Raw genomic sequence first — 57,294 nt, 5'->3', positions numbered from 1 at the left:
CGACACGCCCAGTCGCGCGGCCATCGCCGCCTGATTGAGGCCAGCCGATGCGCGCAGGCTGCGCAACTGTTCTCCGGCGAAAACGCGGGCAGGGCGGGGCAATAATCGAACCTTTCGCGGGGCGAGAACCGAGCGGTACTTCGCAACCCGATGCTTCGCAACTTCGCAAATTCACATTTGCATTTGTCCGCGTTGGCGGGAAGAAGTGCCGCCTCGTAAAGACGGAGCCTGCCGATGTCCTCGACCCTCGCCGAACTGGAACGCAAGCGTGAAGCTGCACGGCTGGGTGGGGGAACGAAGCGGATCGCGGCACAGCATGCCAAGGGCAAGCTGACCGCACGCGAACGGCTCGACGTGCTGCTCGATCACGGCTCGTTCGAGGAACTCGATATGTATGTCGAGCATAATTGCGTCGATTTCGGCATGCAGGACCAGATCGTCCCGGGCGACGGCGTCGTCACCGGTTCGGGCACGATCAACGGCCGTCTCGTCTTCGTCTTCAGCCAGGATTTCACCGTGTTCGGCGGCTCGCTGTCCGAACGGCACGCGCAGAAGATCTGCAAGATCATGGACATGGCGCTGAAGGTCGGCGCGCCCGTGATCGGCCTCAACGATTCCGGCGGTGCGCGCATCCAGGAAGGCGTCGCATCGCTCGGCGGTTACGCGGAAGTGTTCCAGCGCAACGTGCTGGCCAGCGGCGTCGTGCCGCAGATTTCCCTCATCATGGGACCATGCGCCGGGGGTGCCGTCTATTCCCCCGCCATGACCGACTTCATCTTCATGGTGAAGGATAGCTCATACATGTTCGTCACCGGACCCGATGTAGTGAAGACCGTTACCAACGAGATCGTCACGCAGGAGGATTTGGGTGGAGCGGTGACGCATACCACGAAGTCGGGGGTCGCTGATGTGGCCTTCGAAAACGATATCGAGGCGCTGCTCGCGGCCCGCGACTTCGTGGACTTCCTTCCCTTGTCGAACCGCGAAGCGGTGCCGGAACGTCCCTCGTCCGATCCGTGGGACCGGATCGAGGACAGCCTGGACACGTTGGTCCCGGCCAGCGCGAACCAGCCGTACGACATGCACGAACTGATCCGCAAAACGGTCGACGAAGGCGATTTCTTCGAGGTGCAGCCGACGCATGCGGCGAATATCATCGTCGGGTTCGGCCGGATCGAGGGGCGGACGGTCGGCTTCGTCGCCAATCAGCCGATGGTGCTCGCCGGGTGCCTCGACATCAATTCGTCCAAGAAGGCCGCGCGCTTCGTCCGCTTCTGCGATGCGTTCGACATCCCGATCGTCACCTTCGTGGACGTGCCGGGCTTCCTGCCGGGTACGTCGCAGGAACTGAACGGCATCATCAAGCACGGCGCGAAATTGCTGTTCGCTTATGCCGAGGCGACCGTGCCGAAGATCACCGTCATCACGCGCAAGGCGTATGGCGGCGCATATGACGTGATGGCCTCCAAGCATCTGCGCGGCGACCTCAATTATGCCTGGCCCACTGCCGAAATCGCGGTGATGGGCGCGAAGGGCGCGGTCGAGATCATCTTCCGGGGGCGTACGCCGGACGAGATCGCCGAACAGACCGCGCAATATGAGGCACGCTTCGCCAATCCGTTCGTCGCCGCGTCGAAGGGGTTTATCGACGAGGTGATTCAGCCGCACTCGACCCGCCGCCGCATCGCGCTCGGCTTGCGCAAGCTGCGCGGCAAGGCGTTGGAAAACCCGTGGAAGAAGCATGACAACATCCCGCTGTGATGCGGGTATGACTTTGCTCGCCAAGTCCGACGGAATCGCGCTATCCCTCGCTGGTCCAATCGTTTCGAGATGAGGAATCCGTGATGCTTCTCCTGCTCCTGCTTCAAGCCGCCGCGCCTGCACCGGCCCCTGCGCCCGCTGCCCCCGCGTCCGCTGCCCCGGCTCCTGCCGCGTGGGAAGTCCGCGACAAAACGAACCCCAACGGCACCATGTCGGTGTCCACGTCGGTCATCGCACGCGACGGCTCGTCGCGCCTGACGGTCAAGTGCGACAAAGGCGCGGAGGCGGTCGTCTCGGTCCAGTTCGTGTCGCGCCAGCAATTGCAGGAGCCTGCCGCCGACGGGGCCTATGCGCCGAAATCGGTCGGTCTGCGGTTCGATAACGGCCCGGCCATCGCCTATGACTGGCAGTTTCAGGGCCGCGTCGCCTACAATGCCGATGCACCTGCCGTCACCGCGTTGACGATGTTCCTGTCCAAGGCGAAAGCGGTGCAGGTCGAAACGACGACCGCGTCCAACTTTGCGTTCATGGCCACGTTCGACGCGCCGAAGACGGATGCCCCGATCCGTCAGGTCCTGTCCGCCTGCGGTTACACGCTGGGCCAGGTGCCGCCACCCGTGGCAGCTGCCAAGAAATGAAGCTCGGGCGGCTCAATCATGTCGGCGTCGCGACGCCTTCGATCGAGAAGTCGATCGAGACTTATCGTACCTTGCTCGGCGCGGACGTGATCGGGACGCCGTTCGATCTGCCCGCGCAGGGGGTGAAGGTCTGCTTCATCGACGCGCCGAACACGCAGATCGAACTGATCGAGCCGTATGACGAAAGCTCGCCGATCGCCGGCTTCCTTAGAAAGGACCCGGCGGGCGGCCAGCATCACGTCTGCTTCGAAGTCCCCGATATCGACCAGGCGGTGGCGGAAATGACCGCGAACGGCGCCACCATCCTGGGCGCGCCCCGGATCGGCGCGCACGGCACGCCGATCGTCTTCGTCCACCCGCGCGACTTCGGCGGCATGCTCGTAGAACTTATGGAAACCCCGAAAGAGGATCATTGATATGGCCTACGAAATGATCCTGAGCGAGCGGCGCGGTGCCGTGCTGGTGCTGACGCTCAACCGCCCCGAACGGCTGAACGCCGCGCCGCCGCAGCTGTTCGACGAACTGCGCGATGCGATCGCCGATCTGGATGGCGCGCGCGCCGTACTGGTGACCGGCGCAAGGCGTGCCTTCTGCTCGGGGGCCGATGTCGCGGGCGGCAGTTTCGCCGCCGAGGATCCGGCGCAGGCCACGTACGAGGCGCTGACCCGCAACTACAACACGACGATGGCGGCGTTCGCCGACCTGCCCGTGCCGGTGGTCAGCGCGGTCCGCGGTCCGGCGGCGGGGATCGGCTGCAGCCTCGCGCTGGCCGCCGATTTCTGCGTGGCGAGCGACACGGGCTATTTCCTGCAGGCGTTCGTCAATATCGGCCTCGTGCCCGATGGCGGGGCCAGTTGGATGTTGCCGCGGTTGATCGGCAAGGCACGTGCGACGGAGATGATGATGTTGGGTGAGAAGGTCCCGGCGGCCAAGGCGCTCGATTGGGGCATGATCCACAAGGTCGTAGCCGACGATGCTCTGGATTCGGAAGCGTTTGCGCTGGCGGAACGGCTCGCGGCCGGACCGACCGTTTCGTACGGCTTGCTGAAGCGCGGCCTCGCCCATGCGCTGGAAACCGACTATGCCGGCGCGATGCTGCGCGAGGCGGAAAACCAGCGCGCGGCACGCCGAACGTCGGATTCGATGGAGGGCGGCCTGTCCTTCATCCAGAAGCGCAAGCCGACCTTCACCGGGGCCTGACATGGCAGACAAGCCGACGATCGACCAATGGTCCGCAGCCGCCGCGAAGGAGGTGAAGGGCAAGGATCTCGACTGGCACACGCCGGAAGGGATCGTGGTCAAGCCGCTCTACACCGCGGACGATGTCGCCGATATCGATCCCGGCCTGCCCGGTTTCGCGCCGTTCACGCGCGGCGTGCGCGCATCCATGTATGCCGGGCGCCCGTGGACGATCCGGCAATATGCCGGCTTCTCGACTGCCGAGGCCTCCAACGCCTTCTACAAGCGCAACCTCGCGGCGGGTCAGAAGGGCCTGTCGGTCGCCTTCGATCTCGCCACGCACCGCGGATATGACAGCGATCATCCGCGCGTGACGGGCGATGTCGGCAAGGCGGGCGTCGCGATCGACACGATCGACGACATGAAGATCCTGTTCGACGGCATTCCGCTCGACCAGATGTCGGTCAGCATGACGATGAACGGCGCGGTGATCCCGATCCTCGCCTTCTTCATCGTCGCGGGCGAGGAACAGGGCGTGCCGCGTGCGCAGCTCGACGGGACGATCCAGAACGACATCCTCAAGGAGTTCATGGTCCGCAACACGTATATCTACCCACCCGAACCGAGCATGCGGATCATCTCGGACATCTTCGGATATACCTCGCGCGAGATGCCGAAGTTCAACAGCATCTCGATCAGCGGCTATCACATGCAGGAAGCCGGCGCGACGCAGCTGCACGAACTCGCCTTCACGATTGCCGACGGCCGGGAATATGTGAAATACGGCGTGGCCAGCGGTCTCGACATCGACAAGTTCGCCGGGCGCCTGTCCTTCTTCTTCGCGATCGGCATGAACTTCTTCATGGAGATCGCGAAGCTGCGCGCCGCGCGCGTCCTGTGGCACCGCGTGATGACGAACCTCGGCGCGAAAGACGAGCGGAGCAAGATGCTGCGCACGCATTGCCAGACCAGCGGCGTCTCGCTGACCGAGCAGGATCCGTACAACAACGTCATGCGCACGACGATCGAGGCGATGGCGGCGATGCTGGGCGGCACGCAGTCGCTCCACACCAACGCGCTGGACGAAGCGATCGCGCTGCCGACCGATTTCTCCGCCCGCATCGCGCGCAACACGCAGATCGTCATCCAGGAAGAAACGGGGATGACGAAGGTCGTCGATCCGCTGGGCGGCAGCTATTATATCGAAAGCCTGACGCAGCAGCTGGTCGATGGCGCGTGGGAGATCATCGAGCGGGTCGAACGCGAGGGCGGCATGGCCAAGGCGGTCGCAGCGGGCTGGCCCAAGGCGATGATCGAGGAAGCCAGCGCCGGTCGTGCGGCGCGTGTCGACAAGGGCGAGGACGTCATCGTCGGCGTCAACAAATACCGCCTCGCACAGGAAGATGCGATCGACATCCTCGACGTCGATAACGTCGCCGTGCGCGAGGCGCAGATCGCGCGCATCAAGACGAGCAAGGCAGGCCGCGACGAGGCGAAATGCCAGGCCGCGCTGGATGCCCTGCGCGAGGGCGCGCGCGGCACCGCCAACGTGCTGGAACTGGCGGTGGAATGCGCCCGCCAGCGCGCGACGCTGGGTGAGATATCGCAGGCGATGGAGGACGTGTTCGGCCGCTACGACACCGTCCCGACGCCGGTGTCCGGCATCTATGGCGGCGCACATGAATTCGATGCGAACTGGCTGGGCCTGAAGCAGGGCGTCGTCTCGATCGAGCGGCGGATGGGGCGCAAACCCCGGATGCTCGTCGCGAAGATGGGTCAGGACGGGCATGATCGCGGCGCGAACCTCGTCTCCTCGGCGTTCGGCGACCTCGGGTTTGACGTCGTGCCCGGCCCGCTGTTCCAGACGCCGAAGGAAGCCGCCGACCTCGCGATCCAAAGCGACGTCGACGTGGTCGGCGCGTCCAGCCTCGCGGCCGGGCACAAGACGTTGATCCCCGAACTGATCGGGCATCTGAAGGATGCCGGGCGCGGCGACATCAAGGTGATTGCGGGCGGCGTGATCCCGGCGCAGGACTATCAGTTCCTGCGCGATGCCGGGGTGCAGGGCATCTTCGGCCCCGGCACGAACCTGGTGAGCGCGGCGGGCGAAGTGCTAAAGCTGCTCGGCCACAACATGCCCCCCGATCGAGGAAGCCGCAGAATGATGTTCCGATCCGGTGCGGCGCTGCTTGTTGCCGCCCTGCTTTCCCCGCCAGCGATCGCACAGACGCAGGCGCAGATGAACGCCACGGCGGGTTCGGCCTTCAAGCGTGCCGACGCCGCCATGACTCGCCAATGGACCGCCACCTATGCTGCGATGAAGCGGCGCGACGCCGCCGACCGGTCGCGCGGCGGCGGGTTCGGCTATGCCGCCGCGACGCTCGCCAGCCAGCGTGCTTGGCTCAAGTTCCGCGACGCGCAATGCGTGATCGAGGGCGGCGAATTCGCCGGCGGATCGATGCAGAACATGGCCGCCGCCCAGTGCCGGACACGCCTGACGGACGAGCGAACGGTGCAATTGCGCAAGCTGGAGTGGACGCGTTGAGTGATATGCTGACTGCCGCGAAAAGCCCCTCCCCTGAAGTGGAGGGGCTTGTCAGGACCGACTGGACCCGCGCGCAGATCGCCGCTTTGTTCGACCTGCCGTTCGACGACCTGATGTACGAGGCGCAGACCGTGCACCGCCGCCATCACGCCGCGGGGCAGGTGCAATTGTGTACCCTGCTGTCGATCAAGACCGGCGGCTGCCCGGAGGATTGCGGATATTGCTCGCAGTCCAAGTCCGCCGATAGCGGGGTCAAGGCGACCAAGCTGATGGACCCGCGCGCCGTGCTGCAGATGGCGGCGCAGGCGAAGGATAACGGATCGCAGCGGTTCTGCATGGGCGCCGCATGGCGCAACCCCAAGGATCGCGACATGCCCGCGATCGTCGAGATGGTGAAGGGCGTGCGCCAGATGGGCATGGAAACCTGCATGACGCTCGGCATGCTAACGCCGTCACAGGCCGCGATGCTCGCCGATGCGGGGCTCGATTACTACAACCACAATATCGATACCTCGCCCGAACGCTACGATCAGGTCATCACCACGCGCACCTTCGCCGAGCGGCTCGACACGCTGGAGCATGTGCGCGAGGCGGGTATCAATGTCTGTTGCGGCGGCATCGTCGGCATGGGCGAGACGCGCGAGGACAGGGTCGGCTTCGTCCACGCACTCGCCACCCTGCCGCGCCATCCGGAAAGCGTGCCGGTCAACGCGCTGGTGCCGGTCCGCGGAACGGTGCTGGGCGACATGCTCGCCGATACGCCGCTCGCCAAGATCGACGATATCGAATTCGTCCGCACCGTCGCCGTCGCCCGCATCACGATGCCGCTCAGTATGGTCCGCCTGTCGGCCGGGCGCGAGAGCATGTCGGAGGCGACGCAAGCGCTGTGCTTCATGGCCGGCGCGAACTCGATCTTCACCGGCGACAAGCTGCTGACCGCCGGAAATGCCGGCGACAGCGCGGACGCCGCGCTGATGGCGAAGCTCGGCCTGCGCGCGATGACGGGTGCGGAACCGATGCGGGTCGCGGCGGAGTGATCGCATTATTGATCGCACTGGCAGCGGTTTCGGATTGTCACGCCGCTGCACGTCGTTCCGGATTGGATTATCGCCAGTGCTTGGGGCGCGTGGACCAGCTCGCAGATTCTGAGATGGCGCAACAATGGCCTATCACCTTAGCCGCTTTACGCGGCGAAGACCGCGAAAACAGGCGCGAAAATGCAAACAAGCCCGATCTCGCACAGGGCCTACTGGAGTCCCAACGCGCGTGGCTTCGTTATCGCGCTGCAGAATGCAGCATGGTCGCAAGTCAAGCAGCGGGCGGGACAGCTTACGGCGAACTGGGTTCTGAATGCTCGATCACGCTGACGCGCCAGCGGACCGAACTTCTCCGGCGACGGGTTTCCGGCGTCGTGCGCTATTTGAGGTAAAGATGTTCAAGAAAATTCTGGTCGCCAACCGTGGCGAGATCGCATGCCGCGTCATGCGCACTGCCAAGAAGATGGGGATCGCCACCGTCGCGGTCTATTCGGACGCGGATGCGCGCAGCCCGCATGTGCTGATGGCGGACGAGGCGGTGCGGCTCGGCCCACCGCCAGCGGGCGAAAGCTATCTGCTCGCCGACCTGATCCTGCTCGCCGCACGTGAGACCGGAGCGGACTGCATCCATCCGGGCTATGGCTTCCTGTCGGAGCGTGAGAGTTTCGCGAAGGCCTGTGCCGAAGCCGGGATCGCCTTCGTCGGCCCGCCGCCCAAAGCCATCGCCGCGATGGGCGACAAGATCGAATCCAAGAAACTCGCCAAGGCGGCAGGCGTCAACGTCGTCCCCGGTTTCCTCGGCGAGATCGCGGATACCGAGGAAGCGGTGCGGATCGCGACCGATATCGGCTATCCGGTGATGATGAAGGCCAGCGCGGGCGGCGGCGGCAAGGGTATGCGCCTCGCCTATAGCGAGCAGGACGTGCGCGAGGGGTTCGAGGCGACCAAGCGCGAGGGGCTGGCGTCGTTCGGCGACGACCGCGTCTTCATCGAGAAGTTCATCGAAAGCCCGCGCCACATCGAGATCCAGGTGATGGGCGATCAGCACGGCAACATCGTCTATCTCGGCGAACGCGAATGCTCGATCCAGCGCCGCCACCAGAAGGTGGTCGAGGAAGCGCCCTCGCCCTTCGTCACGCCCGACATGCGCCGCAAGATGGGCGAGCAGGCGGTCGCGCTGGCGCGCGCTGTGGGCTATTATTCCGCCGGTACGGTCGAACTGATCGTGTCGGGCGCGGACACGAGCGGGGAGGGGTTCTACTTCCTCGAAATGAACACCCGCCTGCAGGTCGAACATCCCGTGACGGAGGCGATCACCGGCCTCGATCTGGTCGAATTGATGATCCGCGTCGCTTATGGCGAGCATCTGGGCTTCACGCAGGACGACGTGACGCTGAGCGGCTGGGCGATCGAGAACCGCGTCTATGCCGAAGATCCGTATCGCGGATTCCTGCCGAGCATCGGGCGTCTGGTACGCTACGATCCGCCCGCCAGCGTCGAGACGCCCTACAAATCCCCCTCCCGTCTTCGGGAGGGGTTAGGGGAGGGCATTGCCGCGAGCGATCTCTCCGGAACTTCCCTCCCCCAGCCCCTCCCGCAAGCGGGAGGGGAGCTAAAGCCCTATGTCCGCGTCGATGACGGCGTGCGCGAGGGCGGCGAGGTCAGCATGTTCTACGACCCGATGATCGCCAAGCTGATCACCTGGGCACCGACGCGCGAGGAAGCGATCGACGAACAGATCGCCGCGCTCGACGCGTTCGAGATCGACGGCCCGGGCAACAATATCGATTTCGTATCGGCGCTGATGCAGCACCCGCGCTTCCGCTCGGGCAACATCACGACGGGTTTCATCGCGGAGGAATATCCGGACGGTTTCCACGGTGCGCCCGCCGACGCATCGCTGATCCGCAATTTCGCCGCGATTGCCGCCTTTGCCGCGACGGCGGAGGCGGATCGCGCGCGCCGGATCGACGGGCAACTCGGCAAGCGCCTGCGCCCGCCATCCGACTGGGCAGTGAAGATCGGCGATGCCGAACATGCCGTATCGATCTCGACCGACGGCGTGACTGTGGACGGGGAGGAGATCGACATCGCGCTGGAATATACGCCCGGCGACCGCGTCGTCGCGGCGCAGATCGGCGACGAGGAACTGATCGTCCGCATCGCGAGAACGCGCGGCGGCTTCAAGCTGACGGCGCGCGGCGCATCGCATCAGGCGCGCGTACTCCCCGCGCACGTCGCGCCTTATGCACAGCATCTAATCGAGAAGATCCCGCCCGATCTGTCGAAGTTCCTGCTGTGCCCGATGCCCGGCCTGCTGATGCGGCTGGACGTGGGTGTCGGCGACAAGGTCGAGGCGGGGCAGGCGCTCGCCGTGGTGGAGGCGATGAAGATGGAGAATATCCTGCGCGCGGAGAAAGCGGGCGTCGTGAAGTCGGTCAACGCGAAGACCGGCGACAGTCTCGCGGTTGACGCGGTGATCCTGGAGATGGAGTGAGGGGGTAGCGTCCGATCTGAAAGCGGGGTGACATACGCCGGCCAGCACGGGTTCGCCGTGAGCTCGTCCGGTGTACGGCTGTCACCCCGGTCGCGTGACCCTGTGTCTTTCCAGCCCCGCGCGGAAGTCTTCGGGCAGGGCGGTCGCGCCGCCGCCGCCGCTCATCACCAGTACCGCGTCGCACGTCGCGATGCAGTCGCCGTCCTGGAATGCCGCGGCAAGGATCTGCCAGCTGCGCGTTCCGATATCGCTGATGCCGGTCGAGATTTCGACGTCGCCGGGGAAGTGCCCTTCTGCCAGATAGTTGAGCGTGATGTTCGCGACCAGCCAGCGGTGGCCGTGCCACCCGCTCAGTGCCATCGCGCGGTTGAAGCGGACGCGTGCGCTTTCGAACAGGCCCGCCATCGCGACGTTGTTGATATGGCCCAGCACGTCCAGATCCTGGAAACGCGTCTGGATCACGTCATGGTGCGGATAGGATGCGGGGTCGAGCCGCCAGGCTTCGGGTCGTGGCATTGTCTCTCCTTAGGGCCCGCGTCTGCGCGCGGCGATCGACAGCGTGCCAATCGCCGCACCGCGCGTCAACGCGGAGCCATGCGGATCGCACCGTCCAGACGCACGTCCTCACCGTTGAAATAGCTGTTTTCCAGCATGGTCAGCGCGAGATTGGCATATTCGGCGGCGTTGCCCAAGCGCTTGGGGAAGGGGACGCTGGCGGCCAGATTGTCCTTCACCGCCTGCGGCGCACCCTGCATCAGCGGGGTGTTGAAGATGCCCGGCAGGATCGTGTTGATACGAATGCCTTCGCTCATCAGGTCGCGGGCGATCGGCAGGGTCATGCCCACGACGCCGCCCTTGGACGCGCTGTACGCGGCCTGGCCCATCTGGCCATCTTCGGCGGCGACGGATGCGGTCATCACGATCGCACCGCGTTCGCCATCCTCGCCCGGCTCCAGCGTCAGCATGCCCGCGGCGGATTTCGCTACGCAGCGGAACGTGCCAACCAAATTGATCTGGATGAGCCAGTTAAAGGCTTCCAGGCTGAAATGCTTGATGCTGCCGTCTTCCTTCGACCGGCTGGCGGTCTTCATCGCGTTGCCGGTGCCAGCGCAGCAGACCAGGACCGATTCCTGACCATGTGCCGCGCGTGCCTTGGCAAAGCCCGCATCGACGGATTCATCCGACGTGACGTTCACTTCGCAGAACACGCCGCCGATATCCGCGGCGACCGCCTCGCCCTTATCCGCCTGAAGATCGAAGATCGCGACCTTAACGCCTCTGGCCGCGAGCGCGCGAGCCGTCGCTTCGCCCAGCCCGGAAGACCCGCCCGTAACGACTGCGGAAATGGTGTTGTCGATGTTCATTATCGTATCCCCTTAGTGCGTCACCCCGGATCCGTTCCGGGGTGACGGCCTTCCCCGCAATTAAAGCCGCTCGACGATCGTCACGTTGGCGATCCCGCCGCCTTCGCACATCGTCTGCAGGCCGTAGCGCCCGCCGGTCTTGTGCAGCGCATGTACCAACGTCGCCATCAGCTTCGTGCCCGACGCGCCCAGCGGATGCCCCAACGCGATCGCGCCGCCATTGACGTTCAGCTTCGCCGGATCGCCGCCGACATGCTTCAGCCATGCGAGCGGCACCGGCGCGAACGCCTCGTTCACTTCGTACAGGTCGATATCCTCGATCTTCATGCCGGCACGCTTCAGCGCCTTGTCGGTCGCGAACAGCGGTTCCTCCAGCATCACGACGGGGTCGCCGCCGGTCACCGTCAGGTTGTGGATGCGGGCCAAAGGCGTCAGCCCATGTTCCTTCAGCGCGCGTTCGCTGACGACCATCACCGCGCTCGCCCCGTCGCAGATCTGGCTGGCATTCGCGGCCGAGATCACGCCGCCTTCCTGCAACAGCTTGACCGCGTGGATGCCCTCGAACGTCGCGTCGAAGCGGATGCCCTCGTCCGTCACGTGGCAGATCTCACCCTCGGGCGTTTCGACCATAAGGCCGACGATCTCATCCTTGAAGGCGCCGCGCTCGGTCGCCGCCGCCGCACGGCGGTGCGATTCAAGCGCATATTCGTCCAGCTGTTCGCGCGTGAAGCCGTATTTGTCGGCGATCATCTGCGCGCCCATGAACTGGCTGAACTGCACGCCCGGATATCGCGCCTCCTGGCGCGGCGACTTGGACGTGCCCAAGCCCGCCTTGGCGAACAGCATCCCGGTCGCGCCCATGGGCACGCGCGTCATGCTTTCGACGCCACTGGCGATCACGACATCCTGCGTGCCGGACATGATCGCCTGCGCCGCGAACTGGATCGCCTGTTGCGACGATCCGCACTGCCGGTCGATCGATACGGCCGGAACGCTTTCCGGTAGCTTGGACGCAAGCACGGAGCCGCGGCCAATCTGGAAACCCTGTTCGCCGCCTTGGCTGACGCAGCCCATGATGACGTCCTCGACCGCCGCCGGATCGATCCCCGTGCGATCGATCACCGCGTCGAGAACTGCGCCGCCCATGTCGGCGGGATGCCATCCGGCGAGCTTGCCACCGCGCTTGCCACCGGCCGTGCGGACCGCTTCGACGATATAGGCTTCAGGCATCTCGACTCTCCTATCAGTTGTTCTTTGCAACCTCTCTTGCCCAAAGCGCCGCACTCGGCAAGTGTCGGTTATGCAACCATGGGAGCGGGTCAGTGAATGTCAGCGAAGCCGTAGCGGCAAGGCGATCGGTGCGGGGATATCTGGATCGCCCGGTCGATCGTGCGGTGCTTGAAATGATCGTTCGCAAGGCCGGGCGCGCCGCGACCGGGGGCAATCTGCAGCCCTGGCACATCGACGTGATCGTCGGGCAGCCACTCGTCGATCTGAAGGCGAAGATGATGGCGAAGCTGGCGTCCGGCCAGAAGGAAGAACCGGCCTATGCGATCTATCCCGACAAGCTGACCGGCCCCTATCGCGACCGCCGCTTCGCGATCGGAGAGGCGATGTACCGCGAGATCGGCATTCCACGTGAAGACAAAGCGGGGCGGATGTCGTGGTTCGCGCGCAACTTCCAGTTCTTCGGTGCGCCTGCGGCCTTGTTCTGCACGGTCGACCGCCAGATGGGGCCACCGCAATGGGCCGATCTGGGCATGTACCTGCAAAACGTGATGCTGTTGGCGGTCGAGGCGGGGCTCGCCACCTGCGCGCAGGAATGCTGGGCGATGTATCCCGATACCATAACGTCGTTCCTGGGCACGCCCCGCGAGCGGATGCTCTTCTGCGGCATGGCGATCGGGTATGAAGATACGGAAGAGCCCGCCAACCGCGTGCGCAGCGAGCGGGCTCCCGATGAGGAATGGCTTACGATCCGAGCCTGATCCCCGGAGGATTGAAGGGGGTTCTCCACCAGCAGCGATCCGCCCGTGGATGGCCCCCTCCGTCAGCCTGAGGCTGCCACCTCCCCGTGCCGGGGAGGATCGGTATCAGCCAGCGGCTGGCGAACGACGGTCACCGCCGCCACCGCCGCCGGCACCCTGGCGACGCGGGCCGTTGCCGCCGGGGCGACCCTGGCCACCCGGACGACCCTGACCGCCGGGACGACCTGCACCCGCGGGACGGGCACCGCGATTGTCGCCGCCACGGCCTTCGGAATGACCCGCCGGACGCGCGGCACCGTCGGCACGCTGGCCGGTCGGACGCGCCGAATGCGTCGCCTTGGGCGGCGCACGGTGACGGCCCGAATCGTCGCGGCGGCGATCATCGTCGCTGCCGGCCGGACGGTTGGCCTTGATCTTCGCGGCTTCGGCGGTGAAGCCTTCCGGCAGCGGCATCATCGTCGGCTTGACGCGCGTCAGCTTCTCGATGTCGCGCAGGTAGCTCTTCTCGTCATCCGCCACGAAGCTGATCGCCACGCCCGATGCGCCCGCACGCGCGGTGCGGCCGATGCGGTGGACATACTGTTCCGGAACGTTCGGCAGTTCGAAGTTGAACACGTGGCTGACGCCCGAGACGTCGATGCCGCGTGCGGCAATGTCGGTCGCGATCAAGACCTTGACCTTGCCCGACTTGAACTCGCCCAGCGCACGTTCGCGCTGCGGCTGGCTCTTGTTGCCGTGGATCGCGTTGGCGGCGATGCCGGCATGACCCAGCAACTTCACGACGCGGTCGGCACCGTGCTTGGTGCGCGTGAAGACCAGGCAACGCTCGATTTCCGGGTTGCGCAGGTGGATCGTCAGCAGCGCCTGCTTCTCGCCCTGGTTCACATGCGTCGCGAACTGCTCGACGCGCTCCGCCGTGGTGGATACCGGCGCGACCTTCACGGTTGCCGGATCCTTCAGGAACTGGTCGGCCAGTTCGCGGATCGCGTTCGGCATCGTCGCGGAGAAGAACAAGGTCTGGCGCTGCTTCGGCAACATGCGGACGATCTTGCGCAGCGCGTGGATGAAGCCGAGGTCGAGCATCTGGTCGGCTTCGTCGAGGACGAGGATTTCCAGCATCGCGAGGCTGACGAAGCGCTGTTCGATCAAGTCGAGCAAGCGACCCGGCGTGGCGACCAGGATGTCGACGCCGCGGCTCATGTCCTGACGGTTCTTGTTGATGCTCGTACCGCCGAACACGGTGGCGACGCTCATCTTGCTGAACTTGCCGTAATCACGTGCGCTGTCGGCGATCTGGCTGGCCAGTTCGCGCGTCGGCGCAAGGACAAGCATGCGGCAATGCGTCGGATGGATCTGCTTCGGCGCCTCCACCATGCGCTGGATTGACGGCAGCACGAAGGCCGCGGTCTTGCCGGTGCCGGTCTGCGCGATGCCGAGCAGGTCGCGGCCCTGCAACAGCGTCGGGATCGACTGCTGCTGGATCGGGGTGGGGGTGGTATAGCCCTTCGCTTCGAGCGCGCGGACCAAAGGTTCGGCCAAGCCGAGTTGTGCGAAATTCATGGTATATAATAGCCTGATGGCCATCGAACGCCCGCCCTTGCAGGCGCACGAATGGCGGGGGGAGAATGACACCCCGCGTGAAATGGGAAGCCCGTTAGCAAACGACCGAGGCGGAGCCGGATCCTTGGATCCAATCACGCTGCATGACGCCTCGATAGCGGCCATATGAATGCTGCGCTGCAAAATGTCAAGTTTTGTCTGGATCGGTATAGAATTGCCGGTGGGGGATACCCACATGGCTGGCATGACAGCTTTTTCCCTGCTCGACCTCGTCCCCGTCATCGAGGGCGGTTCCGTTTCCCAGGCGCTTGCGAATGCAGCCGATCTTGCGCGGCATGCCGAAAGCGTGGGCTTCAACCGCTACTGGACCGCGGAGCATCACGGCATGGCGGGCATCGCCAGCGCGGCGACATCCGTCGTGCTGGGGCATGTCGCGGCGGCAACGAGCACGATCCGGATCGGGGCGGGCGGCATCATGCTGCCGAATCATGCGCCGCTCGCGATTGCCGAACAATTCGGTACGCTGGATGCGCTGTTTCCGGGGCGGATCGATCTGGGGCTGGGGCGCGCGCCGGGATCGGACCAGCGCGTCGCGCACGCCATGCGCCGCAACCTGCAAAGCGATGCCAACGCGTTCCCGCAGGATGTGCTGGAACTTCAAAGCCTGTTCGCCGACGACGGCCAGACCGGCATCACCGCGACGCCCGGTGCGGGGGCGAAGGTTGACCTCTGGATCCTCGGATCCAGCACGTTCGGTGCGCAACTCGCCGCCGCGCTGGGCCTGCCCTATGCCTTTGCGTCGCACTTCGCGCCGGATGCGCTGGCCTCGGCGATCGCGATCTACCGCCGCGATTTCCGCCCATCGGCCGTGCTGGAGCGCCCGTATCTGATGGCCGGTTTCAACGTGTTCGCCGCCGATACGGATGAGGAAGCGGAGTTGCTCGCCAGTTCGCAGCAACAGGCGTTCGTCGCGCTGCGCACCGGCAATCCGGGCAAGCTGAAGCCGCCAGTCGCGGGCTATCGCGATACGCTGGGTGTGCAGGGACAGTCGATCCTCGACCACGTGCTGCAATGTTCTGCGGTAGGTGGTCCGGCCAAGGTCGCACGCGGTATCGCCGAGTTCGTCACGCGTACCGGTGTGGATGAACTGATGATCGCGACTTCGATCTACGATCACGAGGCCCGCAAGCGCAGCCTCACGATTACGGCGGATGCGATGGCGGAACTGAAGGTCGCGGCGTAGTTCCTCCCCGGCACGGGGAGGGGGACCATTCGCGTTCTTCACGCGAATGGTGGAGGGGCCTTTCCGCGAGCGATTAGCTTGAGGGACGCCCCCCCGTCATGCTGCGCATGCTACCTCCCCGTGCCGGGGAGGATCAGTTTGCCGCAGGTAGTCTCAGCCTGACGAGCAGCCCGCCCAGATCCTCGCTCTCTTCCAGCGACACCGTACCCTCGTAGATCTCGGCGACGTCGCGGACGATCGCCATGCCTAGCCCGGTGCCCGGTTTGCCCGTGTCCAGCCGCACGCCGCGATCGAAGATGCGGACGCGCTGTTCCTCCGGAATGCCCATGCCGTCATCCTCGATCAGGAATTCGACGAAGCCGGAATGCTGCCCGACCGTCACGAAGACGCTGCCGCCCCCATATTTGGCTGCATTCTCGATCAGGTTGCCGAGCATTTCGTCCAGATCCTGCCGCTCGACATGGACCTGCAAATCTTTCGGTCCGTCGGTGTCGATCCGGACGTGACGGTAAAGACGCGCCACCGCGCGCTCGACCGATTCCAGGCTCGGCCAGACATCCGCGCGGCTATGCGCCGATCCGCGACGGCCGACGGCGCGGGCGCGGGCGAGGTGGTGATCGACTTGCCGGCGCATCGTCCGCGCTTCGCGCACCACCGTTTCGCCAAGGTCGTCGGCCTCCGCGGTCGCGGCGTTCATGATGACGGTCAGCGGGGTCTTCAACGCATGCGCCAGATTGCCCGCATGCCGTCGTGCTTCCTCCGCCTGACGTTCGTTGTGCGCGATCAGGCCGTTAAGCTCCTCCACCATTGGGGCGACCTCGATCGGCATCGGGCGTTCGATCTGGCGGGACTTGCCCGACCGCATCCGCGCAATCTCCTCGCGAACCTTGCGCAGCGGCCACAGTCCGTAAAACGTCTGGAGCGCGGCCATAACGAGCAATCCCAGCCCGAGCAAAGCGAAGCTGCGGACCAGTGTTTTCCGCAAGGCGTTGATCTGCGCGTCCAGTCCCTCGCGACTTTGCGCGACCTGGAACCGCCAGCGCACGGGTGATCCGGGCAGCTTCACGTCGCGTTCGAGCAAGCGCAATTTCTCCGTCGGGAACTGGGCGGTGTCGTAGACATGCACTTCGCGATCGGAATGCGGCGAGCCGTATGCGAGACGCCTGTCCCACAGTGACCGCGACGGGAACGCTTCGCGACCCTTGGCGCTGACCTGCCAGTAGAGGCCGGAATAGGGTTCGAGAAAGCGTTGGTCCGCCGGCTCGCGATTGAACACGACCTCGCCGTCCGGTCCGATCTCGGCGGACACGATCAGCGCGGTCAGGACGTATTCGAGCTGGTCGTCGAAATTACGCGTGATCGCGGAAGACAGCACACGGTCCAGGGCGAAGCCACCGCCCGACAGCAGCACCAGGATCCACACCGCCGCGATGAGGATCATGCGGCGGCTGAGCGACCCCGTCGTGCGGACGTAGCCGCGCGATGGAAGGTCGGGTTCGGGGGAAGGGGACACGGATGCCTCCTCCTCCTGCGCGTTATCCGCCTTGAGCCTATCTAAGGGCTGCACGTCCTTGTCCACGATCAAGCCGCGTGACGGTTCTTCGATGGGCTTGGCACGGACGCGGTCGAGGATCGCGCGGCGTTACGCATCCGGATCTTCGAGCGAATAGCCCAGGCCGCGGATCGTGGTGATCACGTCCTGGCCCAGCTTCTTGCGGATTCGGGTAACGAACACTTCGATCGTATTCGAATCGCGGTCGAAATCCTGATCGTAGATATGTTCGATCAACTCGGTACGGCTGACCACCTTGCCCTTGTGATGCAGCAGGTAGCTGAGCAGCTTGTATTCCTGTGCGGTCAGCTTCACCGGCTCGCCAGCCTTGGTGACCTTGCCCGATCGCGTGTCGAGCCGGACATCGCCCGCCGTCAGTTCGGACGAGGCGTTGCCGCTCGCGCGACGGATCAGCGCGCGCAGCCGGGCGATCAATTCCTCGGACTGGAACGGTTTGGCGACATAGTCGTCCGCGCCGGCATCGAGTCCCGCGACCTTGTCCGACCAGCTGTCCCGCGCGGTCAGCACCAGCACCGGCGCGGTGCGGCCTTCCTTGCGCCAGCGGTCCAGCACCGTCAGGCCGTCGATTTCCGGCAGCCCGAGGTCCAGCACGATCGCGTCGTAGCTTTCGGTCGAGCCCATGAAATGACCTTCCTCGCCATCGGTCGCGAGGTCGATCGCATAGCCCGCGCCTTCCAGCGTGGTCTTCAGCTGCTGGCCGAGATTGGGTTCGTCTTCGACGATCAGGACGCGCATGTTCTTCCCCTAAGACTTTGGTTCTGTATCTGGCTCAATTGCCCGTGCGGCCGATGATCCGGCCGGATGCGCCATCGACCTCGACCCAGATCACCGTGCCATCGCGCAGGAATTTCAGCGTGTAAATGCCGGTATAGGATTCCAGCTCGACGCCCAGATACTGCGCGCCGCGCATCTGTGGCACGATCCGCCGCTCGATCTCGCGCAGCGGCAGGATCTTGCCCTTGCGCCGCGCCTCGAACGCCTCGACCTGATCGCCGCGGCGTTGCGGCGGCGGCGCGGGTTCGGCCGTCGCCGGAGCGGAGGCGACCGGAACGAATGCGGGAGCGACAAGGAAGGTCAGGAAAAGAACGGCGGGCATCTTCATCGGGATGTCGCATAGGGGCGCGGGCTTGAACAGCCTGTGAATGCGCACGTCAGCCTGCATGCAACTTGCCGCATGGCCTTTCGCTCCCTAACGAGCCTGTCGCATGGCTGCACCAATCCTCGCTTACGAAAATCTCGGTCTCGTCCAGGGCTCCGGCTGGCTGTTTCGCGGCCTCGACGTCCATGTCGGTCCGCGCGACCGGCTGGCGCTGATCGGGCGCAACGGCGCGGGCAAGACGACGTTGCTGAAACTGATCGCCGGGAAGATCGATGCCGACGAGGGGCGTCGCACGATCCAGCCGGGCACGCGCGTCATCCTGCTGGAACAGGAGCCGGATCTGCGCACGTTCGCGACGCTTGGCGATTATGTTCTCGGCGGCGACGATGCGCCGCTGCAATATGAAGCGGAGGCGATCGCCGACCAGCTCGGCATCGACCTGTCGCGCGAGGCGGCATCGGCATCGGGCGGCGAGCGGCGTCGTGCGGCAATCGTACGGGCGCTGGCGCAGGATCCGGACGTGCTGCTGCTCGACGAGCCGACCAACCATCTGGATATCGCGGCGATCGACTGGCTGGAGGAATGGCTGGGCCGGTTCCGCGGCGCGTTCATCGTCATCAGCCACGATCGCACCTTCCTGACGCGGCTGACCAAGCAGACCCTGTGGCTCGACCGCGGAACCGTGCGGCGCGCGGAGATCGGGTTCGGCGGGTTCGAAGCGTGGACGGAGCAGGTCTATGCCGAGGAACAGCGCAATGCCGAGAAGCTGGATGCGAAGCTGAAGCTGGAAGAGCATTGGCTGCTGCGTGGCGTGACCGGGCGGCGCAAGCGCAATCAGGGGCGCCTGACCAAACTGTTCGAGATGCGCGAGACGCGCGCGGCGATGATGGGGCCGCCGGGTACCGCGAACCTGACGATCGGCAGCGACGATGCGCGCAGCAAGATCGTCATCGACGTCAAGCATGTCTCGAAATCGTTCGGCGATCGCCCGATCATCACCGATCTGAACCTGCGCGTGTCGCGGCGCGACCGGATCGGCATCGTCGGCCAGAACGGCGCGGGCAAGACGACGCTGCTGAAACTGCTGACCGGCGAACTGGCGCCGGATTCGGGCACGGTGAAGCTCGCTCAGAATGTCGAGCGGATCGTGATCGATCAGCAGCGCAGCAAGATGGCACCCGACAAGACGGTGCGCGAAGTGCTGGCGGATGGCGGCGACTGGATCGAGGTGCAGGGCGTCAAGAAGCACATCATCGGCTATCTGAAGGAATTCCTGTTCGAACCAGGGCTGGTCGATGCGCAGGTCGGAACTTTGTCGGGTGGCGAGCGGTCGCGCCTGCTGCTTGCGCGCGAATTCGCCCGTCCGTCGAACCTGCTGGTGCTGGACGAACCGACCAACGATCTCGATCTGGAAACGCTCGACCTGCTGCAGGAAGTGATCAGCGATTATGACGGTACCGTCCTGATCGTCAGCCACGATCGCGACTTCCTGGATCGCACGGTCACGATCACGCTCGGTTTGGACGGTTCGGGTACGGTCGACGTGGTCGCGGGCGGTTACGAGGATTGGGAAGCCAAGCGCAAGGCGGCGGCGCCGAAGCGCGGCGGCGGCAATCGTAAGGTGCAGGCCACCGCGCCGCCGCCGCCTCCACCGCCGAAGGTCAAGCTGACGTACAAGGATCAGCGCGATTACGAGACCTTGCCGAAGCGGATCGAGACGCTGGATGCGGCGATCCTGCGTGACGAGAAGGCGCTGGCGGATCCTGCGCTCTATTCGAAGGACTTTGCGCGGTTCGAGATGCTGACCAAGGCGGTCGAGAACGCACGCGCGGAAAAGGAAGCGGCGGAACTGCGTTGGCTGGAACTCGCCGAGATGGTCGAAGGCTAGGGCGCCAGCGCCAGCGTGACGCGCGTTCCGGTGTGGTCGCTGTCGATGCTGATCGTGCCCCCGGCTTGCCGGGCAAACGCCTCGATGAGGCGTGATCCCAGGCCATTTTGCGCGCTGGCCTGAACGGGGGCGTCGGGCATGCCCACGCCGTCGTCCGCGACGCTGAGCGTCCAGCCGCCGGCGCTGCTCTTGCGGAACGTGACGTCGATCGTCCCGATGTCGCGACCCGGAAACGCGTGCTTCGCCGCATTGGTGACGAGTTCGTTGACGATCAGCCCGATCGACACCGCACGGTCGCGCGGCACCGCGACCTCGTCCGCATCGCAGCTGAGGTGGATACCGCCGCGCAGGAAGAGCGCCTCGGCCAGAGCGGCGCAAAGGTCGGACATATAGTCGCGGATCTCGACCATGCCCGGTTGCTTGCCGTCGCCACGATACAAATGGCGGTGCGCCCGGGCGATGCTGTCCACACGCGCCTGCGCCGTGGCCAGCGCCTCGACCGTCGCCGGATCGACCGCGCGGCGTCGTTGCATGTCGAGCAGACCGGCGACGATCGCGAAGTTGTTCTTAACCCGATGGTCGAATTCGGCGAGGAACAGGTCGCGGTCGGCGATTTCCCGGTCGCGCTCGGCCGTCGCCATTCTGGCGGATCGCCTGAACATTTCGCTGATCACGATCGTCAAGATCGCGGTGACGGTAATGACGCCCAGCGATAGCGCGCCGTTCGCGTCGGCGAACCGGAACGAATTCCTAATCGGCAGGAAATAATACCAGGCGTAGACGATCGACAGGCTCGCCCCGACCAGTCCCGCACCCCAACGGGCGAACAGTGTCGCCACGATGATCGACGGATAGACGAGCGCGAAGGGCGCCGCGCCGGGTGCGACGAGGTCGAACATCAGCCGCACGATCCCGGCGGCGCCGGCCGTGAGGACGCCGACGACGACCTGCGTCGCCCATGACGGCAACGTCGGTGCGAGCCGGTCGCACAAATCGAGTTCGCCGAGATGAGCCATTCACAAGAAAGGGCCCGAACCGGAACTCAAGTCAAGCCGGGATCGAAACGAAACCGAACTTTTCGTCGTGTTCAGACAGCGTTGCGGTCGATGCTTCGGCCAGTACGGCCCGCCAGATCGACGATGTAATGCCATGCGACGCGTCCCGACCGGCTACCGCGCCGTGTCGCCCAGCCGACCGCCTCTGCCGGGTCGAAGGGCAGGTCGTGTGCTGCGGCATATCCTTCGACCACGGCAAGATACAGATCCTGGTCCATGACATGGAAGCCGAGGCTAAGCCCGAAGCGATCCGCCAGCGCGAGCTGATCGTCGATCGCATCGCGCGGATTGATCGCGCTTTCCTGCTCCGCAATATCGCGCGGCACGAGGTGGCGGCGGTTGGACGTCACCAGCAGCCGGGCATTGGCCGGCCGCGCCTCCGCACCGCCCTCCAGCATCGAACGTAGCGCCCGCGCATCGCCCGCCGCATCGAAGCCGAGATCGTCGATGAACAGCGCGAAGGCGCGGGGGATCGCGGCGATCGCGGCGAACAGCGCAGGCAGGCTGTCCAGGCTGGCACTGCCGACCTCGACGAGGGCGAGATCGCCGCCCTTTTCCTGTACATCGGCCACGGCGCTTTTCACCAAAGCGGATTTGCCCGTCCCGCGCGCGCCCCAGAGCAGCACATCGTGCGCCGCGAAGCCGTGCGCCAGCCGATCGAGATTGCCGACCAACGCCGCCTTTTGCTTGTCGATGCCGATCAGTTGTTCCAGCGGCAAGGCGACGAAGGCCCGCGTCGCGACCAATACGTCGCTTTTCCAGACATAGGCCGGATGCTTCAACGGATCGGCCGACGCCGCGGGGGGCGGGGCGAGACGTTCGAGAGCGTCGGCTATGCGATCGAGCGGGTCGGTCATGCCGCCTTTATAGCTTGCCACATGGGATGCGCCATTCACCCGCGGGTATCGCCGGCGCGATTATCGAGAAACCCCGCCGGGAGTCATGCGCCGCACGACACCCTCAGGCATGTATGTCGTACCCCTTCAGCAGATCGTACAAGGTCGGACGGCTGACACCGAGCAATTTCGCGGTGTTCGAGATATTCCCGTCGGCACGCGCCAAAGCATTGCCGATCGCTCGCCGGTCCGCCTGCTCGCGGATGGTGCGCAGGTTCAGTGGTTCGCGTTCGCCATCCCCGGTCAGGTCGAGATCCGCCGCGGTGACCAGCTTGCCCTCCGCCATGATCACCGCACGCTTCATGCGGTTCTCCATTTCGCGGACGTTGCCGGGCCAGCCCCATGTCTCGATCGCATCGCGTGCGTCGGGCGACAGGCCGGTCACGGCGGAGTTCATCGCCTTGGCATATTTTCGCAGGAAGTGCTGTGCGAGCAGTCCGGGGTCGCCCGAACGTTCGGCAAGCGATGGAATGCGTACGACGATCTCCGCGAGACGATAATAGAGATCCTCGCGAAACGCGCCCGACGCCACCATCGCGTCCAGATCCTGGTGCGTGGCGCAGACGATCCGCGTGTCGACCGCGATCGCCTTGCGGCCGCCGATCCGCTCGATCGTCCGCTCCTGCAGGAAGCGCAGCAGCTTGACCTGCAGGGGCAGGGGGATGTCGCCCACTTCGTCGAGGAACAGCGTACCACCGGCAGCCTGCTCGATCTTGCCCTCGGTCATCTTCACGGCACCGGTGAAGGCGCCCTTTTCATGACCGAACAATTCGCTTTCCAGCAGCGTCTCGGGGATTGCCGCGCAATTGATCGCGACGAACGTACCCTTGGCGCGGGGGCTGGAATCATGGACGCCGCGGGCCAGCAACTCCTTGCCGGTCCCGCTCGCGCCCAGCAGCATGACCGAGACATCGGCATGTGCGACGCGCTCGATGGTTCGCGTGACCCTGAGCATTTCCGGCGCGGCGGTGATCATTCCGCCCAGCACGGTGCCGGTGGAGTGTTCGGCCAGACGGCGGTTCTCAGCTTCCAGCGCATGAACGTGGAATGCCCGCGCGACGATCAGGCCGAGCTGGTCGATGTCGATCGGTTTGGCATAGAAATCCCATGCGCCTTCCGCGATCGCCTTCAGCGCGCTGTCCCGCGCTCCGTGGCCGGACGCGACGATCACCTTGGTATCGGGCTTCAGCCGCAGGATCTCGGCCAGCGTCGCAAAGCCTTCGGTCGTGCCGTCGGGATCTGGCGGCAGGCCCAGGTCCAGCGTAACGACGGCGGGTTCGTCCGCGCGGAGTGCGTCCAACGCGCTGGCGCGGTCGCCTGCCACGACGACCTCATAATCTTCATACGCCCAGCGCAACTGGCGTTGCAGCCCGGCATCGTCCTCGACGATCAGCAGTTTCGGTTTCGCGCTCATGCGGCCTGTTCCAGACGTAATGTGTGTGCGGCGGGTAGCGTGATGCGGAACTGCGTACCGCCGGCATCGCCTCCACCTTCGCGGCTGGTGACGGCGACGCTGCCGCCCATGCCCTGCGCCAATTGTCGCGCCTCGAACGCGCCGATGCCGAAGCCGCCGGGTTTGGACGAGACGAAGGGTTTAAACAATTTGTCGCGCAGGAATGCCGGCGACATGCCGCAGCCATGATCGAGGACGTCGATCGACACGTGCGCGCCGTCACGCGCGATCGCGATTTTGACGGGATCGGACGCAGCGCTGGCTTCGATCGCGTTCTGCAACAAGTGACCCAGCAACTGTTCAAGCCGCACCGGATCGACGTGCGCGGCGACGTGCCTGCCCTCGATCTCGACCGGATGATGCGCGCGGCGTCGCGCGGCGACCCGCTCGATCAGCGGCAGCAATTCCACGTCGCGCAATTCCTCGCCACGCGCGCGGTGGTTCTGCGACAGCCGTGCGAGCAGGTCGTTCATCCGTCCGGCGGAATCCTGCAAGGTCGCGATCATGTCGGCGCGGAATTCGGGATTGTCCGCATGCCGTTCGGCGTTGCGCGCGGTGAGCGTCAGCTGGCTGACGAGGTTCTTGATATCGTGCAGGATGAAGGCGAAGCGGCGGTTGAATTCGTCGAACCGCTCAGCCTCGGCCAGCGCTTCCTGCGCGCGCGCCTCGGCAAGGTAGCTGGCCACTTGCCGCCCCGCGATGCGCAACAGGTCGAAATCCTCCCAGTCGAGCGCGCGGTCAACCGGTGGCCGCGCCAGCAGGATCGCGCCCTGCAACCGATCCAGATGGACTAGCGGGACCAGCGCCCAGGCGTCGGTCAGGTCGATCATCCATGGCGGAACGCTGTCCGTATCGGCCGACGAGCCGGCACCGGCCCGCACCGAATCCAGTTCGACGATCCGGCCGCTCGCTGCCAGATGCCGCGCGAGCGCTTCCCCACCCGCGATCGTCGGCAGATCGTCCGCATCCCATTTCCACCGCGCGCCGATGCCCAGCATCGCGCCATCGGGGACGAGCAGCAGGCCGGCGGGAGAATCGGTCAGGTCGGCGACCGCCTTCACCACGCGTTCGTCCAGCGCGGCGGCACCTTCCGGCTTGCCCAGTGTGTCCGTGAAGCGGATCCACTCCGTGCGATAATCGTAGCGGTGGCGGAACAGGTGCTTCGCCATCTTCACCTTGACCCACGCTTTCAGCCACGGCGAGGATACGAGCGTCAGCGTCGCGGCGGTCGATCCGAAGACGAACGCCGTCTGCGCCATGCGGGCATTCTCGCCGCTGATCTCGGCCAGCGCGCGGGTCGCGATGACCATCATCAGCAGGTACAGGACGACGCCGGCCATCGACATGGATTGCCACGCCACCGAGCGCGACAGGCGCAGTGTCCAATCGCCGTTGCGCAGCACCGCAATAGCGAACAGCGGCGCGAGCAGCGCCATCGCGACCCCGCGGATCGCGATCAGTTCAGCGACATAGCCTTGCGTGGCGTAGCGGATGCCGAACATCACGAAATCCATGCCCCACATCGCCGCCAGAGCGATGACGAGCAGCCGGATGCCCCCGCGCTCCCGCGGCGCGACCGCCGAATGGAGGTGATTGACCAGCACCAGCGCGCTGACCGCGACCATGACGCGCAACAGGATGCGCGCGCGATCGAGCCGCGCGATCGTCGATACGTCGATCCCCTCGAGCAGGACGACAGCGATCCCGATCAGCACGATGATCGCCACCACGCCGTACAGACAGGCGATGGTGCGGCGATGCGGGGCCGCGCGGTCGCGCTGCACCAATGCGAACATGAACCCCAGCCAGGCGATGTTGCGGAACGACTCCGCCACGCGCGCCGTCACGTCGCGCGCGTCGATCCCAGCCACGGCCAGTGCCCACAATGCGGTCGCGACGAGCGCCACGACGAACGGCAAGCGGGGCAGCGCGGTGGTGGCGTCGCGCAGCTGCGACCATGCGATCATGCAGAACAGCAGGGCGGCGAGCGCATGGCCCCATAGGGTGACGGTCAACGACACCCGCGCGACCCGCGGCAGGACATGGAGGCGCGACCCGGATCGATCACCGAGCGCCCTCGGGCCATAGCACCACCCGGATCGTCTGCAGGAGGATCAGGATATCGAGAAACGGCGAATAATTCTTCGCGTAGTACAGATCATATTCCAGCTTCTGCCGGCTATCCTCAATCGACGCGCCGTAAGGGTAATTGATCTGCGCCCAGCCGGTGATGCCCGGCTTCACCATATGGCGTTCGGCGTAGTAATTGAGCTGCTGTTCCAGATCGTCGACGAACTGGGGCCGTTCGGGGCGCGGGCCGACGAAACTCATCTCGCCTTTAAGCACGCTCCACGTCTGTGGCAGTTCGTCGATGCGGCATTTGCGGATGAAACGACCGATCCGCGTGATGCGGGGATCGTCCTTCTCCGCCCAGACGGCCTGTCCGGCCACTTCGGCGTCCTGACGCATCGACCGCAGTTTAAGGCAATCGAAGCCGACGCCGTACAGCCCGACGCGACGCTGGCGATAGAAAGCAGGCCCCTTGCTCTCCAGCTTTATCGCCAGCGCGGTGAGCAGGATCACCGGCGCCATCAGCGTTAGGAGCAATGCGCTGGCGGTAATGTCGAACAGGCGCTTGAAGATGCTGGACAGCATCCGGCCCGAAGAGAATCCGTCGGAAAAGATCAGCCAGCTCGGATTGACGCTCTGCAGATCGACCCGCCCGGTCTCGCGCTCCAGGAAGGTCGAAATCTCGTTGACGTGCACGCCCGTCGTCTTGATCCGCAACAGATCCTTCAGCGGCAAGGCGTTGCGGCGTTCCTCTAGCGCCAGCACCACTTCGCTGGCGTTCAACAGCACCACATGATCGGCAAGGTTGTAGATCGCGTCGCGCGCGATCGCTTCCGGGATGACGCGTTGCGGTTCGCTCATCGATACATAGCCGACGACGACGAAGCCCGCGCCCGGCGTCTGCGCCAATGCCTTCAGCCGCGCCGCACGCGCGCCGGCGCCGAGAACGACGACCCGACGCTTGAACGCCTGCCCGCCAATCATCTTGCCGAGCAATACACGTAGCGCGAACAGCAGAAGGACGGCGACCGGCATCGAATACAGCAGGTTAGAGCGCCAGAGGGTCATTCCGGGGAGCATGAAGAAGATGACGCTCAAGAGGATGACTCCCAGCGACACCGCGACGAGGATTCGCGCGGCGGCATGGCGTAAGGATTGAAGCGAACCGGCGCCATACACGCCGACCGCGATCATTGCCGTTTCCAGGCTGATGGCGAAGGTCAGCAATTGCGGGATCCGGGTGTGGATCGGTTCGACGTCCATCCCGATCTGGCTGGCGCGATAGACCCAGCCGAACTCCGCCGCAGCAAGAAGCAGCATGATGTCGAACAGGCCGAGCAGCAGCACGGCGTGCGGCACATAATGCTTGAACAGCCTGATCATGATCGTCTCGCCCTGCGCCGATGCTCTGTAGATTTTTCCGACATGCGAGTGTGCCAGTCGCAGAAATAGACAAACAAACCTTGAACGACCCAAATCGACGGGCCCAAATCGACGGGCATGCGGATCAGTCTTGATCTTGGAAGGTTTCGCAAACGCGCGTTCGTGCCTACAGACGGTGCAACAGGAGGATTCTCACATGCCGCTTTCCCGACCGATCGTTCCCGTCATCCTTTCGGGCGGATCGGGCACGCGGTTGTGGCCGATGTCGCGGCCCGAACGCCCGAAACAGATGCTGTCGCTGACCGCGGCGGAGACGATGCTGCAATTGACCGCCACCCGCGTGATGGGCGAATTGCGCGCCGACGGGACACGCGGCGAGGGCAACGGGGGCGAGCGCTTCACCGCACCCATCGTCGTCGCCAATGCCCGTCATGCCGACATGATCGACGAGCAACTGGACGCGGTGTCCGCCTCCGCCCAGGCCGTCATCCTCGAACCAGCGGGACGCAATACCGCGCCCGCCATCGCTCTGGCCGCGATCGCGGCCGGCGACGGCGCAAGCCCTTTGCTCGTCATGCCATCCGACCATGTGATCGATGACGTGCCGGCGTTCCATGCCGCGATCCACGCCGCGATGCCGCTGGTGGAACAGGGCTGGCTCGTCACGTTCGGTATCGCGCCCGACGCGCCCGAGACCGGCTACGGATACATCCAGGTCGGGGAAGAGGTCTCGCCCGGCGTCAACCGCGTCGTCCGCTTCGTCGAAAAGCCGCCGCGGGAGAAGGCGGAGGCGATGGTCGCCGGCGGCGATCACGCCTGGAACGGCGGTATCTTCCTGTTCCGCGCCGACGCCTATCTCGGCGCATTGTCGCACCATGCGCCCGACATGCTGTCGGCCTGCACGGCCGCGATGGACGGTGCGCGGCAGGACGGCCAGCGCATCTATCCCGACGCCGACGCCTTCGCTGCATCGCCGTCCGATTCCATCGACTATGCGGTGATGGAAAAGGCGGACCGGGTCGCGGTCGTGCCCGTCAGCATGGGGTGGAGCGACCTCGGCAGTTGGGACGCGCTCCATGCGATCAGCCCGCGCGACGAAACCGGCAATGCGCATCAAGGCGACATCGTCGCAATCGAGACGGTGAATTGCCTGGTGCGTAGCGACGGCGTGCGGATCGCCATGGTCGGGGTCGAAGACCTGATCGTCGTGGCCAGCGGTAACGACGTCCTGATCCTGCCACGCGGGCGCAGCCAGGAAGTCAAAAAGTTGATCGAGGCTATGAAGGACGGATGATTTCCATACTCGCGAACCCGCGGGCATACTTGATTTTTTAACGAACGTTCTTCATCTTTGAGGCGACGTTTCTTTGACGAAGCGGTTTCGTCATTCGGCCGGGGGCGATCCATTCGGGTCGCGACATTCGGCCCGGAAACGGCGTTGGGTTTTTAGGACAGCTTCATGCTTGATCAAATGCGTATCCTGATCGTCGAGGACGAGCCGATGACCGGCATGGACCTCGCCCATCATATCGAAAGCCTGAACGGTACCGTGGTCGGTCCGTTTGGATCGGTGGCGGAAGCGATGGAGACTTTGGTCGATACGGTGGTCGACGGTGCGGTTCTGGACGGTCAGTTGACCGATCGCGACGTGACTCCGGTCGCGCGGCGGCTGTTCGAAAGCAACACGCCGTTCGTGATGTTCACCGGCAATCAATTGCCTGCGGAGATGCTCGGCGACGATCACGACGTCCCGGTGATGAGCAAGCCCGCATCGCCATCGATGGTGCTGCAACGCCTGATCAGCGAGATGTCGATCCGCCGGACGAGCGATCTGGAAAAGTACGAGCAGGTCAAGGTTATGCTCGATGCATCGATCGCGCTGATGGACAAGATCGGTGACGGCCTGATCGGTGCGCACCTCGCGCTGCCGCTGGAATTGATCGAAGACCGGCTGAACACCGTAGCGCACGCGAGCTGATTACCTCTCCCGGAAACGTATCCAGCGGCGGCCTGCCAAGCGCGCTGCCGCCCCGGATTTTTTCTGGCGGGACGGAAGAGGGGAAAATCGACGTTTCGCGGGCAGGTCGGGCATCAGTCCTTCGGGCCGACGCACCCGAGTTCGCGCGGGTGGCGAGGGACGTATTATCGGGATACCCGGCCGGACGGGTGCGACGGTGGGGGCAGTCATTCCACACATTCTCGCGCGCTTCCGTGTCCCTTGGTCTTGATTTTCCGCCGATTGGAAGATGGCGATCGATCCTGCCGCTCGCCTGAGCCGATGCTGTGATGGCGGCCAAATTGACAGTGCAGGGCGGTCTATATACCGGCGCGGGCATGATGGATTCGATGATGGAACACGGGCGCGGATCGCCGGCGGGGCTCGGGATCGTGGAATATTCGGACGGGCTGGCGCGCGAATTTCACGACATCAATGCGCAGTGGATCTCCGCCATGTTCCGGCTTGAGGATACCGACCGCGACGTATTGGAAAATCCCCGCGCGCGGATCGTCGATCCGGGCGGGGTGATCCTGTTCGCACAGGATTCGGATCTCGGCATCGTCGGAACCTGCGCGTTGCAGAAGACGGGCGAACGTCAATTCGAGCTGACGAAGATGGGCGTGCTGGAAGAGGCGCGGGGGCGGAAGGTGGGCGAGTTTTTGCTGACCGCAGTGCTCGACCGCGCTGCGGCGATGGGGGCGCAGCGGCTGTACCTGTTGACCAGTTCCCGATGTGCGGCCGCCATCCATCTGTATGAGAAGAACGGCTTCCGCCACGACGCCGGGATCATGCGCGACTTCGGCTCGCGCTATGCCCGGTGCGACGTGGCGATGCTGTACCGCGGCTGATCCGGCCGATCAGTCCGCGAACAGAAGGACCGGCGTTTCCAGATACTTCTTCAGCGCCTGCACATAGCTTGCGGCGTCCCAGCCATCGACGACGCGGTGGTCGCAGGAGATGGACAGGTTCATCAGCTTCGCACGGCGGATTTCATCCCCGTCAAAGATAGGACGCTCGACGATCTTGTTCGGGCCGATGATCGCGACTTCCGGGCGGTTGATGACGGGCGTCGTCGCGATCCCGCCGAGCGGACCGAGCGACGTGACGGTCAGCGTCGATCCGCTGAGTTCCGCCGACGTCGCCTTGCCGGTCCGCGCGGCCTCGGCCAGCCGTCCGATCTCCGTCGCAAGCTGCCAGACGTTGCGGTCTTGCGCGTCACGAATGACGGGAACCATCAATCCCGCGTCGGTTTGCGTCGCCATACCAAGATGTACCGCGCCAAATCGCGTCACGACGCCCGCCTCGTCATCGTAACGTGCGTTGATCATTGGGAAATCCGGAATCGCCTTGCAGATAGCAACGATCATCAGCGGCAACATAGTCAACTTCGGCCGCCCACCCCGATTGGCGTTCAGATCCGCCCGCATCTCCTCCAGCGCGGTAACGTCGATTTCCTCGACATAGGTGAAGTGCGGGATCGCGCGCTTGGACGACCCGCCATGTTCTCGGCGATGCGACGGCGCATGCCGATGACCTTGATCGGCTCGTCTGCCCGCGCCTTGCTGGCATGCGGCGCATGATATCCCTGTCCGCTGCCGTAGCGCAGGAAGGCATCGAGATCGGCATGGCGCACGCGGTCGCCGTCGGTCTTCACCTGGGCGAGGTCGATGCCGAGGTCCGCCGCGCGCGCGCGGACGGCGGGCGAGGCGAGGGCGGGCGAGGCGGGGGCGTTCGCTTCCCCCTCCCGCTTGCGGCCGGGGCCGGGGGCGGGGCTGCCCGATCACCAGGCTGCCGGTTTTTTTCAGGCCCTTCCCCGGTCCCTCCCGCAAGCGGGAGGGGAGCAGGTTGGACGTCCTCTACTCCCGGATTTTCAGCCTCGTATTGCTCGGCGGTTTCTTCCTGGGCAGGGCTTGGTGGGGCGGCTTTCACTTCGTCGGTAACGGGAGCCAATGCAGGCGCTTCCTCCGCCGACACGTCGCCTTCGGTTTCGATCACGACCAGCGCCGCGCCGATCGAGACCTGGTCTCCGACTTCGCCGGCCAGTTCGACCACCACGCCCGACACCGGCGACTCCATCTCGACCGTCGCCTTGTCGGTCATCATGTCCGCGATCTGCTGGTCTTCCTCGATCCGGTCGCCGACGGCGACATGCCATGCGACGATTTCCGCTTCGGAAATGCCTTCGCCGATATCGGGGAGTTTGAACGTGAAGCGTGCCATTTCAGAAATCCGTTCGTTTCGAGCGAAGTCGAGAACTCTGTCTCAAACCCCGTTTCTCGACTTCGCTCGAAACGAACGGGGGTGGGTGTCGCGGAAGGAGCTAGTCCTTCATCACTTTCTTCAACGCCTCGCCGATGCGCACCGGGCCGGGGAAATAGGCCCATTCGAGGCTGTGCGGATACGGCGTGTCGAACCCGGTGACGCGTTCGATCGGCGCCTCCAGATGATAGAAGCAGCGTTCCTGCACCAAGGCGGAAAGCTCCGCGCCGAAGCCGCTGGTCCGGGTCGCTTCGTGGATGATCATGCAACGCCCGGTCTTCTTGACCGACGCCTCGATCGCTTCGATGTCGAGCGGAACGAGCGTGCGCAAGTCGATGATTTCCGCATCGATCCCCGCATCGGCGATCACCGCCTGCGCCACATGCACCATCGTGCCATAGGCGAGAACGGTCAGCGCTTCGCCCGCGCGCACGACCTTGGCCTTGCCGAGCTCGATCTTGTAATATCCGGTCGGAACCTCGCCCGCGGGATGCTTCGACCAGTTCTGCGCCGGCTTGTCCCAATAGCCGTCGAACGGGCCGTTATAAATGCGCTTGGGTTCGAAGAAGATCGTCGGATCGTTATCCTCGATCGCCGCGATCAGCAGGCCCTTCGCATCGTAGGGCGTGGAGGGGATCACCGTCTTCACGCCCGATACGTGGGTGAAGATACCCTCGGGCGACTGGCTGTGCGTCTGGCCGCCGAAAATGCCGCCGCCGAAAGGTGACCGTACCGTCATCGGCGCGATGAATTCACCGGCCGAGCGGTAGCGCAGGCGGGCGGCTTCCGACACGAGCTGGTCGAGCGCGGGATAGATGTAATCCGCGAACTGGATTTCCGGCACGGGGCGCAGGCCATAGGCGCCCATGCCGACCGCGACGCCGATGATGCCGCATTCGGTGATCGGCGTATCGAACACGCGCTGCTTGCCGTATTTCGCCTGAAGCCCCGCCGTCGCGCGGAACACGCCGCCGAAATAGCCGACATCCTCGCCCATCACGATCACGTCCGGATCGCGTGCCATCATGACGTCCATCGCGGAATTGATCGCCTGGATCATGTTCATGCGCGTGGTTTCGCCTGCGTCCCCGGCGTCGGTCGCGGGGGGCGTTTCGGTATCTGTCATATCGCTCACGATTTATGTGCCCAAGGGCGACCCGATGCCGTCTCTTCCGCAAGCATCTGCGCCTGTTGTTCCTTGAGGTGCCACGGCAGTTCCTCGAACACGCCGTCGAACAGCGTATCCAGCGGCTGGTGCAGGCCGTGGCCCAGGATGCCGTTCTGTTCGGCCTCCTTCTGCGCACGCTTGACGTCTTCCGCGAGTTCCTTGTCCTGCGCGGCGTGACGTTCCTCGTCCCATTCGCCGATCGCGATCAGATGATCCTTCAGCCGCTTGATCGGATCGCCCAGCGGCCAGGCATTGGGTTCGCCCTCGCTGCGATACTGGCCCGGATCGTCGGACGTCGAATGGCCCTCGGCGCGATAGGTGAAATGCTCGATCAGCGTCGGTCCCTGGTTGGTCCGTGCGCGCTCGGCGGCCCAGGCCGTTGCGGCGTAGACGGCGAGTGCGTCGTTACCGTCCACGCGGAGACCGGCAATCCCGTAGCCGACCGCACGTGCGGCGAACGTCGTGGATTCGGCCCCGGCAAAGCCCGAGAAACTGGAAATCGCCCACTGGTTGTTGACGACGTTGAAGATCACCGGTGCGCGGTAGACGGAGGCGAAGGTGCAGGCGGAATGGAAATCGCCTTCCGCCGTCGATCCTTCGCCGCACCACGTGGCCGAGATGCGCGTATCGCCCTTCGCCGCGCTGGCCATCGCCCAGCCGACTGCCTGCGGATATTGCGTCGCGAGGTTGCCGGAAATCGAGAAGAAGCCAGCTTCGCGCACCGAATACATGATCGGCAACTGCTTGCCCTGTAGCCGGTCGCCCTTGTTCGAATAGATCTGGTTCATCATGTCGACGAGGCTCCAGCCCCGCGCGATGAGCAGGCCCTGCTGGCGATACGAGGGGAAGCACATATCCTCGTAATCCAGCGCGAATGCGGCGGAGACCGCAACGGCTTCCTCGCCGGTGCACTTCATGTAGAAGCTGGTCTTGCCCTGACGCTGCGCGCGAAACATGCGTTCGTCGAACGCGCGGACCAGCGCCATACTGCGCAACAGGGACCGCATCGTATCGGGCGAAAGGCGGGGGTTCCACGGACCGACCGCCTGATTGTCTTCGTCCAGTACGCGGACAAGTTCGTAAGCGAGGTCGATGAACGTCTCCGCCTTGTCGGCGGTGTCCGGGCGGCGGGTCTCACCGGCCGCCGGCAGTCGTACGGACGTAAAATCAACCGCGTCGCCCGGCCGGAACTTCGGTTCCGGAACGTAGAGCGACAGGGGCTGCAGATTGGCGCGGCGATCGTCGCTTGCCATGGTTTCTCCAATGCGTTCCGAATCCCGTTCCAAAGCGGACGGTTTCCGTGTCTGCGCCTTGTTATAAAATTTCAACGGCCTTGGCGAGAGCCGGTTTTATGCCAGACGAGCGGCCGGCTGTGCCGACCGGCACGTTTCGTTGAACCACTGATCCACCCGTTCTTCCGGTCGATGCGGGGCAGATCGCGCTCGGGCGCTGACGATTCAGCAACGCCCGAGCGCGTCCCGTTCAACTTTCGACGGTCTGTTCGATCACGCCGAAGATTGGGTGGTGCCGGTCGTCTTCCGCCCAGATGCGGATCGTGTCACCCGCTTTCAAAAACGGTGTGGTCGCCTTGCCGTCGGTGATCGTTTCGACGGTGCGGACTTCCGCCAGACAGGAATAGCCGACGCCTCCGGCAGCGATCGGCTTGCCGGGGCCGCCATCCTCGTCGCGATTCGATACCGTACCCGACCCGACGATCGTTCCGGCACCCAGTTTGCGCGTCTTCGCGGCATGAGCGATCAGCGTTCCGAAATCGAACGTCATATCGACACCGGCCCCCGCCCGGCCGAACGGCTGGCCGTTCAGATCGACCATCAGCTTGCGGTGCAGCTTTCCGCCCTTCCACCAATCGCCCAGCGAGTCGGGCGTGACGAAGACGGGCGAGAAAGCGCTCGCAGGTTTGGCGTGGAAGAAGCCGAACCCCTTGGCCAGTTCTCCGGGGATCAGGTTGCGCAACGACACGTCGTTGGTCAGGCCGACGAGCAGGACCGATTCCAGCGACTCTTCGCGACTCGCTCCCTGCCGGACGTCGCCGGTCACGACGACCACTTCTGCCTCCAGATCGCAGCCCCAGCTTTCGTCGGCCAGCGGTATGGCATCCCGTGGGCCAAGGAAGCCGTCGCTGCCCCCCTGATACATCAGTGGGTCGTGCCAGAACGTCTCGGGCATCTCCGCGCCGCGCGCCTTCCGCACCAGTTCGACGTGATTCACATAAGCCGATCCGTCGGCCCATTGATAGGCACGGGGCAGGGGGGCGGCGGCATCGTGTTCGTGGAAGCGTTCGAGCGGGATCGCGCTGTTCCGTACATCCGTCGCCAAGGCGATGAGGTTGGGCAGCACGCGATCCCAATCGTCGAGCGCGGCTTGCAGCGTCGGCGCGATATGCCCGGCGTCGGCGTACCAGGCGAGATCGTCCGATACGACGACAAGCTTTCCGTCGCGTCCATGCTTGAGGCTGGCCAGTTTCATGCGCTCTCCTTTGGTTCTGACGGCGATCATAGACCCGCCCCTCGCCGCTATGAAAGTGGGAATGGGTTGACGTTCGCGTCACCCGACCGCACACCGGTCAAAACAAGTTGCAAGAGAGGACCTATTCCATGTCGTCGCTCGACACCGTCGCTGGCCGCTTCGCCTATACCGAGGATCACGAGGCGTTTCGCCAGACCGTGCGATCCTTCCTGCAGAAGGAAGGCGTGCCGCACGTCAACGATTGGGAAGAAAAGCGGCTTGTTCCGAAGGACTTCTGGATGAAGGCGGGCGAGATCGGGATGCTGTGCCCGACCGTGCCCGAAGCTTATGGCGGGCTCGGGCTCGACTTCGGCTATAATGCGATCGTCGACGAAGAGATGAGCTATAACGGCGTGCCGGCCGGCTTCTCGCTGCAATCCGATATCGTCGCCGGCTATATCGAGCATTACGGATCGGAAGAGCAGAAGGCGGAATGGCTGCCGAAGATGGTCTCCGGCGAAGTGATCACCGCGATCGCCATGACCGAGCCGGGCACGGGCAGCGACCTTCAGGCGATCCGCACGACGGCCAAGAAGGACGGGAATCATTACGTCATCAACGGCAGCAAGACCTATATCACCAACGGCCAGAATACCGACCTGACGCTGGTCGTCGCCAAAACAGATCCGACGGCCGTTCCCGCATGGAAGGGCATGTCGATCATCCTGGTCGAAAGCGACCGCGATGGCTTCAAGAAGGGCCGCAAGCTCGACAAGATCGGGCAGGATGCAGCCGATACGTCCGAACTGTTCTTCGAAGACGTGCGCGTTCCGATCACCAACTGTCTTGGCGAAGAGGGCAAGGGTTTCATCTATCTGATGAGCCAGTTGCCGCAGGAACGCTTGTCCATCGCGGTATCGGTGATGGCGTCTTCGCAAAAGGCGTTCGACGAGACGGTCGAGTTCACCAAGACGCGCAAGGCGTTTGCCGGGATGGTGTTCGATTTCCAGAACACCCGCTTCGTGCTCGCCGACCTGAAGGCGAAGCTGCAGGTGGGCTGGGCGCATCTCGACTGGGCGATCGGGCGTCATCTGAAGGGTGAGTTGACCAACGAGGAGGGCGCCGCGGCAAAGCTGTGGCACACCGATCTTCAGTGGGAGGTCATGGACAAGTGCCTGCAGCTTCACGGCGGTGCGGGGTATATGAACGAATATCCGATCGCCCGTGCCTGGCGCGCCGCTCGCGTGACGCGGATATTCGGGGGAACCAACGAGATCATGAAGGAGTTGATCGGCCGCAGTTTGTGACAAGAGTCGCGGGATCGGAGCGAGGTTGCGCCAGCCCCGTGGCTGCGGCTTGTCGCAACATGCCTTGCATCCGCGGTTCCATGACGGCATTATGAAGGCCTGATGAAACTTGCTCCGCCCGATGGCTCCAGAGACAGGCGGATTGAGGATCCAACCAACCTCTGGCTGATCCATCCCGCGTCGCGTGCTCTACTTCCCTTGGCGCTACGGGCTGGTATTTCGGCGAACTTCGTCTCGTTCGTGGGCCTGTTCCTCGGCATCGCGGCAGCTATTTCCTACTCGAACTGGACAAGCCGGACGGCCGCCGCGGTCGGGCTGCTATTCTCGGTAGGCTGGCTGGTCGCGGACGGTCTCGATGGCATGGTCGCGCGTGCGACTCGGAGTGCTTCCGCTTTCGGTCGATTGCTCGACGGGCTGGTCGATCACGGCGTCTTCACCCTGATCTATGTCGTGCTGGCCATGTCGATCGGCACGGTGGAGGGCTGGGTATTGGCATTCGCGGCGGGCTTTGCGCACATGGTGCAGTCCAGCCTTTTCGAAGGCGAACGGGCGCGTTTCCACCGCCGTGCGAAGGGAGACTGGGGTGGAACGCCGCCAGCGCGTACGGGCGGCTTTCTCGAAAAGCTCTATGACGATGTCTCGCATATCGTCGATCGCGCGGCTGGTCGGTTCGATCAAGCGTTGCGTGACGACCGGGATCCGGCGCGCTTCGGGCAAGACTATGCCGCAAAAGCGGCGTGGCCGATGAAAGTCATGGCGTTCGAAAGCGCGAATATGCGCGTACTGGCGATCTTCGTTTCCTGTCTTGCGGGTAATCCCCGGCTGTTCTGGTGGTTCGAGATCGTTCCGCTGACCCTCTTGATCATTGGCACCCTGATCTGGCATCGGCGCGTGGAAGCCGCCTTGATGCATCCGGGCGGCGCGAAACCCGTAAATACCTGACTGCCCGGGCGCCGCTGCGCCGACCCCGACCACATCATTTTTGAGAATCGAAGGACCCGTCCAACCATGAACACCATCAACGTCGCGGTGATCGGCATCGGCAATTGCGCCAGTTCGCTGGTCCAGGGGCTGGCATTCTATCATCAGGGGCAGAACGACCATGTCGGCCTGATGCATTGGGATCTGGGCGGATACAAGCCGAGCGATATCAAGGTCGTGGCGGCGTGGGACGTCGATGCGCGCAAGGTGGGCGTGGATGTGTCAGAGGCGATCTTCGCCAAGCCGAACTGCACCGCCGTGTTCTGCGCCGACGTTCCGTCGAGCGGCGTGAAGGTCCAGATGGGCAACGTGCTCGACGGCGTCGCCGAGCATATGGCCGATTATAAGGACGACCGCACCTTCGTCGTCGCGGACCTGCCGCAGCCGACCAAGGCGGAAGTCGTCGCAGCCTTGAAGGCAAGCGGTGCGGACGTGCTGATGAACTATCTGCCCGTCGGTAGCCAGAAAGCCACCGAATTCTATGCCGAATGCGCCATCGAAGCAGGCGTGGCCTTCGTCAACAACATCCCCGTCTTCATCGCAAGCGACGAAGTCTGGGCGAAGAAGTTCACCGATGCCGGCGTTCCGATCGTCGGCGACGATATCAAGGCGCAGCTTGGTGCGACGATCGTCCACCGTGTCCTGACGGACCTGTTCGCCAAGCGTGGAGTCAAGCTGGAGCGGACGTACCAGCTGAACACCGGCGGCAACACCGACTTCCTGAACATGTCGAACCATCGCCGCCTGGAGTCGAAGAAGATCTCCAAGACGGAAGCCGTCCAATCGGTGGCGGCCGAGCGGTTGACGGACGATAACGTGCATATCGGCCCGAGCGACTATGTTCCGTGGCAGAACGACAACAAGGTCTGCTTCCTGCGCATGGAAGGCACGATGTTCGGCGGCGTCCCGATGAACCTGGAAATGCGCTTGTCGGTGGAAGACAGCCCGAACAGCGCCGGCGTGGCGATCGACATGATCCGTTGCGCGAAGCTGGCCAGCGATCGCGGTCTCGCAGGCCCGGTTCATCCGGCATCCGCGTATTTCTGCAAGCATCCTCCGATCCAGATGACGGACGACCTTGCGCAGATCGCTGTCGAAGACTTCATCGCCGCTGCTGCCTGAGAGTGACGCAGATCGACACGGCGGTGCTGCTTGCGGCAGGCGCCGGAACGCGCCTGCGGGACGCCGCCGAGTCGAAGCCGTTGTGCGAGGTCGCGGGAAAGCCGCTGATCGATCATGCGATCGAGCGGCTGGCCCGGTCTGGAATCTCGCGCGTGATCGTGACGACCGGATACCGGGCCGAGGCGATCGAGGCGCATCTGGCGGGCCGAGACTGGCCGGTCGTCGTGCAGACCGCGCGGACGATCGACTGGCGGCAGCCGAATGGCGTGTCCGCGCTGGCGGCGGCACCATTGCTGGACGGTCGGGATACGTTGCTGGCGATGTGCGATCATCTGGTCGAGCCCGCTTTGTACGCGCGGCTTGCGGCGGCTGGCGCGGGTGACGGTCTACGCCTTGGTATCGACCGCCGTCTGGGCCATCCGTGGGTCGATCCCCTGGACGTGACGTTCGTCGCGACCGACGGCGATCGCATCACCGCGATCGGTAAGGAAATGACGCCGCACGATTGCTACGATACCGGTGTGTTTGCGGTCGGCTCCGCATTTTTCGAGGCTTTGTCGCAGTTGGCGGCACCCTCGATTACGGAGGCGGTGCGTTCGCTGATCGACCGGAATACCGCATTGACGGTCGATTGCAGCGATCTCGACTGGATCGACGTCGACGACCCCAAGGCGTTGCAAGCGGCCAACGAATGGGCCGGGGCCGTGGCTGGCTGAAGACGGTCGTCAGTAAGGCGTGACGGCGTGGAATGCGGTGCTGAGTATTGCCGGTCCCACCGGCTTGCAGAGGATGCAATACGGCGGAGGGCAGGGGCGGCACGATCCCGGTGTCGCGGTAATGAAGATGACTGGAAGAGGCCCCATTTCGTTCTGGATGCAATCGACTGCATTGGGTCCAGTTCCCTCACGCAGTATCACGTCGGACGTGATTACATCGGGGCGTTGAACACGTGCCGCTTCGATCGCCTCGTCTTCGGTTTCGGCAAAAGCGAAGCTGGTCGCGCCCATCCGACCCAGCATATCCTGGATGTCCATTGCGATGAGGGGTTCATCCTCGATGATCAGTACGTGGCACAAAAGCCGTCCCCTTGATGTCGATTAAACAACCCCGGCGAACATTTGGGTCCCGCAAATACAGAACTTATTTCCTGGACCCGTTGACAGAATGCGGAAGCTGCCGGATTTCTCGCGACATCGGAGCATAACCGAACCAGGTCGTAACAGGGGGAAGCATGGCAATCGGATTCAGGGCGAGCGGCTTGTCGTTTCGCGTCGGCGGCGTTCTTGCCGCGATATCGCTGCTGTCCGCCTGTGCGACGGACGGCAAAGCGGAAGGTCCGAAAAGCGCCAGCTCCTCGAAACAGGCCGCGCCGGGAATGGGCAAAGGATATTCGCACGATCCGTTCCCGTCGACCTACAAGGCGTATCCCGGCACGCCGACGCTGCTGACCAACGTCACCATCTTCGACGGGGAGGGCGGCACCCTGACGGGCGGATCGGTCCTGTTCTCCGACGGGAAGATCGTGGCGGTCGGCCAGAGCGTCGCTGCACCTGCAGGTGCGACGGTGATCGACGGTACCGGAAAGGTGGTGACGCCCGGCATCATCGACATCCACAGCCATCTGGGTGATTATCCGTCGCCCGGCGTCCAGGCCAATTCGGACGGGAACGAGGCGACCGGACCGGTGACGGCGGATGTCTGGGCCGAACATAGCGTCTGGCCGCAGGATCCGGGGTTCAGCCGCGCACTCGTCAATGGCGGCGTGACCACGTTGCAGATCCTGCCGGGTTCCGCGAACCTGATGGGCGGTCGGTCGGTCGTGCTCAAGAACGTCTATGCGCGTACCGAGCAGGGGATGAAGTTCCCCGGCGCGCCCTACGGACTGAAAATGGCGTGCGGCGAGAACCCGAAGCGGGTGTATGGCAGCAAGGGACGTCAGCCTTCCACGCGGATGGGGAATATCGCGGTCGATCGCCAGACATGGGCGAAGGCGGCAGAATACAAACGCAAGTGGGACAAGTTCGAGACGGATGGCGGCGAGGCGCCGACCCGCGACATCGCGATGGATACGCTGCGCGGCGTCCTGTCGGGCGAGATCCTGGTCCAGAACCATTGTTACCGTGCGGACGAAATGGCGATCGTCTTGGATATGGCCAAGGAGTTCGGCTATCAGGTCGGTGCGTTCCACCACGCCGTGGAGGCCTACAAGATCGGCGACCTGTTGAAGGCGAACGGCACCTGTGCCGCAGTCTGGGCCGATTGGTGGGGCTTCAAGATGGAAAGCTATGACGCCATCAGCGAGAATCTGGCGCTGCTGCAGAATGCCGGCGCGTGTGCGATGATCCACAGCGACGACGAGAACGGTATCCAGAGGCTCAATCAGGAAGTCGCCAAGGCGCTCGCTGCCGGGCGCCGGGCGGGCATCCAGATTTCCGACGCGAAAGCGTGGGAGTGGCTGACGATCAACCCCGCCAAGGCGCTGGGCATCGCCGACAAGACCGGTAGTCTGAAGCCGGGCAAGATGGCCGATGTCGTCCTGTGGAACGGCAACCCGTTCAGCGTCTATGCGCGGCCCGAGAAGGTGTGGATCGACGGCGCGATGCTCTACGACGCCAACAATCCCAAATTGCGACCGGTGTCCGATTTCGAACTTGGCCAGCCTGGCGCGGGAGATACGAAGTGAAGCGCCTCTTGCTGTTAAGCGCCGCCCCGCTTGCGCTCGGGCTGCTCGCCGCCCCCGCTGCCGCCCAGTCGGTCGCGATCGTCAATGCCAAGCTGGTCATCGGCGACGGCTCCGCGCCGATCGAGGGCGGTACGGTCTTCGTGCGTGACGGCAAGGTCGTGGCTGCCGGACGCGGCGTCGCGGTGCCCGCCAATGTGGAAACGGTCGATGCCGGGGGACGCTATGTCACGCCGGGGATCGTCGCCGGGTTCACGCGCATGGGTATCGTCGAGGTCGACGGGGTCGAACAGACCAACGATGCAGCCGCGGGCAAGAGCCCGTTCCACGCCGCGATCGACATTGCGCCTGCGGTGAACCCGAAGACGAGTTCGATCCCTCTGAACCGTGCGGAGGGGATCACGCGCGCGATCGTCGCCCCCGACAATGACGGATCGATCTTCGCTGGCATGGGCGCTGTGATCGACCTGGGTGCGGATCGCGACGCTGTGACGAAGCCGCGCGCGTTCCAGTTCATGGAATATGGCGAGGCCGGCGCGCGTGCGGCGGGTGGCAGCCGTCCCGCGGCGATCGCGCAATTCCGCAACGCGCTGGCGCAGGTGCGGGATTATTCGCGCAACCCGGCAGGCTATGGCGATGTCGGCAAGGAAGCGCTTCTGACCCGCGCGGATGCCGAGGCGCTGGTGCCGGTGTTTGCCGGGCGCATGCCGTTGCTCGTCCATGTCGAGCGGGCGTCCGACATTCTCGTGCTGATCGATCTGAAGCGCGAGCTTCCGGCGCTGAAGCTCGTACTCGTCGGTGCCGCGGAAGGCTGGACGGTCGCGCGGGAGATTGCGGCGGCGAACATCCCGGTGATCGCGAGCGCGCTGACCGACCTGCCTGCGTCGTTCGAGCAATTGAGTTCGACGCAGTCCAATGTCGGGCGGATGAAGGCAGCGGGCGTGACCGTCGGTATCGGCATGATCAACGATAACGAAGCGCGGCAGGCCCGTCTGGAAAAGCAATATGCGGGTAATCTGGTCGCCCTGACCAAGGTTCCCGGCGCGACGGGGCTTTCCTGGGACGCCGCGTTCGCCGCGATCACCTCCGTTCCCGCGGACACGATCGGCATGGGGGGCGAGATCGGTAGCCTGCGTCCCGGGCGACGTGGCGACGTCGTGATCTGGAGCAACGATCCGCTGGAATTGGATGCGGCGGCGATGTCGGTCTATATCGACGGCGTGAAGCAACCGCTGACGACACGGCAGGAATTGCTGCGCAATCGCTACATGCAGCCGCAGGAAGGGGCGTTGCCCAAGGCGTACGAACGGTAGGGGATAGCGCGGCCGGGCAGGCGGCACGGCAGGTGCCACCTTGCCCGGCGCGCCTGCGCGCCGTACAGCCGCGCGCGATGGACAAGCGCCTTTCCCATATCCGCAACTGGATCTTCGATCTGGACAATACGCTGTATCCGGCGAGCGCGCGATTGTTCGACCGGATCGATGCCAAGATGGGAGCCTATATCGCCAACAGGTTGGGCGTCGATCTGATCGAAGCGCGGCGGATCCAGAAGGGCTATTTCTACGGCCACGGGACCACGCTGGCTGGCATGATGGCGGATCACGGTGTCGATCCGCACGAATTCCTGGCGTATGTCCACGATATCGAGATGGACGTTCTGGAGGAGAACGCCCCGCTCGCAGCCGCGATCGCGAAGTTGCCGGGACGGAAGATCATCTTCACCAACGCCGACACGCCCTATGCGACCAAGGTGCTGGGTAGGCTCGGGCTGGGCGAATCCTTCGAGGCGATTCACGACATCCACGCGATGGATCTGGCCGCCAAGCCGCAGGCTTCGGCCTATGCCGGCCTGTGCGCGGCGTTCGACCTGGATCCGCACGCGTCCCTGTTCGCGGAAGACATGGCCCGCAATTTGAAGCCTGCGAAGGCGATCGGCATGACGACCCTGTGGGTAAATAACGGGTCCGAACAGACGCCGGACGAGACACACGAGCATGTCGACTTCATCACGGATGACGTGACCGACTGGCTTGAAACGATATTGGAGGCCGCATGAGCGACGCACTGCAGACGACCATCGATGCCGCGTGGGAAGACCGGGCGAATCTTGGCTTCGCAACGATCGGATCGGTCCGCGCTGCCGTCGATCAGGCACTGGAAATGCTCGATACGGGCGAGGCGCGCGTCGCCGAGCCCGACGGGCAGGGCGGCTGGCGTGTCAATCAGTGGCTCAAAAAGGCCGTTCTGCTCAGCTTCCGGCTGAACGATAACGAGATCATCGCAGGACCGGGCGCCGCCAACTGGTTCGACAAGGTTCCGTCGAAGTTCGAGGGCTGGGGCGAGAACCGGTATCGCGAGGCGGGCTTCCGCAGCGTGCCCGGCAGCATCGTCCGGCGCGGGGCGTTCATCGCCAAAGGCGCGGTACTGATGCCGAGCTTCGTCAATATCGGCGGCTATGTCGGCGAGAATTCGATGATCGACGCCTGGGCGACGGTCGGATCATGCGCGCAGATCGGGGCGAACGTCCACATTTCGGGCGGCGCGGGGATCGGGGGGGTGCTGGAGCCGTTGCAGGCCGATCCGGTGATCATCGGCGACGGCGCCTTCATCGGCGCACGGAGCGAGGTCGCAGAAGGCGTTCGGGTCGGCGAGGGTGCCGTGCTGTCGATGGGCGTGTATCTCGGCGCCTCGACCAAGATCGTCGATCGCTCGACGGGCGAAACCTTCCGCGGCGAAGTCCCGCCCTATTCCGTGGTCGTTCCCGGATCGATGGGCGGCGGGGACGGAAAGCCGAGCCTGTATTGCGCCGTCATCGTCAAGCGAGTCGACGCGCAGACGCGGAGCAAGACCAGCATCAACGAACTGCTACGCGACTGATCGTATCGACACGACCCGACACGCTGCCTAACGATTTTCGAAGACCAAGGGGATTTTCACGATGACCACTGCCGCCAGCCAAGTTCTCGACCGCGTTCTCGTCCTCGAAATGGTCCGCGTGACCGAGGCGGCGGCGGTGGCCGCATCCAAGCTGGTCGGTCGCGGCGACGAGAAGGCTGCCGACGCGGCGGCGGTCGAGGCGATGCGCGAGGCCCTGAACTCGCTGTACATGGACGGCACGGTGGTGATCGGCGAGGGCGAGCGCGATGAGGCGCCGATGCTGTTCATCGGCGAGAAGGTCGGCTCGGCAATCGGCAGCGGCCCCAAGATCGACATCGCGCTCGACCCGCTGGAAGGGACGACCATCTGCGCCACGGCCGGTCCGAACAGCCTTGCCGTGCTGGCGATCGCCGAACAGGGCGGGCTGCTGAACGCTCCGGATGTCTATATGGACAAGATCGCCGTCGGCCCGGGCTATCCAGATGGCATCATCGATCTGGACAAGTCGCCGAGCGAGAACGTTCGCGCCGTGGCGGCCGCAAAGGGTGTGGAGCCTTCCGAGATCATCGCCTGCGTGCTGGATCGTCCGCGCCACGAGAAGCTGATTGCGGAATTGCGCGGGCTGGGCTGCGGCATCATGTTGATCGGCGATGGCGACGTGGCGGGCGTGATCGCCACGACCAACCCGGATACGACGATCGATATCTATATGGGCTCCGGCGGCGCTCCTGAAGGCGTCCTGGCGGCGGCGGCACTGCGTTGCGTCGGCGGGCAGTTCAAGGGCCGGCTGCTGTTCCGCAACGACGACGAACGCGCGCGCGCGGCGAAGTGGGGCGTGACCGACCTCGACAAGCAATATGATCTGACCGAACTCGCCAAGGGCGACTGCATCTTCGCCGCGACGGGCGTGACCGACGGGTCGCTGCTGGAAGGCGTGAAGCGCAAGGGCGGGAAGATGACGACGGAAAGCGTCGTGATGCGGGCATCGTCGGGCACGGTCCGTTGGGTCAAGGGCGAGCACCGCATCTGAACGAACCCAAATGCGCGTGGGCAGCGGCTTCGTAGCGAGCCGCTGTCCACGCGAATTGACAGACCGGCCGGTGGCGATCCAAGCTTAGCGCTTTGATGCGGGGACGATCGGAATGCGGCGGCTGGGACTAGTATGTGCGGCGGCAGCGTTGGTCGCGGCGATCCCGTCGGGAAGGGCGCAAATCGGCCCCGCGCCTGTTGCGCAATCGCCCTTCACCTATGAAGAGGTGATGGTGCCGATGCGCGACGGTGCACGGTTGCAGACGGTAATCATTCGTCCCAGCTCGGCAAGCGCCGCGCTCCCGATCCTGCTCCAGCGGACGCCTTATGGGGTTCCCGGCGCGGCGCCGGCGGCGGTTCCATCGTCTTGGACCGCATTGGCAAGCGACGGCTATATCTTCGTCTTTCAGTCGATGCGTGGACGGTTCAAGTCGGACGGGGTTTTCACGCTGTCGACCGCAGTACACCCGAACGATCCGAAAGCCGTGGACGAAGCGACGGATGCGTATGACACGGTGGACTGGCTGATCCGCAACGTGAAGCCGAACAACGGCAAGGTGGGGATGTGGGGCGTATCCTATCCCGGTTTCGCCGCCGCGATCGCGCTGACGAAGCCGCATCCGGCGTTGAAGGCCGTATCTCCGCAGGCGGCGTGGAACGACTACTGGCAGAATGACGATCTGCATCGCAACGGCGCGCTTCGCCTCTCCTATGCGACAGACTGGCTGTACAGCCTGCAGGCGGACAAGACGCAGAACAAGAGCGTCACGTACGACACGGTGGATACGTACGACTGGTTCCTGAAACAGGGGCCGGTGGAAACGATCGACCGTGTGCATTTCAAGGGCGCGTCGCCGATGTTCACGGCGTTGCTGGATCATCCGAATAACGATGCATTCTATACCGGACAGCGATGGACGGACGCGCTGGGCAAGACGACGGTGCCGACACTGAACGTCGCAGGGTTCTGGGATCAGGAAGACCCGCTGGGATCGTGGAAGATCTACGCCAGGCAACAGGAGAACGACCCCGATCGCCTGAGCGTGATGGTCGCAGGACCCTGGGCGCATGGCGGATGGCAGGGCGATACGTCGATGCTCGGGCGGGTGCCGCTGGGCGGGAATAGCGGGGCGGACTTTCGCGACCAGATCCAGGCGCCGTTCTTCCGCTACTGGTTGCATGGCAAGGGCGCGCGGCCTGATTACCGGGCGCGGATGTTCGAATCCGGGTCGAACAGGTGGAAGAGCTATCCCGCCTGGCCGCCGAAGGAAGCGCAGGCGACCGATCTGTATCTGGGGGCGGACGGATCGTTGTCGTTCACCGCGCCGCGTGGAGAGGGGTGCCGCGACTATGTGTCCGACCCCGCAAACCCGGTTCCGTTCCGTCCGCGCCCGATTTCTCCGACCTATCCGCGCCCGGAATGGCGGTGGTGGGAAGCGGAGGACCAGCGCTTCGTCGATCACCGGCCGGACGTGTTGAGCTATGTCAGCGCACCGCTGACCAGCGATGTGACGGTGGCGGGGACGGTCGCCGCGCGGCTGATGGCATCGACCAGCGGGACCGACAGCGATTTCGTCGTCAAGCTGATCGACGTGCTACCGGACGATTACGCGCCATTCGACGCGAAGGCGCCGCTGGGGGCGTATCCGATGCAGCTGAACGGCTATCAGTTGCCTATCGCGATGGAGGTCCGGCGGGGCAAGTTCCTGACCAGCGATACGCATCCTCAACCGCTCGTGCCGGGCAAGGTCGTGCCGTGGGATATCTCCCTGCGCGACCATGACCATGTGTTCCTGAAAGGACATCGGATCATGGTGCAGGTTCAGTCGAGTTGGTTCCCGGTGATCGATCGCAACCCGCAGACATTCGTGCCGAACATCGCGCGGGCGAAGGCGAGCGACTTCGTCAAAGCGACCCAGCGCGTCTGTGCGGGCTCGAAGATCGTCCTGCCCGTTATCCGATAGTAGTCACTTCTTCATGCGCCAGCCGGTGCGGAAGATGACCGCGATGATCGCGAGGCACAGAACGAGGAACAGCGCCGTGACCCCGAGGCTGAGCGCGACGCTGACATCGCCCTTGTCGAAAAAGGCCCAGCGGAAACCGCTGACGAGATAGACGACGGGGTTGAACAGGCTGACGGTGCGCCACGGTTCCGGGAGCATGTCGATCGAGTAGAATGCGCCGCCAAGGAATGTCAGCGGGGTGATCAGCAGGGCGGGAACGAAGGAAAGCTGTTCGAAGCCATTCGCCCACACGCCGATAATGAAGCCGAACAGGCTGAAGGCGATGCTGGTCAGTACCAGGAAAGCGAGCATCGCCAGCGGATGCGCGATCGGCAGCGGTACGAACAGCTTGGCGGTCGCGAGGATGATCAGCCCCAGGATCACCGACTTGGTGGTCGCGGCGCCGACATAGCCGAGGACCATCTCCATCGCGGATACAGGCGCGGAGAGCAGTTCGTAGATCGTGCCGGTGAATTTCGGGAAGTAGATGCCGATCGACGCATTCGAGATACTCTGCGTGAGCAGTGACAGCATGATCAGGCCAGGCACTATGAAGCTGCCGTACCCGACGCCATCGACGCTCTGCATGCGGCTGCCGATCGCGCCGCCGAACACGACGAAATACAGCGACGTGGTGATGACCGGGGTCGCGACGCTCTGCCATAGCGTGCGCAGCGCACGCGCCATTTCGAAGCGATAGATCGCCCATACGCCGTGCGCGTTGAAGGTAGGCGCGTGGAAGCCGGATGCGCTCATGCGAGTTCTCCCGGCGCGGATACGAGATCGACGAAGATATCCTCGAGCGAACTGCGATGGGTTTCCAGATCGGTTACGGCGATGCCGAGCGATCCGAGTTTGGCGAGCAGCGCGGGAATCCCCTCATCCTCCGATACGAAGACGTAGCGCAGCTTCGTACCGTCTTCTTCGAGGGTCAGATCCCAGTCGGCGAGTTCGGGCGGCAGATCGCGTATCGGTTCGGCGAGCGAGACCAGCACCTGCCGCTTGCCGAGCCGCTTCATCAGCTCAGTCTTTTCCTCGACCAGCATCAGCTTGCCCTTGGCGATGACGCCGACACGGTCGGCCATCTCTTCCGCTTCCTCGATATAATGCGTGGTCAGGATGATCGTGACGCCCTTGGCGCGCAGCTTGTGGATCAGTTTCCACATGTCGCGGCGCAACGACACGTCGACGCCCGCAGTGGGCTCGTCGAGGAACAGGATGTCCGGTTCGTGGCTGAGCGCCTTGGCGATCAGAACGCGGCGTTTCATGCCGCCGGACAATTCCATAATCTTGGCATTGCGCTTGTCCCACAAAGACAGGTCGCGCAGCACTTCCTCGACATACGCATCATGCCCGGACTTGCCGAACAGGCGGCGGCTGAACTTGACGGTCGCGAGCACCGTTTCGAACATGTCGACGGACAGTTCCTGCGGAACGAGACCGACGATGCGGCGCGTGGTGCGGTAATCGCGGATCGTGTCATGGCCCATCACCGTCACGGTGCCGGAAGATGGTGTGACGATGCCGCAGACGATGCTGATCAACGTCGTCTTGCCCGCGCCGTTCGGACCGAGCAGCGCGAAGATCTCCCCCTTGGCGATGTCGAGATCGATCGGCGACAGGGCCGTGGTGCCGGAGCCGTATGTCTTCGACACGCCGGCGATCGAAAGAATGGTATCCAAGTGAGTCCCCTTATCGGCATCGAAGATGGGGTCACGGGGGGTGGGGTACAACTGGCTCATTTGACGAGCGACTGGTCTGGGGTGGTGAGGTCCGGGCGATATGTTGGGGTTTTGGCGCTGTGGTTCTGTAGCGCCAGGCTTCGACCCACCCCCGGCCCCTCCCTTTCAGGGAGGGGGGCAGAAGAAGGGAGGGGCCTCTTTCAGCTTCGTTCGCGGGCTTCCTTTACGGCTTTTTCCAGTTCTTCCAGCGGGAGGGCAGCGGAGACGACCTTGTCGCCGATGATCCAGCTTGGCGTGCCGGTCATGCCGAGGCGTTGGGCGATCGCGGTGTTGGTGGCGATCTCGGTCTCGGCGCGCGCGGACATGGCGCCAGCCTTCTTCATATCCACGCCGGCTTTCTTCGCGGCGGATTCCAGAGAATCGGGCGTTACCGGCCCGGCGGCGTAGAGCGCGTCGTGGAATGCCTTGAACTTCCCCTGGTCTGCGGCGGCGAGGCTGAGCCGGGCGGCGACCGTGCTTTCCGCGCTGAGGATCGGGAATTCGCGGAAGATGACCCGAACCTTGGGATCGCGGCGGATTAGTTCCGCGATGGTCGGGAGGCTCGACCGGCAAAAGCCGCAATTATAATCGAAATATTCGACCAGAGTGACGTCGCCATCGGGATTGCCGGCCCAGGCGGTGCCGAACGGTTCGAGGATCGCGGCGCGGTTTGCGGCTATCAGCTTGGCGTTTTCGCGCCGCTTAAGCCGGTCCATCGCCTCGGGGATGATTTCCGGATGATCGAGGACGTAATCGCGCACGACGGTTTCCACGCGCGCCTGATCCGCGCCCGAAAGCGATCCCGGCGCGGCGCGTTGCGCGATCCACATGCCGCCCGCACCGAGCAGCAGCGCCGCCGCTGTCACGCCGGCCAGCGCCAGCGGACGCTTCGTCAGGTTTTCGATCATCGGCGGTTCTGCTTCGGATTGTCGTCGATATCGTTCTGCGCGGTCATCGCGATGTCCTGTGCGCGGATCCAGTCCGACGAATTGGGGGTGAGACCCGCCATCGCACCACGTGCGGTGTAGGCGGCGAGCCGGGAGTTGCCGTTCTGGCTCGCCTGTTCCGCAGTGGCGAGCATCGCGCGTGCGGTATCTCCGGTCCGTTCGTAGACGGTGCCGAGCTGATACCAGGCGAAGGGATTCTGATCGTCGCGCTGCACCGCGCGGCGCAGCACGGACACCGCCTCGGGATAATTCTTCTTATCCTCGGTCGCGATCAGCGCGTGGCCGAAGGTGGTGGCGATCAGCGGCGAATTGTTCGACCGCGCAGTCGCCTCGCGCAGCGGGACCAGTGCTTCCGCCGGCTTGCCCGCCTCGAGCAGGATCTGGCCTTGTATCTCGAGGAAGAAGGCGTCGTTCGGGTCCGCCTTGATCAAGGCCGCCGCCTCGGCATCGGCCTTTTCGGGATAGCCGGACTTATGGAAGGCATAGGCGCGGGCGTAATGGGCGTACACGCTCTGGTCCGCTTCCGGATAGACGTTGAGCGTGATCTTCGGATCCGACACGTAGCCGCGCAGCTTCGCCTTCACGCGTTTGAAGCGCTCCTCCAGCGTCGGGTCCAGCTTCGCGTTCCAGGACGGGCCGCTCATCAGGTCGTTCTTGAGATTCTCCATGCGCTGGCCGCTGAGCGGATGGCTTTGCGCGAACGGATCGATGTTGCGCAGCCCGTACGCATATTCCTGGTTCTGCAGCTTGCGGAAGAAGGACAGCATGCCGCGACCGCTGACGCCGGACGTATTGAGGTATTTCGCACCGGCGGCGTCGGCGGTGGATTCCTGCACGCGGGTGAAGGCGAGGAACTTGCCCTGTGCCGCGGCCTGACCCATGCCCATGATCGCCATGCCGGCATCGCCCGCCCCCGCGACCGCTGCGGCGAGACCGACGACCATGCTGAGCAGCGAGATGCCCATTGCGGGCTTCGCGCCATTGTCCTGCAACACGACATGGCCGTCCGCGATATGGCCGAGTTCGTGCGCGATGACGCCCTGAACCTCGTTGGCATTGTCCGCCGCCTGGATCAGCCCCGAATGGACGTAGACCGTCTGGCCCCCGGCGACGAAGGCGTTGATCGAATCGTCGTTGATCAGGACGACGCGGACGTTGGCGGGGGACAATCCGGCAGCGACGATCAACGGCCGCGACATTTCCGCGAACATCGTTTCCGTCTCGGCATCGCGCAGGATCGATTGCGCGACGGCCGGTTGCGTCCAGACCAGAAGTGAAGCCGCGGCCAGCGCGACGAGACGTTTCATGCAGCCCATATCGTTGAGTTTCGCGTTCGAGGCAATCTGATGCCGACGCGTCGTGGGACCGCCGCTCTGAACGCGCGGTGAGCGGGGCGGGCGGTGTTGGAGCGTTCCGAGTCGAAGTTGACGAAGTTGACGACACGGTCGGCCCTTTGGTCATCCCCATGCGGGTTTCGATGTTGGGAAATGCGGGGGTCTGGCTGTTCGCAGGGTGCGCCATCGGTGGTTGGATGATGACATGGGGTGGGGGTGTAGGACAGCGGTTTGTGGGGGGCTTCTTTCTGCTCCCCTCCCTGGAAGGGAGGGGTTGGGGTGGGTGGATTTTGGGCGTGACGGGGTGTCGGGGGTAAGCGGGTTGCCGTCACGGATGGGGCGGGGTTTTCGGATGGGTGGTCGCCAGGAGCCGACCCACCCCAGCCCCTCCCTTTCAGGGAGGGGAGTAAGAGGGGGGGCTCCCTTTTAGGGAGGGGAGTTAGAAGCGGGGGGCGGGGGAGCTTTCCCGGCAGACATTAGGCCGAACATGAAAAAGGCCCCCTCCCGGGTGGGAGGGGGCCTGTTCGGTCGGTCCTAGGCGATCAGGCGCCGAAGGTGCGTTGCCACCAGCCGCGGCGGGGGCTGCCGGCTTCGCCCGGATCGGCGTCGATTTCACGCTCCAGCGATTCGGGGACTGCCGGGGCGGTGTCGTTCGCCGGTTGCTCGGCGGCAGGTGCCTCCGCCTCGACCGGAGCGTCCGACTTCTTGGCGCGTGGCTTGCGCTTCGGCTTGGGCGCGGGTTCTTCCGAAACCGGCACGTCCATCATGGCCGGGCTCTCGACCGCTGGGGCTTCGGCCGGAGCGGCCTCGGCGGTCGCGGCCTTGCGGCGGCTGCGCTTCGGCTTGGCCGGGGCTTCCGGTTCGGCTTCGGCGGCAGGCGCTTCTGCTACGGTCGCGTCCACGACCGGCGCGGCCTCTACCGCAGACGCGGCATCGGCAGTGCGGGCGCGGGGACGGCGACGACCCTTCTTGGGTGCGTCCTCGACCTCGGCGGCGGGGGCTTCCGGTTCTGGTTGTGGGGCGGGTTCGGCCACAACTGGAACCTCGTCCGATGCGTCGAGCGCCGGTGCGGTTTCGCTGTCGAGTGCGCGTTCGCCCTCGTTCCGGCGACCGCCGCGACGACCGCGACGTCCACGACGACGACGGCCCTCGCCTTCCTCGCCATTCGCCACCGGCTGTTCGCCGACGAATTCGGCCGGAGCCTCGCCATCCGTATCGGCATCGGTTTCGATGTCGAGCGCTTCGCCGCCTTCGACGTCCAGGCTTTCGCCTTCGACGCCCTCGACCGACGCTTCGCCGTTATCGCCTTCGGTGCGGTTGCGGCCGCGACGTCCGCGACGGCGACGACGCTTGCGCCCGCCGCCTTCATCGTTCGATTCGTCCGCCGAGCGCTCGGGGCGGTCGCCACGATCACGCGGTGCGCGCGTGACGCGCGGTGCCTCTTCCTCCTCGTCCTCGACCTCGATCTCGTCCTCGATATCCTCGGGATAGTCTTCCTCGACTTCCTGGATCGGGGCGGCGAAGCGCGGGGCGTGCGCGGGCGGCGGGCCGGCGACTTCGACCGACATGCGTGCGCCTTCGGCTTCGCCGTCCGCGGTCACTTCGACGGTGACGCCATAGCGATCCTCGATCTCGGCGAGTTCGCCACGCTTGCGGTTGAGCAGGTAGAAGGCGGCTTCCATGCTGGCGTGCAGCGTCAGGACCGAGCCGCGACCCTGCGCCGCCTCGTCCTCGATCAGGCGCAGCGCGCTGAGACCGGCGGAGGATGCGGTGCGGACCAGGCCGGTGCCTTCGCAATGCGGGCACTGGCGGGTCGAGGCTTCGAGCACACCGGTGCGCAGGCGCTGGCGGCTCATTTCCATCAGGCCGAAGCTGGAGATGCGGCCGACCTGGATGCGGGCGCGATCGTTCTTCAGCGCGTCCTTCATCGCCTTCTCGACCTTACGGACGTTCGATCCGTTATCCATGTCGATGAAGTCGATGACGACGAGGCCGGCCATATCGCGCAGGCGCAACTGACGCGCGATTTCCTGCGTCGCTTCGAGATTGGTCGCGGTGGCGGTCTGTTCGATCGAATGCTCGCGCGTCGACCGGCCGGAGTTGATGTCGATCGACACCAGAGCCTCGGTCGGGTTGATGACGAGATAGCCGCCCGATTTCAGCTGGACGACCGGGTGGTACATCGCGCCCAGCTGATCCTCGACATGCGCGCGCTGGAACAGCGGCACGGCGTCGGAATAATGCTTCACCTTGCGCGCATGGCTGGGCATCAGCAGCTTCATGAATTCGCGGGCCTGACGGTACCCGTCCTCGCCCTCGACGATGACCTCGTCGATATCCTTGTTGTAGATATCGCGGATCGCGCGCTTCAACAGGTCGCTGTCGCCGTACACCAGAGCCGGGGCGGACGAAGCGAGCGTGGTTTCGCGGATACCGTCCCAGAGGCGGGCGAGATAATCGAAATCGCGGCGGATTTCCTGGCGCGTGCGCTGCAGCCCGGCGGTGCGGACGATGCAGCCCATCGACGGCGGCAATTGCATGTCTGCCATGATCGACTTCAGGCGCTTGCGATCGCCGGCGTTCGAGATCTTCCGGCTGATGCCGCCGCCATGCGACGTGTTGGGCATCAGGACGCAGTAGCGGCCGGCGAGCGACAGGTAGCTGGTGAGCGCCGCGCCCTTGTTGCCGCGTTCTTCCTTGACGACCTGAACCAGCAGCACCTGACGGCGGCGGATCACGTCCTGGATCTTGTAGCGGTGACGCAGGTTGCTGCGGCGTTCGCGCAGATCCTCGACCGCGGCATCGGCTGCGCTGCGCTTGCCACGACGGCGCGGGCGCGCTTCGCCGGCGTCTTCCGCAGCGACTTCGGCCTCTACGCCGCCATCGTCCTCGAACCGCTCGACCGACTCTTCGTCGATGTCGTCGGCGTGATCGTCGCCATGATCGTCCTCCGCAAGACCGTCATCGTCGTGCAGTTCGTCGTCTTCGTCGAGATCGTGTTCGGCGCGAAGGGCTGCCTCTTCGGCAGCGTGCTCGGCCTCTTCACGCAACAACGCGTCGCGATCTTCCTTCGGTATCTGGTAATAATCGGGATGGATTTCGCTGAAGGCGAGGAAGCCGTGGCGATTGCCGCCGTAATCGACGAACGCCGCCTGGAGCGACGGCTCCACGCGGGTGACCTTGGCGAGATAGATATTACCCTTGAGCTGCTTGTGCTCCGAGGATTCGAAATCAAATTCCTCGATACGGGTTCCGTTGACGACGGCCACCCGGGTCTCTTCCCGGTGGCGCGCGTCGATCAGCATACGCATTGTCATGTAATAGTCTCCGGGCGCGCGGTCCGGAACCGGTCAACGGCCGCCGCGCGCGATTGTGATGCGGCGACGCGGTGGCGGATATGCCGCCCAAATGCGTGCCGACGTTTGAAGGGGTAGAGTTGGTCAATACTGCCTCTGTCCGCACTGCACGCCCCGGCATCTGGCCCTGGGCACCTGCCACGTCCGCGCTCCCGCCGGCAAAAGCCGGGCGGAGCGGAGGGCAGGGGAAATGCATCATGCGAACGTCAACCTGGATGGTGCCGCCGGGGATCCGGTGTGGCCAAGAGAACCGGAAAGCATGTGTCACGCTTTTCCGGTGCAATATCGTGACTAGCATCACCTGATACAGACGGCAACCGGCACGTTCGGAGCCGCTTTTGCGGCAATTTAATGGCTAACGACCCGTTAACCATAATAGTGTATAAGGCGCGAAATACGCGTGGCTTTATTGGGGGCCCGTCGTTCGTGTAAACTCGTACCGGGGCCACCCGCCGATGGATTGTGATTCGATCGCCGCATTGTCCGCGCGGCACGGCAGGCGCCTGTCGCTGATGCTCGCGGCGCTGGCCTGCGTCGTCGCCCAAGGGGGTGCCACGGCGAAGACCGTCGTGCCGGACGAGCGGACAGCGGCGCGTGCCGTTTCCAGTTACGGCGGGCCTGCGCCGTCGCGGAAATACCAGGTGTCGCGCGCGGTGCCACGGGCGGTGAAGCGCCTGCCGCTGCCGCGCATCTATGGCGACGACGCATCTCGTCCGCTGGTGGTGATCGACGCGGGCCATGGCGGGCCGGACCCGGGCGCGATCTCTCCCACCGATGGACTGCGCGAGAAGGACGTGACGCTGCGGATCGCGCGCGCGATCCGCGACGAGCTGGTCCGGTCGGGCCGGGTGCGCGTGGCGCTGACCCGCGACACCGACCGCTTTCTCGTCCTGCAGGAACGATACGGCATCGCGCGGCGGTTGAAGGCGAGCCTGTTCATCTCGATCCATTGCGACAGCGTGGGATCGGGCCTCGCCAGCGGCGCTTCGGTCTACACGCTGTCGGAAGTCGCGTCGGACAAGGAATCCGCCAAGCTCGCGGCGCGCGAAAACAAGGCGGATATCATCGGCGGGATCGACCTGGGCGGGACGGCGAACGACATTTCGTCGATCCTGATCGACCTGACGCAGCGCGAGACGATGAATTCCTCGGCGAGTTTCGCGCGGCTGCTGGGTCGGGAAGCGCAGTCGCTGATCCCGCTGAAACCCAATTTCCACCGCATGGCGTCGCTGATGGTGCTGAAGGCGCCGGACATGCCGTCGATCCTGTTCGAGACGGGCTATATCTCCAATCCGAGCGACGCCGCCTTCATCGATTCCAGCGACGGGCGCAAGCGGATCGCGGAGAGCGTGCGGCGCGCGGTCGAGGTGTATTTCGCGCGGCGGCTGACAGGGGGTTGAGCGGATGACTGCCTAAGCTCCGTTCGTTTCGAGCGAAGTCGAGAAACGCAAGCCGCGCACCTCGCGACGATTTCTCGACTTCGCTCGAAACGAACGGTGTTGGCAGGCGAGATCATTGCAAGGGTTTGCCCGAATCCTTCCAGCGGTCGAGTATCTGGTTGTCGTCGGGGCCGGCGGACGTGGGCGCACCCGGCGCGGGTTTGTAGCCGGCGATCGGGGTGCCGCTCTGGATATAGGCCGGCTGGATCGTGGTGGGGGCCGGGGCGGATATGGGCGGCGCGACCGCCGGCTTGGCGAGCGTTGCCGCGAGCGTGACCGGCGGGGTCGGAGCCGATGGCGTGAATTCGGGGATAAGCGTACGGGGATGCGGGCCGGGCACGGGCTCCCCGCCGCGATAGACCTGACGGAAGGCCTGCGGCGTCCCCCAATAGCCTTGCCAGCGATGGAAGAAATGCGCGCCGATCGCCGCCGTCATGACGAGGCTGCGGTTCCACGAAGGCTTGACCGCATAGGTATGATAATGCGTCGCTTCGCCGACACCGGCGAAGACCGATCCGTTCAACGCGGCAGCGGCGATGCGCAGCGCGCGCTTCCATTGCGACCAATCCGGGCCGCGCGCCATCGACCCGTCGCACGCATAGGAGAACTGGCACCCCGTGCCGCGCTCCGTGCCCTGATAGACTACGCCGCAGACCGTCGCCGGGAAGGCCGGATGCCGCACGCGATTGAGGATGACCTGCGCGACGGCGCGCTGGCCGTCTTCGGTTTCGCTCGCAGCCTCGTAATAGATGGCGGCGGTCAGGCATTCGAGCGCGCGTCCACGATCTATGGCGCTGGCGAGGCGCGTGGAAAAGGGCTGTGCGGCGGCGACGGTGTCGTCCGAGGCGACCGCGATTCCTTCGGGCGGAATCGGCAAGTCGGGCAGGGCTGCCGTGCCGGTCGCGCCGGAGGCGGGGGCCGCAAGATCGTCCGCGGCGTAGAGATATGCGGCGCCGGGAAAATGATCCTCGGCCTCGTAACCGGTCACAGAGAGGGCTTGGCGAGAGGTCGCGAGTGGTGGCGTGGCGAATGCGCGGAGTGCCGCATGCGCGGACAGGCTGGCGCAGATCAGCACGACAAGGCCGGTCGCGGCGATACGGGGGGACAAGTGCGCGCGCAGCCAGGGGAGAATCGCGGTCGGTGTCACGCTTGCAGGCAATTCCCTTGCGCCGACTCATGGGCGAGCGGCTTCCGGAGCGCTTAGCCGGATAGAGTTAAATTTCGTTCTGCGGTGGCGGCGGGATGGCTCGGGAATAATAGCCAAGCCCGAACGCTTTGGTTGGCGTTGGGTGTGAGTTTGTCCTCACGCCGCTGACACGCGAGCCCAAGACCCATGTTCGTGCGGCGCTTGTCGAAGGGCGGGTTCGGGCAGGTGCT

General features: G+C 64.6%; 47 protein-coding genes and 3 pseudogenes (1 of these 50 cut by a window edge). 26 read left to right on the top strand and 24 right to left on the bottom strand.

Going from position 1 to position 57,294, the window contains the following annotated elements:
- Nucleotides 1–102, bottom strand: a pseudogene (locus tag H5J25_RS21685) (helix-turn-helix domain-containing protein) (it extends 1,322 nt beyond the left edge of the window).
- 132 nt (nt 103–234) lie between these two features.
- On the opposite strand from H5J25_RS21685, the gene H5J25_RS13240 reads away from it, so the two are divergent.
- The 9 genes and pseudogenes from H5J25_RS13240 to H5J25_RS13200 all read left to right on the top strand — a co-directional run bounded on the left by H5J25_RS13240 (nt 235) and on the right by H5J25_RS13200 (nt 9,657).
- Complete coding sequence (locus H5J25_RS13240) at nt 235–1,761, top strand: acyl-CoA carboxylase subunit beta (RefSeq protein WP_202091697.1); 1,527 nt, start codon at nt 235–237, stop codon at nt 1,759–1,761.
- An 83-nt stretch (nt 1,762–1,844) separates the two neighbouring features.
- Nucleotides 1,845–2,399: a hypothetical protein gene (locus H5J25_RS13235; RefSeq protein ID WP_202091695.1), complete on the top strand. Its 555-nt coding sequence runs from the start codon at nt 1,845–1,847 to the stop codon at nt 2,397–2,399.
- Nucleotides 2,396–2,815 carry a methylmalonyl-CoA epimerase gene (gene mce, locus H5J25_RS13230; protein ID WP_202091693.1) on the top strand — a complete coding sequence of 140 codons (420 nt, stop codon included), beginning with the start codon at nt 2,396–2,398 and terminating at the stop codon, nt 2,813–2,815. The genes H5J25_RS13235 and mce overlap by 4 nt, the downstream gene beginning before the upstream one ends.
- 1 nt (nt 2,816) lies before the next feature.
- Nucleotides 2,817–3,599, top strand: a complete 783-nt coding sequence (locus tag H5J25_RS13225) for an enoyl-CoA hydratase-related protein (RefSeq protein ID WP_202091691.1) — start codon at nt 2,817–2,819, stop codon at nt 3,597–3,599.
- Between the two features lies 1 nt (nt 3,600).
- Nucleotides 3,601–5,721 (top strand): annotated as a pseudogene (gene scpA, locus H5J25_RS13220) (methylmalonyl-CoA mutase); the annotation flags it as partial.
- Nucleotides 5,713–6,123 carry a lysozyme inhibitor LprI family protein gene (locus H5J25_RS21680; RefSeq protein WP_404829616.1) on the top strand — a complete coding sequence of 137 codons (411 nt, stop codon included), beginning with the start codon at nt 5,713–5,715 and terminating at the stop codon, nt 6,121–6,123. The pseudogene scpA and the gene H5J25_RS21680, both read left to right, overlap by 9 nt.
- Before the next feature lie 5 nt (nt 6,124–6,128).
- On the top strand, nt 6,129–7,160 hold the full coding sequence (gene bioB / locus H5J25_RS13210; RefSeq protein ID WP_202096369.1) for a biotin synthase BioB: 1,032 nt from the start codon (nt 6,129–6,131) through the stop codon (nt 7,158–7,160).
- Nucleotides 7,157–7,552: a lysozyme inhibitor LprI family protein gene (locus H5J25_RS13205; RefSeq protein ID WP_202091689.1), complete on the top strand. Its 396-nt coding sequence runs from the start codon at nt 7,157–7,159 to the stop codon at nt 7,550–7,552. Before bioB ends, H5J25_RS13205 begins: the two co-directional genes overlap by 4 nt.
- A gap of 2 nt (nt 7,553–7,554) precedes the next feature.
- Nucleotides 7,555–9,657, top strand: coding sequence for an acetyl-CoA carboxylase biotin carboxylase subunit (locus H5J25_RS13200; protein WP_202091687.1), 2,103 nt, complete (start codon nt 7,555–7,557; stop codon nt 9,655–9,657).
- 81 nt (nt 9,658–9,738) lie between these two features.
- Here H5J25_RS13200 and H5J25_RS13195 read toward each other — a convergent pair whose 3' ends face one another.
- The 3 genes from H5J25_RS13195 to H5J25_RS13185 form a co-directional block, all read right to left on the bottom strand.
- Nucleotides 9,739–10,173, bottom strand: coding sequence for an acyl-CoA thioesterase (locus H5J25_RS13195; RefSeq protein WP_202091686.1), 435 nt, complete (start codon nt 10,171–10,173; stop codon nt 9,739–9,741).
- Nucleotides 10,174–10,238: 65 nt separating this feature from the next.
- Nucleotides 10,239–11,021: an SDR family NAD(P)-dependent oxidoreductase gene (locus H5J25_RS13190; protein ID WP_202091684.1), complete on the bottom strand. Its 783-nt coding sequence runs from the start codon at nt 11,019–11,021 to the stop codon at nt 10,239–10,241.
- A gap of 60 nt (nt 11,022–11,081) precedes the next feature.
- The gene (locus H5J25_RS13185) at nt 11,082–12,251 is read right to left on the bottom strand and encodes an acetyl-CoA C-acetyltransferase (RefSeq protein WP_202091682.1); all 1,170 of its coding nucleotides are present in this window, start codon (nt 12,249–12,251) and stop codon (nt 11,082–11,084) included.
- A 92-nt stretch (nt 12,252–12,343) separates the two neighbouring features.
- Here H5J25_RS13185 and H5J25_RS13180 point away from each other — a divergent pair, with 92 nt between their 5' ends.
- Nucleotides 12,344–13,009 (top strand): nitroreductase, encoded by a 666-nt coding sequence (locus H5J25_RS13180; protein WP_202091680.1) that lies wholly within the window; start codon nt 12,344–12,346, stop codon nt 13,007–13,009.
- Nucleotides 13,010–13,114: 105 nt separating this feature from the next.
- Here H5J25_RS13180 and H5J25_RS13175 read toward each other — a convergent pair whose 3' ends face one another.
- A complete protein-coding gene (locus tag H5J25_RS13175; protein WP_202091678.1) occupies nt 13,115–14,569 on the bottom strand; it encodes a DEAD/DEAH box helicase in 1,455 nt (484 codons plus the stop codon).
- Nucleotides 14,570–14,813: 244 nt separating this feature from the next.
- Here H5J25_RS13175 and H5J25_RS13170 point away from each other — a divergent pair, with 244 nt between their 5' ends.
- On the top strand, nt 14,814–15,812 hold the full coding sequence (locus H5J25_RS13170) for an LLM class flavin-dependent oxidoreductase (RefSeq protein ID WP_202096368.1): 999 nt from the start codon (nt 14,814–14,816) through the stop codon (nt 15,810–15,812).
- 133 nt (nt 15,813–15,945) lie between these two features.
- On the opposite strand, the gene H5J25_RS13165 is transcribed toward H5J25_RS13170, so the two are convergent.
- The 3 genes from H5J25_RS13165 to H5J25_RS13155 form a co-directional block, all read right to left on the bottom strand.
- Nucleotides 15,946–17,253 carry a sensor histidine kinase gene (locus H5J25_RS13165; RefSeq protein WP_202096367.1) on the bottom strand — a complete coding sequence of 436 codons (1,308 nt, stop codon included), beginning with the start codon at nt 17,251–17,253 and terminating at the stop codon, nt 15,946–15,948.
- A gap of 201 nt (nt 17,254–17,454) precedes the next feature.
- Nucleotides 17,455–18,120 (bottom strand): response regulator transcription factor, encoded by a 666-nt coding sequence (locus tag H5J25_RS13160; protein ID WP_202091676.1) that lies wholly within the window; start codon nt 18,118–18,120, stop codon nt 17,455–17,457.
- Between the two features lie 34 nt (nt 18,121–18,154).
- Complete coding sequence (locus H5J25_RS13155; protein ID WP_225883109.1) at nt 18,155–18,547, bottom strand: PepSY domain-containing protein; 393 nt, start codon at nt 18,545–18,547, stop codon at nt 18,155–18,157.
- A gap of 43 nt (nt 18,548–18,590) precedes the next feature.
- On the opposite strand from H5J25_RS13155, the gene H5J25_RS13150 reads away from it, so the two are divergent.
- Nucleotides 18,591–20,372, top strand: a complete 1,782-nt coding sequence (locus H5J25_RS13150; RefSeq protein WP_202091674.1) for an ABC-F family ATP-binding cassette domain-containing protein — start codon at nt 18,591–18,593, stop codon at nt 20,370–20,372.
- Here H5J25_RS13150 and H5J25_RS13145 read toward each other — a convergent pair.
- The 5 genes from H5J25_RS13145 to H5J25_RS13125 all read right to left on the bottom strand — a co-directional run bounded on the left by H5J25_RS13145 (nt 20,369) and on the right by H5J25_RS13125 (nt 27,229).
- Nucleotides 20,369–21,388 carry a sensor histidine kinase gene (locus tag H5J25_RS13145; RefSeq protein WP_202091672.1) on the bottom strand — a complete coding sequence of 340 codons (1,020 nt, stop codon included), beginning with the start codon at nt 21,386–21,388 and terminating at the stop codon, nt 20,369–20,371. The two genes, H5J25_RS13150 and H5J25_RS13145, sit on opposite strands and share 4 nt — an antisense overlap.
- 71 nt (nt 21,389–21,459) lie before the next feature.
- A complete protein-coding gene (locus H5J25_RS13140) occupies nt 21,460–22,284 on the bottom strand; it encodes an ATP-binding protein (protein WP_202091670.1) in 825 nt (274 codons plus the stop codon).
- Between the two features lie 103 nt (nt 22,285–22,387).
- Nucleotides 22,388–23,737, bottom strand: coding sequence for a PEP-CTERM-box response regulator transcription factor (gene prsR / locus H5J25_RS13135; protein WP_202091668.1), 1,350 nt, complete (start codon nt 23,735–23,737; stop codon nt 22,388–22,390).
- Complete coding sequence (prsK, locus tag H5J25_RS13130; protein ID WP_202091666.1) at nt 23,734–25,797, bottom strand: XrtA/PEP-CTERM system histidine kinase PrsK; 2,064 nt, start codon at nt 25,795–25,797, stop codon at nt 23,734–23,736. The genes prsR and prsK overlap by 4 nt, the downstream gene beginning before the upstream one ends.
- A gap of 43 nt (nt 25,798–25,840) precedes the next feature.
- On the bottom strand, nt 25,841–27,229 hold the full coding sequence (locus H5J25_RS13125) for a TIGR03013 family XrtA/PEP-CTERM system glycosyltransferase (protein WP_202091664.1): 1,389 nt from the start codon (nt 27,227–27,229) through the stop codon (nt 25,841–25,843).
- Between the two features lie 196 nt (nt 27,230–27,425).
- On the opposite strand from H5J25_RS13125, the gene H5J25_RS13120 reads away from it, so the two are divergent.
- The 3 genes from H5J25_RS13120 (at nt 27,426) to H5J25_RS13110 (ending at nt 30,076) form a co-directional block, all read left to right on the top strand.
- Entirely contained in the window at nt 27,426–28,523 is a 1,098-nt protein-coding gene (locus tag H5J25_RS13120; RefSeq protein WP_202091662.1) for a mannose-1-phosphate guanylyltransferase/mannose-6-phosphate isomerase, read from the top strand.
- 165 nt (nt 28,524–28,688) lie between these two features.
- Nucleotides 28,689–29,207, top strand: coding sequence for a response regulator (locus H5J25_RS13115; RefSeq protein ID WP_202091659.1), 519 nt, complete (start codon nt 28,689–28,691; stop codon nt 29,205–29,207).
- A gap of 308 nt (nt 29,208–29,515) precedes the next feature.
- Nucleotides 29,516–30,076, top strand: coding sequence for a GNAT family N-acetyltransferase (locus tag H5J25_RS13110; RefSeq protein ID WP_202091658.1), 561 nt, complete (start codon nt 29,516–29,518; stop codon nt 30,074–30,076).
- A gap of 9 nt (nt 30,077–30,085) precedes the next feature.
- Here H5J25_RS13110 and H5J25_RS21675 read toward each other — a convergent pair.
- From H5J25_RS21675 to H5J25_RS13090, 4 genes and pseudogenes are all read right to left on the bottom strand, one after another.
- Nucleotides 30,086–31,448 (bottom strand): annotated as a pseudogene (locus H5J25_RS21675) (dihydrolipoamide acetyltransferase family protein).
- 100 nt (nt 31,449–31,548) lie between these two features.
- Entirely contained in the window at nt 31,549–32,553 is a 1,005-nt protein-coding gene (locus tag H5J25_RS13100) for an alpha-ketoacid dehydrogenase subunit beta (protein ID WP_202096365.1), read from the bottom strand.
- Between the two features lie 65 nt (nt 32,554–32,618).
- Nucleotides 32,619–33,908 carry a 3-methyl-2-oxobutanoate dehydrogenase (2-methylpropanoyl-transferring) subunit alpha gene (locus tag H5J25_RS13095; RefSeq protein WP_202091656.1) on the bottom strand — a complete coding sequence of 430 codons (1,290 nt, stop codon included), beginning with the start codon at nt 33,906–33,908 and terminating at the stop codon, nt 32,619–32,621.
- A 229-nt stretch (nt 33,909–34,137) separates the two neighbouring features.
- Nucleotides 34,138–35,142, bottom strand: a complete 1,005-nt coding sequence (locus H5J25_RS13090; protein ID WP_202091654.1) for a fumarylacetoacetate hydrolase family protein — start codon at nt 35,140–35,142, stop codon at nt 34,138–34,140.
- Nucleotides 35,143–35,270: 128 nt separating this feature from the next.
- On the opposite strand from H5J25_RS13090, the gene H5J25_RS13085 reads away from it, so the two are divergent.
- The 4 genes from H5J25_RS13085 (at nt 35,271) to H5J25_RS13070 (ending at nt 39,247) form a co-directional block, all read left to right on the top strand.
- A complete protein-coding gene (locus tag H5J25_RS13085) occupies nt 35,271–36,428 on the top strand; it encodes an acyl-CoA dehydrogenase family protein (RefSeq protein WP_202091648.1) in 1,158 nt (385 codons plus the stop codon).
- A 102-nt stretch (nt 36,429–36,530) separates the two neighbouring features.
- On the top strand, nt 36,531–37,370 hold the full coding sequence (locus H5J25_RS13080; RefSeq protein WP_202091646.1) for a CDP-alcohol phosphatidyltransferase family protein: 840 nt from the start codon (nt 36,531–36,533) through the stop codon (nt 37,368–37,370).
- Nucleotides 37,371–37,436: 66 nt separating this feature from the next.
- Nucleotides 37,437–38,531 carry an inositol-3-phosphate synthase gene (locus H5J25_RS13075; RefSeq protein WP_202091644.1) on the top strand — a complete coding sequence of 365 codons (1,095 nt, stop codon included), beginning with the start codon at nt 37,437–37,439 and terminating at the stop codon, nt 38,529–38,531.
- Nucleotides 38,532–38,533: 2 nt separating this feature from the next.
- The gene (locus H5J25_RS13070) at nt 38,534–39,247 is read left to right on the top strand and encodes a phosphocholine cytidylyltransferase family protein (RefSeq protein ID WP_225883108.1); all 714 of its coding nucleotides are present in this window, start codon (nt 38,534–38,536) and stop codon (nt 39,245–39,247) included.
- A 9-nt stretch (nt 39,248–39,256) separates the two neighbouring features.
- Here the strand turns inward: H5J25_RS13070 and H5J25_RS13065 are convergent, their stop codons facing one another.
- Nucleotides 39,257–39,607, bottom strand: coding sequence for a response regulator (locus tag H5J25_RS13065; RefSeq protein WP_202091643.1), 351 nt, complete (start codon nt 39,605–39,607; stop codon nt 39,257–39,259).
- A 155-nt stretch (nt 39,608–39,762) separates the two neighbouring features.
- Here H5J25_RS13065 and H5J25_RS13060 point away from each other — a divergent pair, with 155 nt between their 5' ends.
- From H5J25_RS13060 to H5J25_RS13035, 6 genes are all read left to right on the top strand, one after another.
- Nucleotides 39,763–41,214 carry an amidohydrolase gene (locus H5J25_RS13060; protein WP_202091641.1) on the top strand — a complete coding sequence of 484 codons (1,452 nt, stop codon included), beginning with the start codon at nt 39,763–39,765 and terminating at the stop codon, nt 41,212–41,214.
- Nucleotides 41,211–42,524: an amidohydrolase family protein gene (locus H5J25_RS13055; protein WP_202091639.1), complete on the top strand. Its 1,314-nt coding sequence runs from the start codon at nt 41,211–41,213 to the stop codon at nt 42,522–42,524. Before H5J25_RS13060 ends, H5J25_RS13055 begins: the two co-directional genes overlap by 4 nt.
- 77 nt (nt 42,525–42,601) lie before the next feature.
- Nucleotides 42,602–43,267, top strand: coding sequence for a pyrimidine 5'-nucleotidase (locus H5J25_RS13050; RefSeq protein ID WP_202091637.1), 666 nt, complete (start codon nt 42,602–42,604; stop codon nt 43,265–43,267).
- Nucleotides 43,264–44,088, top strand: coding sequence for a 2,3,4,5-tetrahydropyridine-2,6-dicarboxylate N-succinyltransferase (gene dapD / locus H5J25_RS13045; RefSeq protein ID WP_202091635.1), 825 nt, complete (start codon nt 43,264–43,266; stop codon nt 44,086–44,088). The genes H5J25_RS13050 and dapD overlap by 4 nt, the downstream gene beginning before the upstream one ends.
- A gap of 61 nt (nt 44,089–44,149) precedes the next feature.
- The gene (gene glpX / locus H5J25_RS13040; RefSeq protein ID WP_202091633.1) at nt 44,150–45,118 is read left to right on the top strand and encodes a class II fructose-bisphosphatase; all 969 of its coding nucleotides are present in this window, start codon (nt 44,150–44,152) and stop codon (nt 45,116–45,118) included.
- 112 nt (nt 45,119–45,230) lie between these two features.
- Nucleotides 45,231–47,081, top strand: coding sequence for a CocE/NonD family hydrolase (locus tag H5J25_RS13035; protein ID WP_202091631.1), 1,851 nt, complete (start codon nt 45,231–45,233; stop codon nt 47,079–47,081).
- Between the two features lie 3 nt (nt 47,082–47,084).
- On the opposite strand, the gene H5J25_RS13030 is transcribed toward H5J25_RS13035, so the two are convergent.
- The 5 genes from H5J25_RS13030 to H5J25_RS13010 form a co-directional block, all read right to left on the bottom strand.
- A complete protein-coding gene (locus H5J25_RS13030) occupies nt 47,085–47,876 on the bottom strand; it encodes an ABC transporter permease (protein ID WP_202091629.1) in 792 nt (263 codons plus the stop codon).
- Entirely contained in the window at nt 47,873–48,802 is a 930-nt protein-coding gene (locus H5J25_RS13025) for an ABC transporter ATP-binding protein (protein ID WP_202091627.1), read from the bottom strand. Before H5J25_RS13025 ends, H5J25_RS13030 begins: the two co-directional genes overlap by 4 nt.
- Before the next feature lie 200 nt (nt 48,803–49,002).
- Nucleotides 49,003–49,749 carry a DsbA family protein gene (locus H5J25_RS13020; RefSeq protein ID WP_202091625.1) on the bottom strand — a complete coding sequence of 249 codons (747 nt, stop codon included), beginning with the start codon at nt 49,747–49,749 and terminating at the stop codon, nt 49,003–49,005.
- The gene (locus H5J25_RS13015; RefSeq protein WP_202091623.1) at nt 49,746–51,095 is read right to left on the bottom strand and encodes a M48 family metalloprotease; all 1,350 of its coding nucleotides are present in this window, start codon (nt 51,093–51,095) and stop codon (nt 49,746–49,748) included. The genes H5J25_RS13020 and H5J25_RS13015 overlap by 4 nt, the downstream gene beginning before the upstream one ends.
- Nucleotides 51,096–51,664: 569 nt before the next feature.
- Nucleotides 51,665–54,439 (bottom strand): Rne/Rng family ribonuclease, encoded by a 2,775-nt coding sequence (locus H5J25_RS13010; RefSeq protein ID WP_225883107.1) that lies wholly within the window; start codon nt 54,437–54,439, stop codon nt 51,665–51,667.
- Between the two features lie 494 nt (nt 54,440–54,933).
- Between H5J25_RS13010 and H5J25_RS13005 the strand changes: the two genes are divergently transcribed.
- A complete protein-coding gene (locus H5J25_RS13005) occupies nt 54,934–55,878 on the top strand; it encodes an N-acetylmuramoyl-L-alanine amidase family protein (RefSeq protein WP_202091622.1) in 945 nt (314 codons plus the stop codon).
- Nucleotides 55,879–55,990: 112 nt separating this feature from the next.
- On the opposite strand, the gene H5J25_RS13000 is transcribed toward H5J25_RS13005, so the two are convergent.
- On the bottom strand, nt 55,991–57,064 hold the full coding sequence (locus H5J25_RS13000) for a cell wall hydrolase (RefSeq protein WP_202091620.1): 1,074 nt from the start codon (nt 57,062–57,064) through the stop codon (nt 55,991–55,993).
- Between the last annotated feature and the right edge of the window lie 230 nt (nt 57,065–57,294).

Source organism: Sphingomonas aliaeris, assembly GCF_016743815.1.
Taxonomy (GTDB): domain Bacteria; phylum Pseudomonadota; class Alphaproteobacteria; order Sphingomonadales; family Sphingomonadaceae; genus Sphingomonas; species Sphingomonas aliaeris.
The sequence above is the reverse complement of the archived record's forward strand: the minus strand, read 5'-3'. Positions and strand labels throughout refer to the sequence as shown.

What these genes read in the sequence shown, in the direction of transcription:
- H5J25_RS13240 (WP_202091697.1), top strand. Translation starts at nt 235, where the DNA reads ATGTCCTCGACCCTCGCCGAACTGGAACGCAAGCGTGAAGCTGCACGG.
- H5J25_RS13235 (WP_202091695.1), top strand. Translation starts at nt 1,845, where the DNA reads ATGCTTCTCCTGCTCCTGCTTCAAGCCGCCGCGCCTGCACCGGCCCCT.
- mce (WP_202091693.1), top strand. Translation starts at nt 2,396, where the DNA reads ATGAAGCTCGGGCGGCTCAATCATGTCGGCGTCGCGACGCCTTCGATC.
- H5J25_RS13225 (WP_202091691.1), top strand. Translation starts at nt 2,817, where the DNA reads ATGGCCTACGAAATGATCCTGAGCGAGCGGCGCGGTGCCGTGCTGGTG.
- H5J25_RS21680 (WP_404829616.1), top strand. Translation starts at nt 5,713, where the DNA reads ATGCCCCCCGATCGAGGAAGCCGCAGAATGATGTTCCGATCCGGTGCG.
- bioB (WP_202096369.1), top strand. Translation starts at nt 6,129, where the DNA reads ATGCTGACTGCCGCGAAAAGCCCCTCCCCTGAAGTGGAGGGGCTTGTC.
- H5J25_RS13200 (WP_202091687.1), top strand. Translation starts at nt 7,555, where the DNA reads ATGTTCAAGAAAATTCTGGTCGCCAACCGTGGCGAGATCGCATGCCGC.
- H5J25_RS13195 (WP_202091686.1), bottom strand. Translation starts at nt 10,173, where the DNA reads ATGCCACGACCCGAAGCCTGGCGGCTCGACCCCGCATCCTATCCGCAC.
- H5J25_RS13190 (WP_202091684.1), bottom strand. Translation starts at nt 11,021, where the DNA reads ATGAACATCGACAACACCATTTCCGCAGTCGTTACGGGCGGGTCTTCC.
- H5J25_RS13185 (WP_202091682.1), bottom strand. Translation starts at nt 12,251, where the DNA reads ATGCCTGAAGCCTATATCGTCGAAGCGGTCCGCACGGCCGGTGGCAAG.
- H5J25_RS13175 (WP_202091678.1), bottom strand. Translation starts at nt 14,569, where the DNA reads ATGAATTTCGCACAACTCGGCTTGGCCGAACCTTTGGTCCGCGCGCTC.
- H5J25_RS13170 (WP_202096368.1), top strand. Translation starts at nt 14,814, where the DNA reads ATGACAGCTTTTTCCCTGCTCGACCTCGTCCCCGTCATCGAGGGCGGT.
- H5J25_RS13165 (WP_202096367.1), bottom strand. Translation starts at nt 17,253, where the DNA reads ATGATCCTCATCGCGGCGGTGTGGATCCTGGTGCTGCTGTCGGGCGGT.
- H5J25_RS13160 (WP_202091676.1), bottom strand. Translation starts at nt 18,120, where the DNA reads ATGCGCGTCCTGATCGTCGAAGACGAACCCAATCTCGGCCAGCAGCTG.
- H5J25_RS13155 (WP_225883109.1), bottom strand. Translation starts at nt 18,547, where the DNA reads ATGCAGGCTGACGTGCGCATTCACAGGCTGTTCAAGCCCGCGCCCCTA.
- H5J25_RS13150 (WP_202091674.1), top strand. Translation starts at nt 18,591, where the DNA reads ATGGCTGCACCAATCCTCGCTTACGAAAATCTCGGTCTCGTCCAGGGC.
- H5J25_RS13145 (WP_202091672.1), bottom strand. Translation starts at nt 21,388, where the DNA reads ATGGCTCATCTCGGCGAACTCGATTTGTGCGACCGGCTCGCACCGACG.
- H5J25_RS13140 (WP_202091670.1), bottom strand. Translation starts at nt 22,284, where the DNA reads ATGACCGACCCGCTCGATCGCATAGCCGACGCTCTCGAACGTCTCGCC.
- prsR (WP_202091668.1), bottom strand. Translation starts at nt 23,737, where the DNA reads ATGAGCGCGAAACCGAAACTGCTGATCGTCGAGGACGATGCCGGGCTG.
- H5J25_RS13125 (WP_202091664.1), bottom strand. Translation starts at nt 27,229, where the DNA reads ATGATCAGGCTGTTCAAGCATTATGTGCCGCACGCCGTGCTGCTGCTC.
- H5J25_RS13120 (WP_202091662.1), top strand. Translation starts at nt 27,426, where the DNA reads ATGCCGCTTTCCCGACCGATCGTTCCCGTCATCCTTTCGGGCGGATCG.
- H5J25_RS13115 (WP_202091659.1), top strand. Translation starts at nt 28,689, where the DNA reads ATGCTTGATCAAATGCGTATCCTGATCGTCGAGGACGAGCCGATGACC.
- H5J25_RS13110 (WP_202091658.1), top strand. Translation starts at nt 29,516, where the DNA reads ATGGCGGCCAAATTGACAGTGCAGGGCGGTCTATATACCGGCGCGGGC.
- H5J25_RS13100 (WP_202096365.1), bottom strand. Translation starts at nt 32,553, where the DNA reads ATGAACATGATCCAGGCGATCAATTCCGCGATGGACGTCATGATGGCA.
- H5J25_RS13095 (WP_202091656.1), bottom strand. Translation starts at nt 33,908, where the DNA reads ATGGCAAGCGACGATCGCCGCGCCAATCTGCAGCCCCTGTCGCTCTAC.
- H5J25_RS13090 (WP_202091654.1), bottom strand. Translation starts at nt 35,142, where the DNA reads ATGAAACTGGCCAGCCTCAAGCATGGACGCGACGGAAAGCTTGTCGTC.
- H5J25_RS13085 (WP_202091648.1), top strand. Translation starts at nt 35,271, where the DNA reads ATGTCGTCGCTCGACACCGTCGCTGGCCGCTTCGCCTATACCGAGGAT.
- H5J25_RS13080 (WP_202091646.1), top strand. Translation starts at nt 36,531, where the DNA reads ATGAAACTTGCTCCGCCCGATGGCTCCAGAGACAGGCGGATTGAGGAT.
- H5J25_RS13075 (WP_202091644.1), top strand. Translation starts at nt 37,437, where the DNA reads ATGAACACCATCAACGTCGCGGTGATCGGCATCGGCAATTGCGCCAGT.
- H5J25_RS13060 (WP_202091641.1), top strand. Translation starts at nt 39,763, where the DNA reads ATGGCAATCGGATTCAGGGCGAGCGGCTTGTCGTTTCGCGTCGGCGGC.
- H5J25_RS13050 (WP_202091637.1), top strand. Translation starts at nt 42,602, where the DNA reads ATGGACAAGCGCCTTTCCCATATCCGCAACTGGATCTTCGATCTGGAC.
- dapD (WP_202091635.1), top strand. Translation starts at nt 43,264, where the DNA reads ATGAGCGACGCACTGCAGACGACCATCGATGCCGCGTGGGAAGACCGG.
- glpX (WP_202091633.1), top strand. Translation starts at nt 44,150, where the DNA reads ATGACCACTGCCGCCAGCCAAGTTCTCGACCGCGTTCTCGTCCTCGAA.
- H5J25_RS13035 (WP_202091631.1), top strand. Translation starts at nt 45,231, where the DNA reads ATGCGGCGGCTGGGACTAGTATGTGCGGCGGCAGCGTTGGTCGCGGCG.
- H5J25_RS13030 (WP_202091629.1), bottom strand. Translation starts at nt 47,876, where the DNA reads ATGAGCGCATCCGGCTTCCACGCGCCTACCTTCAACGCGCACGGCGTA.
- H5J25_RS13020 (WP_202091625.1), bottom strand. Translation starts at nt 49,749, where the DNA reads ATGATCGAAAACCTGACGAAGCGTCCGCTGGCGCTGGCCGGCGTGACA.
- H5J25_RS13015 (WP_202091623.1), bottom strand. Translation starts at nt 51,095, where the DNA reads ATGAAACGTCTCGTCGCGCTGGCCGCGGCTTCACTTCTGGTCTGGACG.
- H5J25_RS13010 (WP_225883107.1), bottom strand. Translation starts at nt 54,439, where the DNA reads ATGACAATGCGTATGCTGATCGACGCGCGCCACCGGGAAGAGACCCGG.
- H5J25_RS13005 (WP_202091622.1), top strand. Translation starts at nt 54,934, where the DNA reads ATGGATTGTGATTCGATCGCCGCATTGTCCGCGCGGCACGGCAGGCGC.